We start from the raw sequence: 52,195 nt of genomic DNA, 5'->3' as shown, positions 1-52,195 counted from the left end.
TGCATTTTCTCAATTCTACAGCCGTTATAAATTCAGATTTTGGATGATAATTCGGTCAGTTTTATTCATTCCGTTTTTATTGATTTATGCGTCAGTTTTTAAATCAGCGGTTGCGTCAATTTTCCAATTCCAATTTTCTGCATTTTCTCAATTCTACAGCCGTTATAAATTCAGATTTTGGATGATAATTCGGTTAGTTTTATTCATTCAGTTTTTATTGATTTATGCGTCAATCTTTTAAATCAGCGGTTGCGTCAATTTTCCAATTCCAATTTTCTGCATTTTCTCAATTCTACAGCCGTTATAAATTCAGATTTTGGATGGTAATTCGGTCAGTTTTATTCATTCCGTTTTTATTGATTTATGCGTCAGTCTTTTAAATCAACAGTTGCGTAAGTTTTTCAGTATTTTGCTCATTCTTTAGAGGGTTTTTAGGGAAATAGTTTCCGATTATACTTCTTTATTAGCCTTAAAAAATACATTATAATTTGCGTGATTTTTTGCCAATTACTTGCAACAACCAAATATACGTACTATTACATATATATCGTCTATATCTTTTACGAATCTAGGGGATTTTTAATTGATTTAAAATTATGAGAGGCAACATGAGTGTAAATTTCTGTTGTTTTACTAGAACGATGCCCTAATAAATTTTGGATATAGCGTAAATTTGTACCACTTTCTAAAAGGTGAGTAGCAAAAGAGTGTCTTAACATATGTGGCGTTACTCTCTTTATAATACCAGCCTTCTTAGTCGCTCTTTTAACAATTACAGCGACACTTTCGGGCGAATATTTTTGTCCTTTCCTGCCTTCAAATAAATACGTTTTAGGTTGCCACTCCTTATAATACACCCTTAATTCTTTAAGAACCGTTGTAGAGAGTAACGAATACCTATCTTTATTTCCCTTAGCATTGTTAACATGTATTAACATTCTTTTGCTGTCTATATCTGTTATTTTTAAATCAAGAATTTCACTTCTACGCAACCCCGCGGAATATAAAAGACTAACAATACACCGATGTTTTATGTTATTTGTGTGATTTATAATAGCTAAAATTTCTTCTTTCGATATTATTTTAGGAAGCCTATGTTCTTTTCTGGGTCTATCTACACTGTAAAATCGATTAGGCATACCCAATACTGTTTCATAGTAAAATTTAATAGCATTAATAGACTGATTTACATAGCTATTCGATTTATTCTGATGCGCTAATACTTGAAGGTACTGCTGTATATCTTTTTCAGATAGATCATTTATCGGTTGTTGATAAAAATGATTTATAAATTTCTCAAACAATGAAATATAGATTTTACAAGTGTTTAAAGAGTATCTTTTAAGCTCTAATTTTAATAAATAACTCTCAGGAGCATATTTAAGAGTTTCTTTTTTAGCCCTATTTCTAAACCAGTTTATATTGGGTAAGCTATTGTTCTTTATAGGTTTTTCTTTGAAAAAAGCGTTGCCATGTATCCAGATAACGCCTTTAAATTTTTGAAAAACAGCATTAATATTTTCCTTAGAATACTTTAAATAAACCATATTAAACTCCGCGCTCCATTTAGGCTCAGGAAGTTCTTTTATTAGCGCATGAATAACCTTATTGGGGCTAAATTGTAGCCCAATCATCTTGCAATTATTAATATGTAAATGCTTTAAGGTAATATGTTCTGAGGTTTTCTTCACGCGATAAAATTCAAAAAAAACACTGAATAAAAAAAATATAAGCATATATTTATACGTTTATTAAACGGTTAATTATACACTTATGGAAAAGAGATGTCTTCACTGTAAAAATAAACTAGAAGGAAGAAGCGATAAAAAATACTGTTCTTCTTATTGTCGATCTTCCTATCATTATGAAAATAATAAAGAACAAGAAGATAGTTTATTTTTTAAGATAGATAAAAAACTCAAAAATAACAGAAAAATATTAAAAGAATTTAACAAAGCAGGATACGCTAGTGTCAGAAAAGAAAAATTGCTAGCAAAAGATTTTGATCCAAATTATTTTACAAATTATTGGAAAAACAGTAAAGGACAGGTTTATTTATTCTGTTACGAATATGGTTTTTTAGCTCAAAGAGAAAAGTACATACTCGTACATTGGCAAAGTTATATGAAACCTAAGTAAAATCATCAAAAAAGCTAAAAGATACGAAAAATAAGGATGCGAAAACAGAACTGAATTTAGCTTGATAGATTTTATCTTTTACTATAAATTTTTTTCAGATGAAATTTAAATAGGCTCTTAATTAAATAGTATTTTTGCTTTATGAAAAGATTTATTTATATCGCAGTATTTTTAGTTTTATCAGGTTGTAAAACGGAAAAAACGAACTTAAAAAAACAAGGCTTAAAACAACCAAAATTAAAATTTTTAAATGAATTTGTAGTCAAAGATTCTTTAAATTTTAACAATACTATTATTGGCGGAATTTCAGGGATTGATTTTAGTAATAATCAATATTATATGGTGGTTGATGATGCTAAAAATCCACGGGTTTTAATAGGTGATGTTGTTATTAAAAAAGACAGTATCAAAAATGTGATTTTTCAAAAAGTAATTTCATTACAACCTGATAGTGGTTTTTATCAAAATAATGTGTTAGACCTAGAATCGGTTTTTTTTAGCGATAACAAACTAAATTTAGTCAGCGAAGGAAGCATCCGTAAGGGTAAAAATCCAACGATTTTTACAATTGATACCGCTGGTAATTTTAAAGAAGAAATAAAAATTCCTGATTATTTTAAAGCAAATTCCCAAGCAAAACCAAAACACAATGCCGCTTTTGAAAGTTCATCAAAAAGTTTCGATAAAAAAGGTTTTTGGGTAGCAATGGAAGCGCCGCTACAAGCCGATGGCGATGAGCCAACATTCCATAAAACACCATCGCCAATACGTATTACGTATTTCGATACTCAAACCAAAACAGCGACCAAACAATTTTCTTATCAGCTAGAAAAAATTGACAAACCTGCAAAAGGAAGCGTTAATTTAAACGGTGTTACCGCTATTTTAGAATACAAAAAAAATCAGTTTTTTGTGGTAGAACGAATTTATCAAAGCGGATACGGGGCTTATGGAAATACCATCCGAGTTTTTAAAGCAACAGTCAATGAAAATGTTAATAAAAGCTTTAACGAAAACACTACAAATACCTTAGAAATTCCATCACTTAAAAAAGAAAAATATATCTCTCTAAAAAAAGAATTACTATTTGATTTTAAATCAATTCAGCCTAAATTAACCAATTCGATTATCGATAATATTGAAGGAATTACTTTCGGACCTAAATTATCGAACGGAAACAACTCGCTGATTTTTGTTTCTGATGATAATTTTCAAGTATATGGAAAGCAATTAACGCAATTTTTATTGTTTGAAATTCAAACAGAAAAAGTACATTAGTGGTCGTAATTATTTAAAAGATGATAGCCAAACTTAAAGAAAAATCAATTCAGAAATTTTACAACAAAACTATTGTAGAGAAAAATGCTAAAAATCAGCCGCAACATAAAGTTAAAAAAATTGCTATTTTATTAGATAATGAATCTTTAGAAAACATTGTAATTACTAGTTTAACCAACCAGCTTTCTCTTAAAAAAGAAGCTATTACGGTGTTAATTTATAAACCTTTTGAAAAAAAACAAGAAGTATTACCAACATTTTTTACCGATAAAGAAGTTGGTTTTAAAGCAGGTTTAAAATCAGACAAATTAAAAAGTTTCGTTAAAAATGAGTACGATTTGCTTATTAACTATATAAAAACGCCAAATTTATACCTTAATATAATAACTTTGCTATCGCAAGCAACTTTAAAAGTTGGTTTTGCTGATGTTGATGATCGATTGTATGACCTTGTTATTGCCGATAATAGCTTTAATGAAGCGGTTTTAAATCAAGAATTAAAAAAATACTTAACAATATTAAAAAAAATATAATGCAAAAATTTGTTGGTACAGGAGTGGCTTTGGTAACGCCTTTTAGCGAAGATTTAAGTGTCGATTTTCAGGCGCTTAAAAAATTAGTAAATTACAATATTGATAACGGTACAAATTATTTAGTTATCAACGGAACAACTGCCGAAAGTGCTACGATAACAACACAAGAAAAAGCTGAAATTATAAAGGTAATCGCTACCGAAAATAACGGACGCTTACCTTTGGTTTTAGGGCTTGGGGGGAATAATACACAGGTTGTTATTGATGAGTTAAAATCTGCCGATTTATCAAATATTGATGGAATATTGTCAGTAGCACCGTATTATTCAAAACCAACACAGGAAGGTTTTTATCAGCACTTTAAAGCCATTGCTTTAGCGACTAAAAAACCAATTATTTTATACAATGTTCCTGGTAGAACGGCTAAAAATATGGAGCCTGCTACGATTTTACGATTGGCAAACGATTTTAAAAATATTGTAGGAGTCAAAGAAGCTGGAAATAATCAGCAGCAATATTTAGCGTTGTTAAAAGATAAACCAAAAGATTTTTTAATTATCTCTGGTGATGATGATTTAGCTTTAGGTGTTGTTTTAGCAGGTGGAGCAGGAGTAATATCAGTAATAGGACAAGGGTTTCCAAAGAAATTTTCAAAAATGATTCAGCTAGGATTGGCAGGGAAAAATAAAAAAGCCTATAAAATTCATTACCAATTAATGGATGTTGTAGATTATATTTTTGAAGAAAATAATCCCGCAGGAATTAAGGCAGTATTGCTAAAAAAAGGCATCTGCTTAGATGAGGTTCGCTTACCGTTAGTAAAAGCATCCGAAGAATTACAAACAAAAATTTCAGACTTTACAGATCGTTTATAAAATAATCTGTAATTTGTCTAAACAAAAATATCAGTTATAACAGGCTACAGTTTTTTAATTGTAGTCTTTTTTTGCATCTTTGTATAAAAGTTCGTTATTTATAATCAATATAATTAAAAAAATAAAAATATGTTATCAAAAGTAATAGAAACAGCGTTAAACAAACAAATTCAAATAGAAGCACAGTCATCACAGGTGTATTTATCGATGGCTTGCTGGGCAGAAACACAGGGTTTTGAAGGGGTTGCGCAATTTATGTACGCACATTCTGACGAAGAACGTATGCACATGTTAAAATTAGTAAAGTTTGTAAATGAAAGAGGTGGGCATGCAAAAGTATCGGAATTAGTAGCGCCACCAAGTGAATTTGGATCATTTAAAGATATGTTTCAAACCTTGTTTGACCATGAAGTAATGGTGTCAGCATCAATTAATGATTTGGTACATATTACTTTACAAGAAAGAGATTATGCAACTCATAACTTTTTACAATGGTATGTATCTGAACAAATAGAAGAAGAAGCATTGGCAAGAAATATTTTAGATAAAATTAATTTAATTGGCGATGATAAAGGAGGTTTATATTTATTTGATAATGATGTAAAGCAAATAGTAGCTCAAGGTGCAGCAGCTGCTAATCCAGTATAATAAGATTAACAAACATTTATATATTTAAAACCTTTTTTATAGCATATTTTATAGTTTATTGCAATACTCTATTAGAGAAAAAAAAATCGTTTTAATAATCCATAATTAATCACTAATTTTGCCAAATGCAAAAAATTAAAAATTTAGCGTATTTACTTGTAATGCTATTGGTTTTGTCTTCATGCGGAGAGTATAACAAAGTGTTAAACAAAGGAAGTATTCAGGAACAATACAAAATGGCTGTAAAAATGTACGAAGTGCAAAAATACAGTAAAGCATTGCGTTTATTTGAAAAAGTAACCCCTTCATATAGAGGTAAACCTCAAATGGAACGTATTCAGTATATGGTTTCTCAATCTAATTTTAATGAAAAAAATTATAGTTTAGCAGGCTATTACTTTAACAGGTTTGCTAAAAACTATCCTAAAAGTTCAAAGAAAGAAGACGCTGCTTTTTTATCGGCATTAAGTTATTACAAGGCTGCACCTAGTTTTAGTTTAGACCCTACAGATACAAACAAAGCGTTGGCTTCTTTTCAGTCATTTATTGATGCTTATCCTAATTCTAATAAATTAGACGAAGCAAATAAATATTATACAGAATTACGTAGTAGGTTAGAGAAAAAAGCATTTGAAATAGCAAAAACATATTACAATACAGCAGGCTATGATTCTAGAAATTATCGCGCTGCAATTACTGCTTTTGATAATTTATTATCAGATTATTTAGGAACAAAATATAAAGAAGAAGCGTTATATTTTAGATTAAAAGCAGCACACGATTTTGCCATGAAAAGTACGCAGCGTAGAAAAGCAGTTAGAATTAAAGCCGCTATAAACGCGTACGATAAATTAAATAGAAGTTTTCCTGAATCTAAATTTATAAAAGATTCAAACGCAATGTTAGCCGCATTAAATAAAGAACAAGAACAATTAGTTAAAAGTTAAAAGATGGATTATAAAGAAACGAAAGCACCCTTAAGTACTATTACTTATAATAAAGAAGCTATCGAAGCTCCAACAGAGAATATCTATGAAGCTATTTCAATTATAGCAAAAAGAGCGAATCAAATTAATGCTGATTTAAAGAAAGAATTAGTTGATAAATTAGATGAATTTGCTACTTATAACGATAGTTTAGAAGAAGTATTTGAAAATAAAGAACAAATTGAAGTTTCTAAATTCTACGAACGTTTACCAAAACCTCACGCTATTGCAGTAGATGAGTGGTTAAATGGTGATGTATATTTTAGAACTCCAGACGCTGAATAATATGTCTGTATTAAATGGTAAAAAAGTATTAGTAGGTATTACCGCAGGTATTGCCGCATACAAAACAGCCAATTTAGTTCGATTATTTATAAAATCAGGCGCAGAAGTTATCGTAGTGATGACTCCTGCGTCTAAAGATTTTATAACCCCGCTTACACTTTCTACACTTTCTAAAAACCCTGTTTATTCAACTTTTTATGATAAAGAAGATGAAAATGAGGTATGGAATAATCACGTTGATTTAGGGCTATGGGCAGATATTATGATTATTGCTCCAGCAACCGCAAATACCTTGTCGAAAATGACAAACGGTACTTGCGATAACTTGTTGTTAGCAACTTATTTGTCGGCAAAATGTCCAATATATTTTGCGCCAGCCATGGATTTGGATATGTATATTCATCCATCGACTAAAAATAGTTTAGATGCGTTACAAGGTTTTGGTAATATTTTAATTCCTGCGACTTCTGGTGAGCTAGCAAGCGGATTAGTTGGTGAAGGACGTATGGCAGAGCCCGCAGATATCGTTTCTTTTATTGAAAAAGATATCGCTTCTAAATTACCGCTAAAAGGGAAAAAACTGCTGATTACCGCAGGACCAACCTACGAAGCAATTGATCCTGTTCGTTTTATAGGAAATCATTCTTCAGGAAAAATGGGCTTTGAAATTGCTAAAACAGCCGCTAATTTAGGCGCTGAGGTTTATTTAATTTCAGGACCATCACACCAAAGAGTAAATCATTCTTTTATTCATAGAATTGATGTAAAATCAGCCCAAGAAATGCACGATGCCTGTCATCAATATTTTGCGGAGGTCGATGTTGCTATTTTATCTGCCGCAGTGGCTGATTATAAACCAAAAAATACTGCTACTCAAAAAATAAAGAAAAAAGATTCCGCTTTAGTAATTGAGTTAGCAGCTACCAAAGATATTTTAAAGTCGTTAGGAGAAATTAAAACAAGCCAGTTATTAGTTGGTTTTGCTTTAGAAACCAATAACGAAGTTGAAAATGCAAAAGCTAAAATTATCAAAAAGAATTTAGATTTTATAGTGTTGAATTCTCTGAAAGATAAAGGCGCAGGTTTTGCTACCGATACCAATAAAATAACCATTATTGATGCTGATTTTAACGAAAAAGCCTTTGATTTGAAATCAAAAAAAGCAGTATCAGCAGATATTATGAGCGAAGTTCTTAAAAGAATTTAATAAAATTGTTACAACGCGTATTTTTTTAAAATAATTTTGATTACTTTGAATGCTAAATAATTTTAAGCTATATTCAAACGAACAATAATTAAAACGATAATAGATGCGTAAGTTTTTCTTTTTAATTTTTATTTTATCAGCCGTTTTTAGCTTGCAATCGCAAGAGTTAAATGCTTTGGTAACTATAAATACCGATAAAATTCAAAGTAGTAATAAGCAAGTTTATCAAACACTTCAAAAATCAGTAACGGCGTTTATTAACGAAACCCAATGGACGACTAAAACTTTTAAGCAACAAGAGCGTATTAATTGTGCGTTTACCATTATTATCAGCGAACAAAATTCGAATAATTTTACTGCAAGCCTTCAAGTTCAAGCTACCCGACCTGTGTATAATTCAAGTTATGCAACGCCTATTTTAAATATTAACGACACCAATTTTAATTTTAAATATAGTGAGTTTGCACCCTTAATTTTTAACCCAAACACCTACGATTCTAACTTGGTATCGACCATTGCATTTTATGTTTATACTATTTTAGGAATTGATGCCGATACTTTTGCTTTAAAAGGAGGTACGGATTATTTGAAAACCGCAGAAAATATGATGTTACAAGCACAGTCTAGTGGAGAAAGTGCTTGGCAAAATAAAATAGGAAAACAAAACAGGTTTGCGTTGATTGATGGTTTTTTATCTTCAAAATTTAGTCCTTTACGTAGTGTTTTTTATGAGTATCACCGAAAAGGTTTCGATAATTTTTCAGCAGATAAAGAACTAGCAAAACAAACGATTCAAAAAAATGTAATCGCCTTAGAAAAATTACATAATATTTCTATTGGAAATTATATGATTCGTGTTTTTTTAGATGCAAAGGCAGATGAAATTTCAAATGTTTTTTCGGATGGAAAACCAGCAAAAAACACACAGAAAATGCTTAGTGTTTTAAATAAAATAGCGCCTACTTATAAAGATAAATGGAAAACTATTAAATAAGGTTTGTAATCTTTATTAGTTAGCAAACATTGGATCCAAGTATTATGAATAGATTTTTTAAAGACCTAACAATTCCTAAATCTATTTTAATGACCTTTATTTTATATGGAATTCTATTATTTCTGATTTTTATTAATGTTAAATTATTGAACTTTGATTTTAATACAACATCTTTTATAAGCCATCTTCTAATCCTAGTAATAATAATTATATTATTTAACAATTACTTTTTTCAACTTAAAGACTTAGAGTGTAGTTTTTTGAAAATAATCCAATTTACGATGTTAGGCGTTACAATTGGAACAATTTATTATATATATCAATTTATTTTGAGTAATAAAATATCTCAACAATATGAGATAACGATTAGTTTATTAATTGAAAGTATTTTCCTTGGAGTTATTTATGAAGAATTATTTTTCAGAGGAATTATTCTGAAAGGACTTTTGAAGAAACATAGACCATACGTTGCTATTATTACTTCATCTCTTCTATCCACATTAATCAAATATTATATCCATTAAAATTTCTTAGCTTATTAATCTTAGGAATTACTTGTAGTATCTTTTATGTTAAAAATAAAAAAGTAATAATTCCTATTATAATTCATGCATCATATAATATTGGAATAATATTTTTTCCCAAAATCCTGAATTTAATATAATAAAAACGTTGGCTAATAACTAAGCATATGGCCTGCCGATAGGCCAAGGCTATATGTCCCACTAGCGCAAGTATCTTGCTTGTGCCAAGTGTGAGTAAGTTTAACAAATATTAAAAATAGAAAAACCACAATATAAATTTGTGGTTTTTTGTTTAAGATTACAAAGAGTTTTATTTTAAAATATAAAATCACTTACTTTTACTAAATTGAGAAGAACATTTGAAGTTCTTTTTGATAACCATTTAGGTAATCTGCTAGCGTAAGCATTCCGCTCGTAAGAGAAGCGAAAAGAAGAATAAAGGAAAAAAAGCATTATAACGAGTGATAGTTTTTATCTTATTTAACAGGCGTATAAAATGAAGCTGAATTATTAAAATATAGCAAAAAATCCTAGCCCCGATTGAAGCTTTGTTTGAGCTCCTTTTTTGATTTTTTTTCAAAAAAGAGCGAGTGCGGAAAGCGGGAAATAGCTTCAAATAATTTTTATATTTACAAAACAGGCTGTTTCGACGTAAAAAGACTAGGAATATATCTGTTCTTTTTTAAGTAATTTAATTCATTAAAAACTCGTACTTTTATTTTTTTAAAGAATCGATTTTGCTTAGACATTTATCCATACATAATTACGCGTTAATCAATCAGTTATCGATTGATTTTACAAAAGGTTTATCAATCATAACTGGGGAAACAGGGGCAGGAAAATCCATATTACTAGGCGCTTTAGGTTTGGTAATGGGAAACCGTGCCGATTTATCTTCCTTAAAAAATACCGATAAAAAATGTATTATTGAAGCCAAATTTGCTGTTGAAGGCTATTCTTTACAGCATCTATTTGATGAATTTGATCTTGATTATGAGCCCGAAACTATTATCCGTAGAGAAATTTTGCCTTCTGGAAAATCAAGGGCTTTTGTAAACGATACGCCTGTAAATTTATCAATTTTAACAGCGTTAAAAATAAAATTACTCGACATTCACTCGCAACATCAAACTGCTGAATTGTCGGATACTAGCTTTCAATTTTCGATTATTGATGCCTTGGCAAAAAATAAAACCAAGGTTACATCCTACAAAACAGGGATGAAAAAATATACTTCTTTAGTTAAAGAATTAAAAATTTTAAAAGAAGAAACTCTAAAGTCAAAAGAACAATATGCTTACAATTCACACTTATTCAATGAATTTGAACAAGCTGAATTAGTTATAGGCGAGCAAGAAATTTTAGAAGAAAAATTACATACTTTAAATAATGTAGAGGAAATAAAACTGCATTTATCGGAGGCCTTAGCTGTTTCATCGAATGAAGAAATTGGCGTTCAAAATTTACTGTATTCCTTAGAAAATAGCTTGCAAAAAATAAGTGCATACGCTAAAAATTACCAAGAAATTACGAATAGAGTTACGAGTTTAAAATTAGAATTTGATGATGTTGTTGCCGAATTAGAAAATGCGAATGAAGAGGTTGCTTTTAACCCAAATGAAGTTGAAGAATTAAACGACCGTTTGCAATTAATTTACAATCTTCAAAAGAAACATTCTGTGAATTCTATTGCTGAATTGTTGGTTATTTTTGAATCATTATCAGAAAAAGTAGCGCAGGTAGATGATGCGGACGCTTTGATTGCTGCTAAAAATTTAGAAATAACAGCAGTAACAAATAAATTAGATGAATTTGCGGTTTTAATTACAGCATCTAGAAATAAGGCGATTCCTAAATTACAGAAAGAATTGGAATATTTATTAACGGAATTAGGAATGCCAAATGCGCGTTTTTCAATGGAATTAATTCCGTCGGATAGCTATTTTTATAATGGAAAAGATGTATTATCATTTCTGTTTTCAGCAAATAAAGGTGGGAATTTCGGTGAGCTTAAAAAAGTGGCTTCTGGTGGAGAATTATCACGAATTATGTTATCGGTAAAGAAAATTTTATCAGAAAACATACAGCTTCCAACCATTATTTTTGATGAAATAGATACGGGAGTTTCAGGGGAAGTTTCTAATAAAATTGCCAAAATAATGCAGGATATGGGTACAGGAATGCAGGTAATTACCATTACGCATTTACCTCAAATTGCGGCAAAAGGAGTACAACACTACAAAGTATATAAAGGCGAAGAAAACGGCGTAACAACCTCTAATTTAAAATTACTTTCCGAACAAGAACGCATTATTGAAATTGCAGAAATGTTAAGCGGAAAAGAGGTATCTGAAAGTGCGCTAATTCATGCAAAAGAATTGTTGAATTAAAATAAAATAAAATTTGTCAAACTGAATTGGAGTTTTCAATAAAATAGAAAGTATAAAAAAGTAAACATAAAAAATGTACAATTTATTAAAAGGAAAAAAAGGAATTATTTTTGGAGCTTTAGACCAGGATTCTATCGCCTGGAAAGTTGCCGAACGCGCCTGTGAAGAAGGCGCAACATTTGTATTAACCAATGCACCTGCGGCAATGCGTTTAGGAAATATTGATGAATTGGCTAAAAAAACAGGGGCGGTAATTATTCCTGCCGATGCAACGTCAATGAACGATTTAACGGCTTTAGTTGAAAAATCAATGGAAATTTTAGGTGGTAAAATTGATTTCGTTTTACATTCAATCGGGATGTCGGTAAATGTGCGTAAAAAGCGTCATTATACCGATCCTAATTATGATTTTACAGCAAAAGGAGCCGATGTTTCTGCGGTTTCTTTTCATAAGGTTTTAAATGTTTTGTATCATAAAAAAGCCATGAATGAGTGGGGGAGTATCGTAGCGCTTAGTTATATGGCGGCACAGCGAGTTTTTCCTGATTATAATGATATGGCTGATAATAAAGCCTATTTAGAATCGATTGCTCGTAGTTTTGGCTATTTTTTTGGGAAAGATCATAAAGTGCGTGTAAATACGATTTCGCAATCGCCAACGCCAACTAGAGCAGGAAAAGGGGTAAAAGGTTTCGATGGATTTATTTCCTATTCTGATAAAATGTCGCCACTAGGAAATGCGACCGCTTTAGAATGTGCCGATTACACCATTTCGTTGTTTTCAGATTTAACAAAAAAAGTAACCTTACAAAATTTATTTCACGACGGCGGATTTTCAAATATGGGCGTTAGCACGGCGGTAATGGATAAATTTACAGAAGCATAACTTTAACAAGCATACAAAATATATTAAAATGCAAATCGTTAGATTTGCATTTTTTATTTATACATTATTATGAACAATAATTTACAGCTAGCCCAAATAGAAGCAAACTTAGCTTCTTTAAGAAAACAGTTAAAAGAACACGGGTTATACGATTCTTTAAAAAATATTACAGATGTTAAAACTTTTATGGAATCGCATGTTTTTGCGGTATGGGATTTTATGTCGTTATTAAAAGCCTTGCAACAAAAATTAACCTGTACCACTTTGCCTTGGCTTCCTGTGGCAAACCATAATACAGCGCGGTTTATTAATGAAATAGTTTTAGGCGAAGAAACCGATGTAAACGAATTAGGCGTTTCTAAAAGTCATTTTGAAATGTATATTGATGCCATGAATCAGGCGGGAGCAAATACCGCTCAAATTTCTGATTTTATCGATGCTATTCTAGGGGGCACAACAATAGAAGAAGCTTTAAATAAGGTAGCTGTTTTACCAGAAGTAAAAGATTTTGTATTGTTTTCTTTTGAAGTAATTGCTACCGAAAAACCACATATTATTGCCGCTAGTTTTACCTTTGGTAGAGAGGATGTAATACCTGATATGTTTTTAGAAATTGTTAAAAACACCGAAGAAAACACCGAAGAAGAAGAAAGTACAACATATAGTAAATTAACCTATTATTTAAAAAGACATATTGAGTTAGATGGCGATGAGCACGGTCCTTTATCATTACAAATGATCGAAGAATTATGTGGTAATGATGCCCAAAAATGGGAAGAAGTATTGCTATATGCTAAAAAATCATTAGAAAAACGTATTAATCTTTGGAGTGGGATTACAAAACAAATTAATCCAGGTTTTTTAGCTTAAAAGTCTGTAAAATTTAAAAAAGGATGTTAAAATTTTCAATAATAGTTCCTGTTTATAATCGTCCAAAAGAAATTGAAGAATTATTAGAAAGCCTTACAAAGCAAGATTTTCAAGAGAATTTAAAAGATGATTTAAAAGATGCTTTCGAAGTTATTATTATTGAAGATGGCTCTGAAAAATCATCCGAAGAAATTGTAAAGAGCTACAAGAATCGCTTGAATATCCGTTATTTTTATAAGGAAAATAGCGGAGCAGGAGCAAGCCGAAATTTTGGGATGCAACGTGCTAGTGGTACTTATTTTATCATTTTAGATAGCGATGTAATTTTGCCAACACAATATTTATCCGAAGTAAAAAAAGGTTTAAAACAACAATATACCGATGCTTTTGGAGGTGCCGATGCTGCTCATAGTAGTTTTACCGATTTACAAAAAGCTATTAATTATTCGATGACATCGGTTTTAACAACAGGTGGAATTAGAGGTAAGAAAAAAGGATTGGGAAAGTTTCAACCACGGAGTTTTAATTTAGGAATATCAAAAAAAGCCTTTATAAAAACTGCTGGATTTTCGAGAATGAAGGCTGGTGAAGATATTGATTTAACCTTTCGTTTGTGGGAAAATGGTTTTGAAACTCAACTTATTGAAAAAGCATTTGTGTATCATAAACGCCGAAGTACAATTAAGCAATTTTTTAAACAAACATTTGCCTTTGGAACTGCCCGCCCTATTTTGAATGCAAAATATCCTGAATCAGCAAAATTAACCTATTGGTTTCCGAGTGTATTTATAATCGGTTTTTTGGTGAGTTTATTGCTGTTATCCTTCGGATATTGCCAATTTTTTATATTATACCTGTGTTATTTTACGGCAATTTTTATAGATGCTTACAGGCAAAATAAGAGTGTTAATATTGCTGCTAAAAGTAAATTAACAACCTTGGTGCAATTTACAGGTTATGGATTGGGATTTTTAAAATCAATCTTTAAAATATAAATTTTTAGTAAAATATAAGACTTCACAGGTTTTTAAAACCTGTGAGGTCTGTTTGTTTATTTGTGATAAAATTGAATAAGTTTGAGGCTAAAAATCACTTTCTTCAATAATATATTCCATTAAAGAGTTGTAATACTCTTCAATATAAATGACATCTTTAAAGTTTTTATCACTATTAAAATAATAACTTTTATCGTCTTTTGTAGTAACAAACCAGAAGTTTTTACCTTCGTATTCAACGCCTTTATTGAATGAAACTTCTACGGCAATTTTTTCTACTGCAATTTTTTTTGCTGAGGTAATTTGTGCCTCGGTAAACTTAACATACGAACTGTTGTTTTGAGCATTTGATGTTAGTATTGTTGTGAATACTAAAAAGGTAAATAATACTATTTTTTTCATTGTGAGGGGGTGATTTATTTAACTAGATTTTTGATTGCTTTATTTAAATAATGGTTAAAATATTTTCTACCGGACGACCAATAACAGCCTTGTTTTCGTTAATAACAATTGGGCGCTCAATAAGTTTAGGATGATCAAGCATTGCTTTTATAATTTGAGAGTCAGACAATTCGTTGTTTTTAAATGGCTCTTTAAATTCTTCTTTCCATATTTTTTCATTCTTACGAACCAAATCAATAGGTGCGATGTTTAAAAGGCTAATAATTTGGGTTAATTGTTTTTCAGAAGGAGTATTTTCTAAATATTTTACAACTTCGAATTCTTTCTTTGAATTTTCTAAAATTTCAACTCCCTGACGAGATTTTGAACAACGAGGATTGTGGTATATTTGTATCATTTTAATAGCTTTTTTTATTAATTTTCTTTTTGTCCGTTTAGCATTAAATACGATTTTAAAAACGGATTGATATTTCCGTCCATAACCGCCGAAACATTACCTGTTTCATGCCCTGTACGTACATCTTTTATTAATTTATAAGGGTGCATTACATAATTTCGAATTTGACTTCCCCATTCGGTTTTTAATTTCCCTGCCTCAATATTTTCTCTAGTAGCACGTCTTTTCTGCAGTTCAATTTCATACAATTGCGACTTTAACATTTTTAAAGCTGTCGCCCTATTATCGTGCTGCGAACGAGAATTTGAACACTGAATTTGAATACCACTTGGCTTATGTGTTAATTGCACTTTTGTTTCCACTTTATTTACATTTTGCCCACCAGCACCGCTTGATCGTGCGGTAACAATTTCAATATCGGCAGGGTTTATATCAATTTCAATGCTGTTATCTGCCACAGGATACACATATACCGAGCCAAAAGTGGTGTGACGTTTTGCGTTGCTATCAAAAGGTGAAATTCGTACCAAACGATGCACGCCATTTTCGCCTTTTAACCATCCGAAGGCATAATCGCCCTCAAATTCCATAGTAACCGTTTTTATTCCTGCGGTATCACCCGCCTGATAATTGAGTGTTTTTAAGTTAAAACCTTGCTTTTCGGCCCACATAGTGTACATGCGCATAAGCATTTCTACCCAATCGCAACTTTCAGTACCGCCAGCACCAGCAGTAATTTGAATGGTGGCGCTTAAATTATCACCTTCATCAGAAAGCATGTTTTTAAACTCAATATCTTCTAAAAAAGCAATTGTTTTGTCAAACTGCGCTATCACTTCTTCTTGGTCAACAGCACCTTCTTTATAAAAATCGTACAATACAGCAAGGTCTTCATTAAGCGAAATAACGGTATGATAATCAAGTACCCACTTCTTTTTAACACGCAATGTTTTTAGCAGTATTTCGGCTTGCTTCGGATGATTCCAAAAGTCAGGATCTACTGTTTTTTCTTCTTCATTACTTATTTCAATCAGTTTCTTCTCAATCTCTAAATACCCTTTTAACTTGCCTATTCGTTCTGTAATATTTTTAAGCTGTTCTTGTGTAACCATTTTGCAAAAATACATTTTAAAATGATAGATAAAAATGGAAATATATTTAAAACTGTAGTTTTAGAAATTAAGGTAATTTTTTGGAGCTATTTCCCGCTTTCCGCACTCGCTCTTTTTTGAAAAAAATCAAAAAAGGAGCTCAAACAACTGCTTCAATCGGGGCTAGGGCATTCGTTAAACAAGAAAAATCGAGCATCTTACAGGTTTCAAAAGTGAAAATAGTAAACTTCTCGATTCTTGCGAATAGCAATATAAATAGGTTGTAAAAAAAATAGTGTTTGAGTGTTTAGAAAAAGACTCTTATAAAAGGAGAAATTGCATTTGCGTAAATGCTTTTGTCTTTTTTGTATAATACATCATATTGAACACCAAAAGTTACTTTTCCTTTTATATAAGCAGCTCCTAAATTTAAAGAAGGGTAGCTGTAGTTCTCTTTAATACTATTTGTAGCTTTATTAATATAAGATTGTAACAATTCAGCAGAAAATTCGATGCTAGGTATTGGTCTGAACATAGAAACAATCCCCGCAGAATAAATATTAGCACTAGCATCTTTGCTCTTATTATATAAATACCCAGCAGTAGCTCCGAATGAAAATTCGTCAGTAAAATCATAAACAGCACTAGGTGAAATAGATAAAGTTGTAGAGTTAGCGCCTACGCTAAAACCAAAAGTACCACCAAAACGAACATTGTTAAAAAAATTATCTTCTTGCGAAAAGCTATTTATTGAAAATAAACAAAGCGAAAAAATAAGTGTTAATTTATTCATAATATTTTTTTTTCATCAAACTTAGTCAATTCTTTGTAATTTTTAAGTAATTTTTTTAATAAAATACCATAAAGTAATTGATAAAATAACCAGAATAATCCTAAAAATAATGATAGAAATAGTATTTGAGTAATCAGCATGCTTGTAAACAGGCTTGATTCATCTATAATTGCATTGTTTGTTTCTAGTATTTTTTTTAAGTGATTTAAGTCGCTAAAAATAAAAACATTAACAATAATAGCTAAAATAATAAAAGTTAATAGGTTGTAGTAAACATAGAATTTAACTGTTTTTCGAACTTTAAATATTTTTTGAAGTAGTTCTTTTGTACCATCGGTTACAGAAATAGCGGTGTAGTTTTTATAAAAAACATATAAAAAACCAATAATTACAACATAATGAATGTAGTAAGAAATTTCAATAAATGAGGTTAAATTAAAAGAGTCGTAAATTTTGAGATACTTACTTTTAGCGGTAAATAAGTTTAACAATATCCAAAATAAAAATTCTAATATTCCAATAATAAAAATCCATTTTACAATAGACGATGATTTTGCATGTGCCATTTTATAAATAGCCGCCTTAGAAACTTGATTTGTTTGTTCAGGCTGATTATTCCATGCTGTTTTATATTTATCTAAATCCATAGGTTATGGGTTTAATACTTTTTTTAATTTATCTTTTGCTCTAGTCATTTTAACCCGAGCGTTTACTTGACTAATTCCTAAGGTTACAGCAATTTCTTTGTAGGGTTTGTCTTCTAGGTACAAAAATATAAGCGCTTTATCAATATCATTTAATTTGCGAATAGCTTTGTATAATTCTTTTAATTGTAATTCTTGCGTATCGTCATAGTCCTCTGCCTTTATTTTAAAATTGTAGTCGGTAATATCGTGTGTTTTTACAGTTCTTGTTGATTTTCTGTATAAAGAAATTGCGGTATTTAAAGCAACTCTATACATCCAAGTACTAAATTTAGCATCACCTCTAAACTTGCTGTAGTTTTTCCAAAGTTGAATGGTTATTTCTTGAAACAAATCATTATGCGCATCCTGATTTGTAGTATAAAGCCTACAAATTTTATGCACAATATTTTGATTTGCTTCAAAATCAGATAAAAAGTTATTTTCTAGTTCCTTTTTCACTAAGTTTCTTACAGTTGTTAAATTATAAGTAGCTCAAAAATACAATTTGTTACAATTCATCCCAATAAAAATACGATTCAGTTATTTTTAATATTGTAAAAGTTATTTAAAAAGCATCTTTGTAAGAAATTAACACTTAAAAAAATAACGTATGAAATTTATAATAGCAGTATTTATAATTGTATTATTTTTTATCGCTGAAATAATAATAACCAAATAATTTAAATAATAATAGTACAAAACATGAAAAAAGGCATATTTCTTTGTTTAAAAATCACCTTAATTTCGGGGGTGTTTTTTATATTGATAAACAAGCAATTTACATTAAAAGGCATTGGTTTAACGTTTTTTATTTCAGCAATTTATTCTTTTGGATTAGGCTTAGGAAATATTTTTTTAAATGATTACTTGAATACGAAATGGTCTTGGATTGCACAAACAAATAAACGTGTTTGGGCGGGTATTATAGCAACTGTTTTATATATAATTCCTGTAATATTGGCAATTCACTACTTTTTGTTTGTCATTTTAGAGAATAAAAATCCGCAGTACTTTTTTTCTACAAAAATGATTTGGGTACATTTATTTTGGATAATCTTTGCTTTGGGAATATCCGCATTTTTACACGCTAGAGGTTTTATGAAAAACTGGAAAGCATCCGTAAAAAAAGAAACAAAACAGCATGAAATTGTAGCAAAAATAGCATCAGCAAAATTTGAAAGTTTAAAAAGCCAATTAGATCCTCATTTTTTATTCAACAGTTTAAATGTGTTGGTTTCTTTAATCGGTGAAAATCCGAAGCAAGCAGAAAAATTTACTACAAAATTATCAAAAGTGTATCGTTATGTTTTAGAACAGCGAAATAAAGAGTTAATTCCGTTAGAAGAAGAATTGAAATTTGCAAGAACTTATATGGAACTCTTACAAATGCGCTTTGAAGATGCCGTAGAATTTAATATTCCTAGTTCGGTAAGTAATCCAGAATTAAAAATTGTGCCATTGTCATTGCAATTATTATTAGAAAATGCGGTAAAACACAATGTAGTTTCATCAACAAAACCCTTAGAAATACACATTTTTGAAGCTGGTGATTTTCTGCAAATTCAAAATACGCTACATCCTAAAGAAAATATAGGTAAAAGCACAAAAATTGGTTTGAAAAATATTGTAGATAGATATATTTTAATTACCGAAAAATCTGTAGAAATTAAAAATAATAATAAAACATTTACGGTAAGTTTACCGCTATTAACAAAATAGAATGAATTTATGAATGTTATTATTATAGAGGATGAAAAACCAGCTGCCAGACGTTTAAAAAGAATGCTTTCTGAGTTAAATATTGAAGCGCAAACGATGTTACATTCTGTGGAAGAATCTATTAATTGGTTTCAAAACAATAAACACCCTGATTTAATTTTTTTAGATATTCAATTATCTGACGGATTATCATTTGAAATTTTTGAAGAAATTGAAGTGAAATCAGCTATTATTTTTACAACTGCTTATGACCAATACGCATTAAAAGCATTCAAATTAAATTCGATAGATTATTTATTAAAACCACTTGACCAAGACGAATTAAAGGTTGCTGTTGATAAATTTAAAGAGCATCAACCTAAAAAATCAGATGTAAAAGTTAATATTGATGCTATTCGAAAGTTATTAATAAATCCTGTTGATAGAAAGTTTAAAAAGCGATTTACCATTAAAGTAGGGCAACATATAAAAATAATACCTATTGATCAAATTGTTTGTTTGTATTCCGAAAATAAAGCAACGTATATTCATACCAATGCAAATAGAAATTATTTAATAGATAATTCGTTAGAATATTGGCAAGAACATTTAAATCCTGAATATTTTTTTAGAGTAAATAGAACGTTTATTATCCATATAAATGCGATAAAAGACATTATTTCTTATACAAATTCTCGCTTACAATTAATGTTACATTTTTATGATGAATCAGAAATAATAGTAAGCAGAGAACGAGTAAAAACTTTTAAAAATTGGATTGATTGATTTTGAGTGTAAATAATCAGTTGTTTTTTATTTGATTAAATATTTTTTTAGAAAAAGTTAATGCTGAAAAATTAGTTTTATTAACTAGTACTTCTTTTAAAGATTGTTCTTTTTCTTTTTTCTCTAGATAAAAAGGGTCTTTATGGAAATCATAAATAAATTCTTTGGCAATATATTTATAAGTATTCCATTCTTCTTTAATTTTTGAAGAATGATTTTCAAGAGACCAAACTTGAAAACTATTGCTTTTAAAAAAGTGAAAAACAGTTGTTTCTAAATCTTCATGACTACGCTCTAAACCATAAATTAATCTCATTGATACTGTTTGCCATTTCAATGAAAAATTTAACCACCACATATAATCGTATAGCGAAATTATTTTAAAAGGTGATTCTTTTATTACAGGTGCTATAAAATCTATAATTTGATTTGTAAATTTATCGGTACCTAATTTTCTGGAGATAATAAATTCTAAAATATCTTCATAAGGAGTAAAAGCATCACCTGTTAGAATAGGGTATTTAAGTTTATCGCTACCAAAAAGTTGGTCGCCATGTTCGCCTGTTATAATAGTTTCTGTTGGTTGAATATGATTAAAAATAGTTGTTTTAATCATTTCATAATTAAGTTTATTATCAATAATATCGTTAAAAAAAGTAGGATATTCTATAATCGATTCTTTTGATAATAAAATATATAACCCATAAAACAAAAGATACAAACGAACTTATCATCATTTAGCATTAATTAGACCTTAATTAATTTGCCTATTAATTAATATTTAAAATAAGAGGACCTTTATTACTCAGCTAAAAACGTAATTGTTTTTTAACTTTACATACATTAAAACCCCACTATTTACCTTATATGTGGGGTTTTTGTTGTTTTTATAACGACTAACACCTCTGGACTAAATTAAGCGCTTACAGCTAATATTTAATATGTTAATTTTTATTTAAAACCTTAGCTATTTACAAAAACCTTAAAAATAGTTGAAAAGTACAAAATTAACCAAAATAGCTATTTTTAAGACTTTCTCTATTTTTAAGAAAAATTTAAAACTTTCTTGTACTTCTTTACATTGTAAAAACCTCTTACAACCAATATTAACAAGCTACACAGGCGTTTTGCAATTAACAAACCAACTAAATTAATAAGCCCAAAAACTACTAAATTAAAAATGGTACTAAATAGGCTGTTTTAGTTTAGGAGGACAGTTAGAAAGACAGTTAGGTGGACAGAAAACAAGAAAAAACAACTTTGAAAACCTACTATAACGTCATTTTTTAAGGCTTTAAAGGTTTAAAAACGATTTATAACAGGGGTGTAACGACGTAATTAATAGCGTTAATTTTGGTGTAAACAATTGATTAATAGCCCGTTGCCTGTTTTTTGTATATTTACACCTATTGTTACTCTTATAGTAATGGTTCTTAGTATGTACTTTATAGCCTACGCCAAACAACCTTTATACTGTTATTAGCCGACACTCCTACTCATGTTATCCAATCATTTTGAATAGCTTATCTATTTGTGACTTAAGCCTTTTTATTTCTTCATCTTTTTCTTTAAGTTCTTTTTTACAAGCATTTAAATCATTTTTAAGTGCCACTGTTTCATTTTCATTATTGTTAGTACTCACGGAACCACCAACAACAGAACCTCCTACCATAGTAACATTACTACCCGTTACATTTTGGTTAATAAAACCGACATCACTCCTTAGCATTTCGCCTTGACCTGTTAAAAGCCAATTAGGGTTCATATCTAGACAATTGTCTAGTATTTTAACGAGTATTCCCTCCCCTAAATCGGCATTTCTTTTGATTTGAATAGCTATGTACCCATTAGATAGGTTATTTTTTTTTTCAAAACTACTATTGTTAAATCCTTTAAAACTAATGTATTGCTTAACCCTTTCAATTGCCTTCATAATAAAAATAGAAAATAGTTTAAATTTAATTTGCCTAAGTTAGACAATTGTTTATGTATTTGTACCTCAATAAAGAACAAATAAAACAATGGACAAACCTACGAAAAAAAGAAACATCCTAAACAGAGATGTTGTCGATAAGCTAATAGAAGACTACGGAGTAAGTCGCCGTTTTATAACAATGAGTATCCGTGGCGATAGAACCAGTACAACTTCTGATAAAATAGTAAAAGACTATAAAAGGCTAGAAAATCAAGTGAAAGAAGCAGTTAAAGCGGCTGTAAATCAATAGAAAATCTCACAGTATTAATCATTCCTGAAAGGCATACACTCAAGTTCGAGTCTTGGGCAGGGTCTAAAAAATAATCTAATTCATGTATCAATACCAAAACAACATATTATCAATACCCGCAAGGTTACTGTATAAGGATTGGGCGTTGATGTCTTATGACTCTTACTTAAAGAATTGTATCAGAGGAAAGTTAGTTCGTACAAAAGAAGGTAGAGGAAAAGATAATGAAGCTTGGGTTTCTTTTCACGATTTAAGCCCTATTTACAAAGAAATTTGTTTTGCTAGAATTGGAGATCCAAAAGAAGTTTTGGTTGTTAATTTATTAGAAGAATATATAGTTCCAGATATTGAAGCAACGAAATTTTTTACAAGACACAGAACCCCTAGCGGTAAGTCATTATCTTCTGAAAAGCAACGAGAAAAAGCAACAAACTGCATGATTTTAAATGCTATTACAAGCATTTTTACAGAAAAAGGAGTTCTAGCTAAAAAGTTTGGAAAGCAGAAAACTAAAATTTGGGAACGTGTAAGCGAATCTGTTAATGCTATTAATACTGATAAATGGCAATGTAGTTTACCAAACAATCCTCGCTCGTTAAAAAGACGTTACGATAAATATTTAAAAGAAAGCTACGGGGCGTTTATACATGGCGGAGAAGGCTCAATTAACTCTAGAAGAGTTACCGCAGATGTTGAAAGCTTAATTGTAAGTTTATATTGTTTACCAAGCAAGCCCTATTCATCGGTAGTACATGATTTGTATTTGCAGTTTTTAGGTGGTGCTATTGAAGTTGTTGATTATAAAACAGGAGAGATTTTTAATAGAGAAGATTTTTATGTAAACGAATCTCCTGTTGAAATTTCAGAATCAACAATTTGGAACTACATCAATTTACCAAGAAATCAGTTACTAATTAAAAAATATCGTAACGGTGCTTATGACTTTAATCATAAACAGCGTCCACACGTTAACCGTACGGCTCCAAATTACTCTATGAGTAAAATTACTTTAGATGATAGGGATATTATGCATACCAAGTTACACAATGGTAAACGAGTTATGGCATATTATGCTTTTGATGATTTATCTGGAGCAATGATTGGTATTTCACACTCACTTGAAAAAAACCATGATTTATACTTGGATTGTATTCGTGATATGTTCCGTTTTACAAGTAATAAAGGTTTAGGAGTTCCAATGCAAATGGAAGTAGAACATCATTTAGTAAGTGATTTTAAAGACGGCTTAATGAAAGCAGGAAACATCTTTCCATTTGTACGCTGGTGTAATCCTACAAATTCTCAAGAAAAATATGCAGAACGTTTAATTGGAACTAAAAAGTACGGTGTTGAAAAAAACAACAACCAGGGTGTTGGTCGTTTTTATGCACGAGGCGATAGTAATAGAACTACTTCACAGAAAATATTTGATGCAGAAAACAACAATTATAAGTTTTCAAAAGAAACCTATAAAGTTATTGTTGCTAATGATTTACAAGAGCAATTAGAATATAACAATCAGTTGCATCCAAATCAAAAGAAATACCAAGGGATGAGTAGAATGGATGTTTTTATACATCACGTTAATCCTGATTTACCGCAATTAGATAGAGGGCAATTAGCCAAATACATTGGTTTTAAAACGCAAACATCTATTAGACGTAGCCAATATGTAACTGTTCAATATGAAAAGTTTCAATTAGAAAATCCAGCAGTTTTAAACCAGTTAGCTTCTAATAATTACAACGTAGATGCCTACTATTTACCAACGGAAACCAATGAAATTAACGAAGTATTTATTTATCAGAACGATCTATTTATTTGCGAATGTCAGCCAGTACCAACTTTTAATAGAGCAAATGCAGAATGGACGGACAAAGATGTTCAAGGCTATCAAGACGCTACTAAATATATAAGTCAGTTTGATAAAATGGTAAAAACAGATACCGAGCAACAACTCCGTAGGGTTGCTATTATAAAAAATGATATGCCAATTATAGATGTTACTCCAGAAATAGTAAAAACAGTTGCCAAAATTGAAGAATTTGAATATGAAGCTTTTGATGAAGTTTCTGAAAGAAATAACGCCATTGACGATTTATAATCTAAATAAAATAATCTAAATAATTATGAAAAATAGTCTTAAAACAACAATTATTGAAGCAGTTCGCAGGGATAGAGAACTATATAAAAGCGATGTTAAACACGCAAGAGTATTAGGTATTAGCGTTTCTCAGTATTCTCGTTTTGTAAATAAAGGAGAACTTGAAGGTGTTTTATCTGATGGAGCTCTTACTTCCATAGCAAGAATTGTAAGAGTTCAGTTAAATGAAAATGCGCCCTGGGTAGTTGTAAAAACTAAAACCTTTAATTACATCACTACTCAATTAGAAACTTGCCAAAAAAAATCAATCTGCAGAATATTTTGTGATTATGCGGGTATCGGTAAAACGGTAGCAGGAAAAAACTATGCCGAAAATAATAAAAATGCAGTGTATATCGATTGTTCTCAAGTAAAAAGTAAACAAAAATTACTTAGAAAAATTGCTAGAGAATTTGGAGTTGTTCACACAGGAAGATATGCAGATGTTTATGACGATTTAGTTTTTTTATTGCGAACAGCAGAACTACCATTAATCATTTTAGATGAAGCTGGTGATTTAGATTATACCGCATTTTTAGAGTTAAAAGCGCTAGAAAATGCAACCACCCACCTTTGCGGTTGGTATATGATGGGGGCTGATGGTTTAGAGCAAAAAATGACAAGACAAAAAGATTTGAAAAAAGTCGGTTTTGCTGAAATATTTGACAGATATGGTAATGCTTATAAAAAAGTTACACCTATTGGTGAGAGCGATTTAAAACAATTTCATATAAATCAAATAGCACTTGTAGCCAAGGCAAACGGAGCTACAATTACACCCTTACAAATGTACGCTAAAACAAAAGGCTCATTAAGAGCGGTACGTGTTGAAATCTTAAAACATGAGGTAAAATAATGGCGGTAAAAGTAAAAAAAGCGTACAGCTATGCAGATATAGTTAAAAAGAGTTTTAAAACTATGGCGTTAACAGGCGAATGGTTACGGCATCAAGGAGTTGTGGAACAGTCAGGCTCTATTTTAATATATGGAGATTCTGGGCACGGAAAAACTACATACGCAATGCAGTTTATGAAAGAATTAACCAAATCGGGTAAAGTACTATATAATACTGCTGAGGAAGGTATGCGAATGAGTTTTATGAGGTCATTACGATTAAATAATATGAAAGTAGTGAGCTCTAAATTTACATTTCAAAAAGAAAAATATGACGATATGGTATTGCGATTACGCAGAAAACGCCAACCAAAAATTGTTATTGTAGATAGTGTTCAATATGTGTTTAGAGGCAAAAAAGCCGCAGATTATTTCAATTTAATAGAAGAATTTGACACAACCCTATTCATTTTTATATCTCATGTATCAAAAGGACATCCAGAAGGTGCCGTAGCAAATGAAATATACTGGGACTGCCAAAATAGAATCTTAATCCAAGATTTTAAAGCAATAGTTGAAAAAAGTAGATGCGGTGCAGATGAAATAACGCCTTTAATTATCAATCAAGAAAGAGCAGATGCCCGAGATCTTAAATTATTAAAAAAAGGATAGCATGAAAAAAGAAGTACAACGATTATTGAGCCTAACACCAAGCCAGTATAACCGAATGGTATTTAATATATGGTTTGAATGGTGTAACCAAAAAACAACAACATCAAAAGAGTTACAAAAGGCTTTGATATGTAAACCGCTTTTTAATTGGTGGCAAAAGGAATTATTGAATTTAGAAGCTCTTTTTTTAAAAGAAATAGCTCCTTTTTATAAGATAGTTTCCAAAGATGTGGCTCAAGATATATACGACACCTATATCTGCGAAATATTTAAAAAGCTTTCAAAATCAACTGTAAAAAAAGCAAATCTATGAATATTACAAAATCAGCTTTAGAAGTAAAAGTAACCACGCAAAATAAATGGTTAGAAAATCACCCAGACACGCATTTTGCATATCGACAAAATATGCAAAAACGAGATTATTATATCAGTAAACTTTGCACAATGGACGACTTAGGATTAACAATTATTAAAATATAAATTAAATACAAATAAGATGAATAGAAAATTGATTAAAACAGCAAAAGACTATCAAGGATTAGATAGACAGATTAAAATTTTACAGGCAAAAATGAAGCCTTTAAAAGCAGAATTATTAAAATATGCACAAGAGAATAAAGCAGATTTTGATGAGGCTTTTCAATTGAAATTTGAAAATGGAACGTATATCAGCCATCGGGTAAAAGATATTGTGGGAGGCACAAAATCACAAAAAGCCATTCTAATGGGTTACCAATTAGAATTTGTTAAAAGGGATTTAGACGAAGCCAAAGTAATTGAGGAAGCTCCAAAAAATGCAAAACTTCGAAAGTTTTTAACCAAAAACAATTTGAAAATAACTCAAAAAGAAACATTTGCTATTTACGCAGGATAATTAATTAATCTTTTCCCTTGCACTACTGGAGTGAATTATTTAAAAATAATAGCAAGTTCGAATCTTGCCAAGGGAACAAATAAAACTTGAAAATAATAATTATGAAACCTGAAAAAATGATTGAAGAATTACACTCAAAATTCAGCATATCGAGTTTAGAGTATCCTGTTTTTGAGCAAAGCAATAGGAGAACTTCCGATATTGAAGAACTTACAGAAAGTGAATTAAAAGCCCTGTATTATCTGTTTTTTCCAAGTAAAAAACCAATAACAATAGAAGAAGAATTACAGCGACTGCAAACGCAACAGGAATTAAAAAGATTGCGCTCCGTTATTTTAAATGATGCACAAAATATCGGTTTGTATAAACCCAATGATTGGCAAAAGTTCAATGTGTTTATGAAAAATAAAAGCGTTTTAAAAAAGCCTTTAAATAGCTATGAAATTTGTGAATTTCCTGCTTTAATTCTTCAATTTAAAAGTATGCGACACAAATTCGAAAAAAGCAAAACAAAAGTAGGTACTGCCGATTGGTATAATTTTATCGGAATAAAACCTTCCGTAAATTAAAAAAAGTTCCAAAGCCATACCAGACTAAAGAACTTATTTGCAAAGTGAGAAATGCAAATATAATAAAACTTTGGTATGGCTTATAATAATAAAAACCTTTATACGAGAATAATTGAAATTCAAACGCTTGTACTTTATTTAAGAGAACAAGACGAAGATATTTCTTACAAAGAAATGTACTGGCAACATATTTATCCACGGTGGAAAATATGTTACCGTACCTACCACACGTATTTAGGAACGCCTGCCAAAAGAGAGCTTAAAAAATTGCTTTCTGCGGAAAAAGAAAAAATTGAATTAGAAAATAAATCACAATATAAATTATTCAACTAATGAGAAAAATAAACGAAAAAGATTTTAAAGAAGCGGCTAAAACCTTAGGTGTTGAAGTCGCTATCATTAAAGCAGTATGTGAAGTTGAAGCGCCTATGGGTGGCTTCTTACGAACTGGCGAACCAGTTATTTTATTTGAACGCCATAAATTTCATCAATTTACCGATGGCGTTTTTTCGGAAAAATACCCTAGTATTTCAAACCCCAGAGCTGGCGGTTATATAAGTGGCAGACGAGAGCATTTTAGACTTCAAGAAGCGGAGAAATTAAACCGAGAAGCTGCCTTAAAATCGGCATCATGGGGGAAGTTTCAAATTATGGGCTTCAATTATAAATTATGTGGATTTTCAAATATTCAAACCTTTATTAATGCCATGTATAACAGCGAAAAGGCACAGTTAAAAGCGTTTGTGAATTTTATTAAATCGGTTGGTTTAAGCGATGAACTTCGCCGTAAAGATTGGAAGGGTTTTGCAAGAGGTTATAACGGCAGAGCCTACTACAAAAATGCCTATGATAAAAAGCTAAAACGAGCTTATATAAATCAAATACAGAAAAGTTATGACAAAAAACTATCTAATCAATGTAGTTAAATCAAAAATGACATTGAAGGTAACCTATCGTAATGGGCGGTTTTTAAGAATCGCCTATTTATCAGGAAAATTTGATGCGTTTGTAATACTTCATTTAGGGGCAATTTTACCCGCCTATGAAAAGGAAATTCCAAATAAACAAGCCGAATACACAGGTAAAGTTTCTTACAGTTTAGAGGTGAAAGAAAAATCATTATATACTTTATTCCTAGATGAATGGTATCGTTTTTATGAAAAAACAACAGGAATACCCCCAAAGTTTACAGGAGCAGATGGAAAAGCTTTAAAACAAATTATTACCTATTTAAAAAAGATAAACGGAACAAATGAAGCTTCTGCATTACAAAATTGGCAACTCATTTTAACAAATTGGGAAATTTTAAAAGAGTTTCATCAAGACAATACCGATTTAAAATACATAAACTCCAGATTAAATGTCATTATCAGAGAAATCATCAAAACAAACGGTGCCAGCACTTCAGGAGCTGGTGGAAGCGTCAGCATTTAATAATAGGCTGGTTATTAAACATTATAATAATTTAACAATGCACCAAGCATTAACGGTAGGAACGCCAAGTTTAGGGGCTTTATCAAAAATAAATGAAGACAAAGCAATTACAGGTATCAAAAACTTATTTAAAGCGGTGTCTATGTATTTTGATAATATTTTGCCCGATGGTAAAGCCGAAGTAATCGCTGTAGAATTACTATCGAAATACGAATACAGAAGTTTACGTTTAGAAGATTTGGTAGTAATCTGTAAAAATTTAAAAGAAAGTGATGCTTTTAAAATAACACCTGCACGGATACTACGTGAAATTAAAAAGTATTCTGATAATCGTGAAAAATTAGCCATACAGTTAAGTAAACAATCATCAGATATAGCTAAACAAAGTGTTAATTATCAGCTAGAAGCGAGACTACAAAAACACTTTAAATCAGCCCCTAATGCTAATAGATTAGCAAGTAAACGAAATAGTGTTTCAAACAAGTTTAAATAGTATTTAAAAGTGATTTAAACCGCTTTTAATTTTTGATTAAGTAAGGTGTAATAATTTTTAAAACAAAATAGATGGGCGAAATAGGTATACATGATAATACAATGAAAAAAATTAAACCATTTAGAGTAGAGCGCTCACCTGAAGGTTATTTAATTAGACCAGCTGATCCTGAATATTATGATTTTGGATATAGCAGAAAGGGGAGCGTCAAATTACCAGGACGGACGTTTAGGCATAGATACTTTAAAAAAGAAATTTTAAATAGTTATGAATTTTTGACTATTGGTAGATATAAATTGTTGCTGTTTACAGAAGGATTTGAAATTGATAATGACAGATGTATTAAAACAGCTTTAAAGTTAATGATTTATGCTACAGAGATTAATATTGCAAAATCAAAAGAACACGTTGATTATTTAAAATCTCAGTTAAGTAAATACTGTTAATTTAAACCGCTTTTAAATTTTGATTAAGTAAAGTGTAATAATTTTTAAAACAAAAACAAAATGATAAAAAGAACCCGTGCCGAAATTAGTAAATGTATTATTCATAAAGTAGCAAATAAATTTAACAGTGGTCAAAATTCATTTTCTGAAGAATTAGTTCGTTTTGATGAAGAAAGCTATGAATTATTAATGCCTTTTTTATTAAAGTCTTTTCAAACGCTTACACAAAGTTACCGATTTAGTCATCAAGCCGATGTTCGTTTAAATGAAGTTAATAAATACACCGATGCTATTTTTGATGATGAAGATGTATTTATTGAAAATTCAATAAATATTGTAAATCATTTATTTGAACAATCAAATTCAGCTCAAATAAAAACAGGCGATGTATTGGTTGTTTATTTTGAAAATATCGAATATAAAAATATTTTAACCAATGCGGTTGGTGTTTTTAAAATAGAAAGTAAAGTTGATTTTTTTCAAACCTATAAAGAGGAAGAAAGTTTTGATGTAGTTGTTCAAAAAGGAATATCAACAAAAAAACTAGACAAAGGTTGTTTAATTTTAAATACAACCGATACTGAAGGAACGGTGGTATTATCCGTAGATAACAATAATTACGATGCACAGTACTGGATTAAAAACTTCTTAAACGTGCAGTTTGCAAATGATGGTAATTTACACACCCAAAATTATTTAGAAATGTGTAAAGAGTTTTCTGAAGAAATTATAAAACCTGAATTTGGTAAACAAGAACAAAGTAAGTTTTTAGCCAACACAGTTGATTATTTTAAAGAGCAAGAAAATGTAGATTATCATAATTTTAAAGAAGAAGTTTTTGAAGATGAAAAACACCAAGAAATGTTTGAAGACTACAAAAAACATTTTGAAAAGCTAAACGATGTTTTAATTCGTAACAATTTTGAAGTATCAGAAGCCGTACTAAAAAAGGAAAAAAGCAAGTTTAAATCTGAAATTAAATTAGATACTAATATTCAGATAAAAATTGATATTGATGCTCCAGATGCCGCTTCTGAATATTTAGAGTTAGGATATGATGAAGCTAAAAAGATGAAGTATTATAAAGTGTTTTTTAACGCTGAAAAATAGTTAATACCAAGTAAAATAATAATTTTTAAAACAAAAAAGATGAGTAAAGAAATTGGTTTTATTAGAGAATTTCCAAACGGAAGAAAGTATGAATTAACCTATCAAGGTGTTATTACCGAGTTAGGCGAAAAGGTAAAAGAAAGTCGATGGATGTCGTTAGATAAAAATCCAGATGGTACGTTTGATATAAAAGATTACATCTGTGCTATTCCTCCAGGAGAAGAAGATATTAGCCTGACTACTTTAAGTATGCAATGCTTTACGGAAAAATAATTTTTAAAACCGCTTCAATTTTGGAGCGGTTTTTTTGTTTTAAAATACTTGTTTCTCTAAAAAAGTGCTATTTTTGGTTAAAAACTAACAGGTTATGAGCGATGAGTCACAAAGAAATTTAAAAAAAATTATATCAACAACGGTTCTTTCCTTATTGTTTATAATATGTGTAATTTTTGAATCGTATATTTTTGGTGGAATTATAGTCTTTTTTATCCTTATTAATCTTAGCTTTAAAGATAACAGTAAAAAGGATGAAGATGATGATACCAATTGGCACGAAGTAAATCAGGCAAACAAAATTGCCCGACAATTTAAAAATGGACAAATTGAAAGTCTGATAATGAAATTAATAGAATCTCATTATATTATACAATCAACTAAAAATTTTGAAACTTTTAAATCTCGTTATAATCTTTTTTATGATAAATTAAACGAAATACTTCCTATTAAAGAAGGCTGGAGGTTTAAAGATGCTTTTAATGATACTGCCACAAAATACAAGCTAATGTATCACAATAGAAATACTATTGCCATACAAAAAGATTTAGAGAATTTTAACGAATCTGATTTTTTTGAAAAACATTTTTTTAATTGTGCTAATCTTTATGTTTTAGAGCAGAATAGTAAAATAGAAGCCTTAAAAACTGAAAAAGCAAAACAGAATAGGAAGGATAAATTAAATAGTAAAATAGATGAATTTTTAGCCTATTTATCGGATTCTTTTGGATATTCTGATAATGATTTATTTTTCGAAAAAATAGAAAATTTAAAACAATGAAAAACCTACTATTAGTAATAGTACTACTTCCTTTTTTAAGCATTGCACAAATACGCCAGAGCGAAGTTTTTAAAAAGCATCCAACAACGCCAACAGAAAACATTAAACTAACTGGAGTTATTGAAGTATCAAAAACAATGTATGGCATCACTTTTAAGGATACTACTATTTCAGAAGAATATAAAAACGCTGTTAAAACATTCTTTAAAAAGCGTTTAAATAGTTATACCGATTTAAAAAAATACCGCCTGCAGGTAGAAAAACGTACAGACGGTTTGTATATAGAAAATACTAAAATTTAATCAATTAAAAGTTTAGTATGTAAATTACCCGATAAATTAACATCATCAATAACACCCTGTTTAAACGCTGTTTTCAGGGTGTTTTTTTTGCCTGAATACGTACAATTATATACCAGCGTATATACATCTACAATAGTATCTTCAATATTAAAATCTTCAGATAACAACGTAATTTTACCTGTATTTGGTGTTTCTATGGATTTAATAACGTCATCTACTACCGTAATAAAGTCGAGAAATTGCAGGCTCTTTTCCGAAGCTCGGCTGATGCTACTGGTATCCCGAAGCTGTTCGTAAGCCAATCGAAAAGTAATGGTAGCAATGGGGGGTTTTGACTTATAATCAATACTCCACTTTACAAAAACAGCAGGAAATAAATGAGCCTCAAAACCTGTTTCATTATAATCTTGCCCTGCATATAAATCTACAAATTTAACGGATGGTAAATTGTTACTTGTAAACTTATTTTTAATATCAGAATCTTTAAATTTTCGGATTAATTCGGTATAAAATGCTTTCATTTCTTATAAATTTCGTCTGTTACTTTATCATACATATGATTTTCCAACCGCAATGCCAAAACTGCTGATTCTCCTAAAAATTGACGCTTCGGAATTTTAGCATTCATTTTTCTTGTATGCGCTTTTACCTTAATAGGCTGGTTACGTCCTTTTCTAGTTCTACTATGCGCTCTTACTCTTGCGGATGCTTTTATTGTCCCACCTTCATTGTGTATTTGAGCATACGGCACATCTGTACCAATAAGTACATAATATTTACCCTCGCTAATTTTACGAATAGAACGTTTTAAACGACTCGATTTTACTAAAATAGAACCTGCTCTTTTTCGTTTTCGAGGTGCCCATTTTTCTTGTGATGTATCCACCCAGTTTTTTTGGCGAAACCTATCTTTAGAAAACTTAACAGCAATTACTCCAGCTTCCGAAGTCATTTTACTTAAAAAGAATTTGTTATCTATTCTTTGAAGTTTCTCAAAAAAATCACCTTTAAATTTTACAGACATAATTAACTAGTTTCGGCATTTCGTACAACTCGCATCATAGCCTCGTTAAACCAATTTTCTACATCTTGCAAAGTCATTCCTTGAGTTGCACCTCCTTTTAAATTGATACCACCTTTATTTAAAGCATCAATAGTAATTGAAATATTACGTGTTTGTTTGGCATCGCCGACAACTTTATTAACTTGTTTTGTTAATGTTTTTTTAGGATCAGTATTTCCTTTTGGTTTAATTGGATTTCCGTATAGGTCTTTTTTTGGCTCTTTTATAGCCTCACCCGTTTTTTCGGTTTCTTCTGTTTTTTTCTTCGATTTATCCATTTCAGAATTATAGGCAGATTCAAAAGCAGTTCCTAATTTAACCGCCTGTACGTTTGGATTAAGTGCATCGCCTAACATCATTCCTCCTTCCTTCATTTTATCTAAATCTAAAGTAAAAGCCCCCGCAATAATTTTACCTAGCCCCTTAAAACCATTTCCAATAGTTGTAAGAACCCCTTTAACTACACCAACCATTCCCTTAATAAAAGCTCTAAATCCATCTACTTTTTGATATAAAACAACAAAACCAGCCACTGCTAAAGCAATCCATCCTATAATAGGTATTGAGAAAATAGCTAGTTTAATACCGTGTAAACCTAACTGAACAAGAGCTAAAGCTCCTGATAATGTTACGGAACCAGCGGCGGCTAATAAAGATTGAATTTTTAATACGCCAAGTAAACCAATATATGTTCCTATACCTATAATAAGTGCATCAAATACGGTCTCTAAGCTGTTAAAATTTTTATACATAAAATTCAAAACCCTTGCCAAATACCCAAATATACTAGCCAATATCGGTATTATTTTTTCACCTATTTTAGAAAATACCATTTCAAGCCGATTACCAAATAGTTCTTTCATTTGACCAAAGTCGCCTTCTGCATTTTTTAGAGCATCTTTTAGGCTGAATTTAGAGCTATCAAAAGCATTAAAAGTTTTAACCATATCATCAGCTCCTGTTTTTACTTTTGCTAATGCGGTTCGTAATCCTTCAGGACCTCCAATTTTATTAATGGTATCAGTTATTTCTTTATCCGTCATGTTTTTAAACTTCTGACTAATATCAAGTAATAATTTATCGGCATCTTTCATTTTGCCATCTACACCAAATATATCAATATCTAGTTCTTTTTTTATTTTTGAACCTTGAGCACCTAAACCATCAAAAAAGTTTTTTGTTTGACCTGCTGCAATATCAGCATTTTTACTAATCGATGTAAACATCGCAAAAACCTTATTACCAACATCAACACTTTGCCCTGCCGCACTTGTTGCACCTGCATATTCCGTTTGTACTTTGGCTAGCTCATCAAAAGTAACAATACCTGTTTGCACCGTTTTAGCGTTCGAGGCTAATAAAGCATCAATACCATCAACGCCAATACCAAAGGCTTTCATTGCTTTTGTGGTGGAATTCATCGAATCGCCTAAATCAGCTCCTGTTGCTTGAGAGTAACGCCCTACTTTTTTAAAAACAGCAATAGCATCTTTACCGTATAAGCCAGTAGCAGATTGTAAATCGTACATTGCATTAGTAGAATCGCCAAGATTTGTACCAATATCAAAAGCGGCATCTCTAATTTTGGAACGATAACTATCAAGTTCTACTTTTGATTTATCAAGGTTCAATTGTTTGATGGGCAAAAAAGCAGTGTCAAACTTTTCGGCGGCTTGCACGCCTTTTGTGGCGAGTGCTCCAAAAGCAATACCAACGCCTAGTATTCCTACGGTAGCCAATGCCATTGGATTTTTTAATAAATCCATTGCACGCCCTAATCCTGGTATTTCATCAATAAAACCTTGATATTTTAATCTTAGTTTGTCTATTTTTCCACCAACTTTAGTTCCAAATTTATCAAATTTGCTTTGTAATTTTTGAAGTTTACCTCCAAAAAGTTTGGTGCTTAAATCTAATAACATCGTCATTTTTAAGGTTGCCATAATCTTTGTTTTGTATTTTGTATATTTGTAGTAGGAATTTGTAAAACTTCTATTAATATCGCTCACTGTTAGAGGAACATAGCGGTGAATACAGTCGGCTCTTTTATGAGTTTACACGGGCTAAGTTTTATAAATTCCTTACCTCTATTTTATTTTTAAACCTTTTCTTATTTTATTTTCTATTGCTTTCATAGGATACCAAGTTTTAATTTTTAAGCCTTTTTTTTCGTCTAAATCACAATCAATTATTATTACTTTATCCTTATAAAATTTAATATATCTTGACTGAAATTTTTGACCATTGTTATTAGTGTCATAATACCAAACTTCATCAGGTTTTTTAAGAATATCTTTTATATGCGGAAATATTTTATCTCTTTGTTCTTTTTCGTTTAAATAATGATTTTCTATATGGTCATCAAAAATAGCTTTATCTAAAGTCATTTTTCTACCTAAATAATCTTCAAACCCCATGTAGGTTTCGCCTTTTTCTTTTTTAAACAATTCTTTTACATTTTCTTTCGTAATGGTATCATCTAGTTCAATATTCTTTAAAGAATCTTTAAAACTTGCATGAGCTTTTAAGCCATATTTATCAAAAGTCATTTTATTCAATTTTTCAGGAAGTCCTTTTATATCGGTATAAAATTGTTTTTTTGTAAATACCTGTTTTAAATTTGCACGGTTTACTTCAAATTGTGAGTTTCTATATTTAGGGTCTTGTTCTACTAATAATTCTTTTGCGTATTTTCCTGTTGTTACTTTTCCTTTGGTATCTCCTATATATTGCACAAATTCACATCGGCAACCATAGCCGTTTGGAGGTAATAAATCCATGGCATTTTTATCAGACAAATTAAAAATACGTCCATCTAATGCTCTATGTGAATTTCGTACACTTCCATCGCCAATAGTTTGATATTGTACATAAGAAGTTACCTTATCTTTTTCATTAATCATACGAATATAATTTGCTGAATTTTGCCCAACGGCTACCGATAAATTATATTCTGTTTGTAGCCAATTGCTGTTAAATTCTTTGGTTTCTTTTTCACACAATGCTTTAAAATCGCTGTACTCGCGAAGCTTTTTATTTTCTTTATCAATTAATAAATTAGTCATTGCCGATAGTCGAGCTTCGGTTTTACTTGCCGTAAATTCAAACAGATTATATTCCATCATTTGAAGCATTAGTAAATCAGGTCCTGTGTATTGTGTAGTGCTTGAAAATTTAGATTTTAAACCTTTAAATAACTCCAAAGCTTCCAAAACAATCATTTTTCCAGCAATACCTGAAGTATCTGATTTATTGTATATTTCTTTTATTAATTGGCTGTTTAATTTGGTTAATAACCTACCCATAGCACCACCAACGGCAACAATTGTACTTGGGCAACAACTCGTAGGATAACGCTGTTCCGATAGTGCAATTATGGGTTTATTTGGAGTTATCGTTATGCTTTTTTTTTTACTATCAATAGGAATATTGAACGATTTGGAAAGCCAGTCTAAAGGTATTTCATGCCCACTTTTTAGCAAGCCATCAGTAATACTCCAAAGGTCTTTTAAATTTAAAACTTCTTCTGCAGGTTTAAATTCAAACATATCTTCGGGGCTTATTTTGTAGCCTTGTGCTTCGAGTAATGGAAATAATTGGTCATTAATTATAAATGAAATTAAACGCTTATCGGCTTGTGCTATTTTTTTATCTAAAGTACGTTCGTGTACTTCTGTTTGACTTCGATTAGAACCTTGGTCGGATAGCATTGTAGAGCCAACTAATTGCTTACTCACCATATCCATATTGGTTTTTATAAACTGTAAATAGGTGTTGTAAGCGTCCGTTCTGTTTGCCTCTTGAAATTTTATTTCTGTTCCAGTTGGAAAAGTACCAACGGAAGCTTCGCCTAACTGTAATAGCATGGCGTGAACATTATTAATGGTGTTTGTGTCCGTTGTATTGGTCGTTGCTGTTATTAATGGCAGTCCAAATTTCTCACAAAATTCAGCCCATGCCTGCATTACATTACGTAGCCAAATAAGATTCGGAATAATGTTGTTTAGAATACCTAGCTCACCGTTTTTGCCTATTTGAATTAACCAATTTTCAAACATTGGATTTGCATAATCTATAAATTGAGGTTTTTGCAAATCTGGAAATATTTTCTTTTGCGTAGTAACAACATTTCTGCGAGGTATAATCGTGTGTTTTATTTTTTCATTTTGAAATTCAGAAAACTCAATTAATGTGGCTCCAAAAATAATATGGTCTATTGCGTGTTCTAAAAACTCATAAAACCATTGTTGTTGTAAAATAAAACTAAGGTCCTCATTAATATCTTTCGTTTTCCGATTAATAACTTGAAAATTGGAATTTAATGTTGACATTTTACGCATTTGTATTTGCGACTGTAAATGTCCGTCGGTTAATAAATCGGAAATTAAATCATAATACGCATTAAATTTTGGTTCTTCTGGATGTTGCATTAATTGTAATGCTTGTCTCCATTTCTGAATATCTTTACGGCTAGTATCTTTAAAACCTTGTGCTATTTTGATAATACCAGGGTTTCGTTTTCCTGAGTTATTTGGAGTTTCAGCTTGCGCTAAAATGCTTGCTTTTTTTATGTTTACATCGTATCCTAATACTTTCATTTTCTTTCTTTTTAAATAGCTTTTAAAGCCGTTTTAAATATTGTTTTTACCAACGATGGTTTTCGGGTTTGTGTTTTGATGTAAATTTTATGCCTTGTAAAACTTCTCCTTCTTCATTTGTTTTTTTTGGCAAATCTGCAGTGGTATCTCCAGAGGCTACAAGTTTGAGCCAATCAATAGCATCTTGATAACGAGCCGAACGAATATCGGGCATGCTTCGAGGCACAGTACTTGTGTATAAATGATACAAGGCGCAATCCAATACTATCATTAAAATATGACTATTTCGAGCTTCAGCTACTTGACTAAATATTTCGTTTACGTCGTATTTACCTGCTAAATAGTTTCTAATTTGTGCCAATGCCATTTGTTCGGCACCTCTTAATTTTGTTTCAGAATAATTTTCAAGTAAAATTTCTTTTACCTCGTTGCGTACCAAAACGGTATAATCGTCATCAGTTATAAATGCCATTAAAATCTGTTTTTTTGTTTTTTGATTAATTCTTTTCGGCTGGTAGTTCTTGGAGGTGTTGAATTAATAAAAGCGGACGTGTTTAATTTTGCAATTGCCGATTGTAAGCTATCTGGTGCATCATCATGCACACCACTTCCTTTTTGAAAGGCTAATAATTGGTCTAGTAATTCAAGGCAATCAATGGTGTCTTTTATTTTAGTGTTAAAAAACACATTTTTACGTTCAAAATATCCTGCCATACTTTCTACACGGTCAAACTTTCCGCTTTTACTTTTGTTATCAGCAACAACAGGAACATACCAGCCCATTTCATCGCCAACGGCATCAAAATCACTTACAAATTCATCTTGAGCAAAAAGCCCTTCAATCATATATTGAATATTGTATTGAAGTAAATTTTCATCTTCTACCTTTTCATATAACCATTTTGCTACATTGTATCGAGATGTTTGCCTAACAAAGCAATCTAATAAATGAAATTCACGTCCTTTTTTTCCAACGAATACCATGGCCTTAAAATCTCCTGCATCTTTGTACGATAAATCGCCATAAAAACATAAAGCATCATATTGGCTGTATTTTAATCTATTTTTATAACTGATATATTCATTTTTAAAAATAGCACCTTCCACAATATGCTTGTGCATATATTCACGCATAAAAGAACGATGCGGCGTAGAATGGTATTTTTCACGCCAATATTCTGCACTTGTTTTTGCGGGCCAATTAGGCTCGAAAGTCGTTAAGTTTTTAACGGCATTTACGGTTACTACAAAGTGTTTTTTCTTAAAACCAAACTCCTTTGCCTTTTTATTATTTAGCGTAAAATCTGCTTTTAGTTGATTTATTACCGTGTTCTTATGAAAGTTATTATTGGCAACTACAAAGCGTTGAAATTTACCACCTTCATCAAAAGTTCCTTTTAAGTCTTCCCAAACCCATTCAGCTGCTTTTTGACTTCGAACATCATTATAACAACGTTCTTTTGTATCTACATCATCAACAACAATATAATCAGGTCGTTCATTTCCTTCACGTAAACCACGAGGCGATTGACCAATACCCATGGCAATAAATTTAACGTCATCGGTTGTGGTAAAATCACCAGAAGCCCAATCGCCAAACTTAAATTTTTTACCGTAATAATGTAAAAATCTACGATTGTGCGTTAATTGACTTTGAATATCTGAAATTAGTTTTTTTGCCTTTGGTTCGGTTTGCCCAACTAAAAGCATAAATTTCATTCGTTTAGTAACGTACAAATACAACGGAATACCCATACATAAATGCACTGATTTTGCTCCAGACCGATATATTTCAGCTAGTAAATTACAAACATCATTATCTATTAAAAGCTTTGCTATTTTTTTGTGAAACCAAGCACTTTCAACTTTTGCGTATTGCGGAAACATTTCGGCAAACCAAGTAATATAGTCTTTTTCTAAGGCTTTTATTTTCTTTCTACGTTCGGCTGGTGTTTGGTTAAGGTCTATAAAAGTAGATTGCTCTACTGATTTACAGTGAGCATCATAACTTTTTAGCAACTTTTCCATTGCCGTATTTAATCCGATAGCGCTCATTATGATGTTTGTTGTGCTTTGTGTAATAAATAATTTTTATGCCATTCTAAAAAGCTAATTGCAATTTCGGGTTCTTGCTCTGCCATCCAATTATCAAATTCTTTGAATACTGTATATACAACTTCTACGGAAGTTTCATCTGCCATATCCTGCAAAGCCTTAATAGCCGCCTGAATTGCTTTCATATCTAGCTCGGCTTTTTTTCCTTCTACAAGTTGAGAAAGTTCTTTGGCAATTAATTTGCGAATATTATGAGGCGTTGCTAAAAACTGTTTTCGTTCTTCATCCCAATTAATAGGATTATCACCAAAACCTTTACGCCACCTTCCGATAGTTTGTTCTGTTTTATCCAACGCAATGGCAATGGCTTTTGCGTTGAGTCCTTCTTCCACAAACATTCGTTGTGCGATTGCTCTTATAGGTTCATTATTTGTTCTTTTAGCCATTGATTACTATGTGTTTTATAACAAAAATCAAAAAAATAAACTACTTACTTTCAATGTATTGCAACGATTACTTAAGTAGTTTTTATATCCGTATTACAGCTTTATGTTTGCTGAAAATTAGGTAAAAACATCCGTTAAAATGATTATAAGAACCCTTGGAAATAAACTACAAGCATACGGCAGAATTTGGAATGGTGATGGCGAATATTTTGTTTCATGCCTAAACAGAATAGAAGCTGAATATGACGATGTAGAAGTACATCTGCATACTGTTGGTGGCGATGTTTTTGCGGGAAATTTCATTTTTAATGGTCTAAATAAATCAACAAAAGTTAGCAAGCTTGTGGTTGATGGAATTGCCGCTAGTATGGGAGCTATAGCCACAACAGCTATTGAAAATGTTGAAATAGTAGATAATGGATATTTAATGATTCATGCGCCATCGGCAAACCCTCGTGGTACTGCCGATGTAATTCAAAAAGAAGTTGACTTATTGCGGTCAATGGAAAAAGACTTTGTAAGAAAGTTAGTCGCAAAAACAGGTTTACCAGAGGCAGAAGTAAAAAAATGGTTAGTTGGTGATAACTGGTTTGATGCCGAAAAATGTTTGGCTTTAGGCTTGGTATCTAAAATAATTCCTGCGGTTGTAAAACTTCCAGTAATTATTGAAGACCCTACCGCCTTACAAATTTCAGAAGTGTCCAGTAGATACGCCGCCTTGTTAACCACACCAATTAATAAAACAAATACGATAAAAAAAACGAATATGAAACAACCATTGATTACGGCTTTGGGCTTATCGGAAGTTACCGCACAAAGTTCAGATACTGCTATTATAACGGCGGTACAAGCTCAATTACAAACAGAAACACAGGCTCGTAAAGTTGCTGAAAATGCCTTAGCAGATTATAAAAAAGGTGAAATAAAAGCCCTTTTAGATACTGCCGAAAAGGATAAACTATTCGATGCTACGCAAAGAGAAGTTTACGCTAAAATAGGAGAATCAGCGGGTGTTGAAGCCTTAAGAATTGTGCTAAAAGCTCCAAAAAATAATGCCGCTCCAAATATTGCAGATGCAATTCAAAAAGGTAGTTCTGGGCAACCTGAAACTCGTGCTACTTGGGACTTTGACAAATGGCAAAAAGAAGATCCAAAAGGATTGGAAAAACTAGCAGAAAAAAGCCCTGCCGAGTATGATAAAATGTTTAACGCTAAATACAATAAATAATGCCAGCATTAGTAGATGGAATATGGTTAGAACAGTATGTTGAGCCACAATTATTAGAAGAGTTTAAAAATTTCAACGATGATTTTATCGGAACTCTTAAACGCCCAAATCCTGCCGCAATTGACAAGGATGGTATCAAGTTTAATAAGTTAATCAATAATGTTGGTTTTCATATAAATAAAGGAGATGCTTTTACGCCACAATCAATGACTGGTAAAAAAGGATTGGTAAACTGGGACAAATTAGACACGGATTTAACTCAAGTTACAGACGCAGAATTAAGAGCAATGGCTTTTGATAAAGATGCAGCTATTAGAGTGAAACATTCCGAATCTTTTAAAATTGGTGTTCGTGATTATGCGATGCACAAATTAGCTCCAGAAAAACATGTTGCTGGTAAAATGCCAATTTTAAGAACTACGGGCGCTGTAATTAACGGAAGAAAACGTTTAACTTATACAGATTTAGTTGATTATTTAGTGCTATTAGAAGGCTTGAATCTTACAGATAAATCAGCTTGGTACATGATTTTAAGCGATCACCACAAGTCAGATTTATTACACGATAGAGGTGCAACAAACAATTATCGTGATTTAATTATCAACCCAAAAACAGGTGCTATTGAACGCTTCTTTAATTTGAAGTTTTTTGAGAATAATAGTTCTGTTTATTACGACGCATCAGGAGCGTTAAAATCTCAAGGAGCAGTAGTTGATGCTACCGACCAAAAAGGGTCTGTTTTTTATTATGCGCCAAATACGGTGTATCATATTGAAAGTGTACAAACTTTATTCAAACCAATGAATACAGATACACGAAATGCGAATCCGACAAGTGAGTTTAGATTGCATTCTTACGGTTTATGTGACAAAAAGCAAGAGCATGGTTTTGGTGCAATTGTAAGTGCTAACGAGTAAATTCTTTTAAAGTGATGACAAAAGAACAAAGAAAACAAGCCCACGAAATATTAGGTAAGTTCCAAGATGCCGAAGCTGTTTACATCAACCCAAAAGGCGAATTTTTTATAGAAAAATACTTGGGCGATAATAGCCTTAAAGCAGGTGAAAAATTAGAAGTTGTAAAGAGAAAAGTAGTTTCTCCTACGCAAAAACAGGCTGAAAAGGAAGCTGAAGAAAAAGCCCAAAAAGAAGCAGAACAGCAAGCCTTAGAAGATGCCCAAACGGAAGCTGAAGAAAAAGCTCAAAAAGAAGCAGAACAGCAAGCTTTAGAAGATGCCCAAACGGAAGCTGAAGAAAAAGCTTTAAAAGAAGCAGATAATAAAGATAGTACTAAAGCCAATTAAATTATGTCGAATATAAATGGTGTAAGTATAAAAAAAGGACAACAGGGTGCAAATGTACTGGGGGGTGCAGATTCTGTAAGTGGAATAATTGTAGGGGCGGTTTCCGCTCCTACACCACTTGGTTTCGATAGCCCTAAAGTAGTTTACAACATGAAGGATGTCGAATCTTTAGGAATTACGGCAACTTTCGATACGACGGAAAATACAATTTTACATAGGCATCTAAAAGAATTTTACCGAAACGCTGGAGATGGTACTGAATTGTACCTAATGGTTGTGGAAAGTGGATTAAGAACAATGAGCTCTATTTGTGAAGAACAGGCTAAAAGAATGTTAGCTTTTGCGAAAGGAAAAATTAAACAAATAGCTATTGCCTATAATGAACCTGGTCAATATACCATGTTAAATGGAATGCCTGAAAATGTGTATAGCGCAATTCCAAAAGCTCAAGGGCTAGCTTTGTGGGCTTACAATAACCACATGCCTTGCCAAGTATTTTTAGAGGGATATAACTGTGGAAATAATGCCGCTAGTATGGCTAATTTAAGAGAAATAGAAAATCTTAATGCCACAAAAGTTTCTGTATTTATTGGTCAAGACTATCATTATGCAGAAACACAAACAAAGACACCTACAAATCGTCAATTTGCGGATGTCGGTAGTTTATTAGGTATTTGTGCCAAGGCAAAAGTAAATGAAAATGTAGGTAATAATGAAAAATTTAATATTACCGATGCCACAAAGGATGCTTGGCTAGAACCAGGTTTATCATCACATAAACAAAATGATGAAATTTTTGAGGATCTGCAAACCCTTGAAACTAAAGGCTATCTTTTTGGTTTAGAATATACAGGTATGGCGGGTGTTCGTATAAATAACGACCACACTTGTACGCCTATTATTGTAGATGCAAATAACAAAGTTAATGAGCATACTATTGCTTATGGGCGTGTTTTAGATAAAGCTGTAAGAGGTTTGCGAACGGCATATTTACCTAAGGTAAAAACAGATTGGGTGGTCAATAAAGATACGGGTAAAATTCCTCCAGGAGTAGTTGTTGCTTTAGAAGATATTGGCGACAAAGTTTTTGAAGATATGGAGCAACGTAGCGAAATTACATTTGGTAAAACCTTTGTTGATAAAGACAGTGATTTAATTGTTTCTAAAGAGTTGAAGGTTTCCTTTGTTTTAGTTCCTAAAGGAGCAATTGGTGAAATAAAAGGAACTATTAATTTAAAAACACAAGCGTAAAATGTCAAAAGTTACAAGAAACGGAAAAGCATACGATTCTGCCGACGTAAAAGTTCAATTAAATGGAGTTCCTTTAGAAGTAACTAAAATTACCTACGGAAACGAACAGGAAAATCAATTGAATTATTCATTAGGGGCAAATCCGACTTCATGGTCTCACGGTAAAATTAAACCAAATGCATCAATAGCTATAATGATGCACGATATTACTCCTTTTGAAACTGCATCAAAAGGAAGTATTATGAATATTAAGCCTTTTTTGATTACCGTAGAGTTTGTCAATGAGTTCAATATTATAGTTGTGGATACTATTTTGGCGAAATTTCAAAATGAAGGTCGTGAAGTATCTGGCGACATGGGGCTGGTAAAAGATTACGATTTATTTGCTTTAAAAGTGAAATTAAACGTAGCACCTTAATTTTTTAAAATAAGGTTTTAAACAAAAAAATTAAACAAGATTTAAATACCCTTTAAAATGGCATTAAAAGAAGTTAGTAAAGAAGTAAAAGAAACGCTAAAAAAACAACACGGCGACAAATTAAAGTCGTTGATCTTACCATTAGACGATTTTAATATCGACGAGCTGGAAGTATTGGCAATTATTCCAAAGCGTAGCGTTGTGGGGCAAACGATGAAATTCATGCAATCTGATCCCAAAAAAGGACAAGAAATTTTAGTGAAAAATTGTTTGCTAACAAGTAAAGAGGAAGTGGTAAACGATGACGGATTGTTTTATGCCGTTGCAGGTTTATTAATGGATTTAATTCCAATACGCCAGGGAAAGTTTGGGAAAGTTTAGAGCGATGTTCTAGGCTTAACGAAGAAGAAGCATTCGATTTATATTTTAAGGCGGATGCTTTGATTAGTCATTTTTTACATATCCCTTTTCCTGAAAAATTAACGGATGATGTTTGGGCTATAAAATGGGCACAAATAAACTGGTTATCAACTCAAGGTATTTTAACAATTAAAACAAATGAATAACGGAGAAGCCATTGTTATAAATTTAGCGGCTCGTTATGCAGCCGCTTTTGGAGCGGTTGCAATTAGCAAATTACTAAACAAAGCAATACTTATTAAAGAAGATAATAAGTATGATGTTGAATTTTATAACGATGCTTGTTCAGACGCCGAAAATATCACTTTTAAGTACGCGGGCGAAGAATTGTTATTTGGCGAAATGATTACTGGTAAAAATGCTACTACATACGCACCGCCGTTAATGGTAAGTTTTTCTCGAGAGAAAAATTTGATTGAAACGGAAGCATCAGGAAGTGATAGCGTTGTTGTGGAACGTTGGGGTACAAAACCGTGGTCTATTGATATTCGAGGTATTTTAATAGATGTTGATAACCGTGAATATCCTTCATATAAAATAGATTTATTAGCTCGTTTTTTTGAGCATAATGATATTATTGAAGTTTATGGTGAACAGTTTTATGACAAAGATATTGATAGTATTTATTTAACCGCCATTTCAATAACGCCAGTAGAGGGTTTTGCCGATACCGTACAAATTAGTTTATCGGCTAAAAGCATAAAAGGAGTTAATTACACGCTATTAAATCCGATGTAAAATGAATTATCAGTATTATAATATTGCCGTAAAAATCACTATTAATGAAGCAATACAATTTGGCGTTGTAGAATCTATTTATATAGAAAATACCATTGAAAAGTTTTCAGATACTGCTAAAATTACACTTCCTAGAGCGTTTAAAAATGCACAGGAAAATGGCGAAAATGTATCATTGGCACAAAAGAACTTGCTCGAAATCATAAAATCAGGCGATACTATTAAAATAGAAGCTGGATATAACGACGAGTTAAAAGTAGAATTTGAAGGCTATATTGATGAAATTGGTGCAGAAATTCCGTTGCTTTTAATCTGTGAAGATGAAATGTATCAACTGAAAAAGAAAGAAAAAATAAATAAAACTTTCGCTTCAGTAACCTTAGAAGATTTGTTAAAGTTTATCGCTCCAGCCTATGAAATTGAAGCTTTAAATATGCCTCTTGGTAAATTTATGATTGAAAATGCAACGCCTTATAAAGTTATTGAAGAACTCAAGCAACAGTATGGGATTCGATGCTATTTTAAGAATAAAGTTTTAACCGCAGGGCTTACCGTTGATTTTAAACCCGCAGTATCGCATGATTTTGTTTTTGGTAAAAATATCCGCAATTCTAACAGTTTAAAATATGAAACGAAAGAGCAACGGAAACGATTTTATAAAGGGATTAGTCATCAAACAGGAACTTCTAAAAAGATAACCTATGAATATGGCGATACAAGTGGCGATCATAGAACGTTGCATTTACCTTTAAATTTATCAGAAAATGAAGTAAAAGAATGGGTGCATAAAATACACGATACCCATGTTTATACAGGTTACGGTGGTGCATTAGATAGTTGGGCAATTCCTTTTACAAATGCTGGAGATAGCATGAAATTAACAGACCCAAACTATCCAGACAAACATCGAGATATGACTCTTTTTGTGGAGAGTGTTATTGTAAATATTAATAAATCTGACGGATACAAACGGACAAATAAGGTATCCTTTAAAATCAAATAAAATGATGTTTAAATATTGTTTAAGTATGCTTTTAATAGTTTGTTTAGTGAGTTGTAAAACGATTAAACCACCTACTGAAAGTACAAGTATTGAATCTAAAAAAATTATAAAAGAAATATTGAGAGATACTATTTTTTCAACCAAAAAAGATAGCTCTTTTTATTTCGCTTACATTAAATGTATTAATAATAATCCGATACTTGTTTCTCAAGAAGAAAATGAAAAAAGTAACTTTTATTATAACTCAGTAATTCCAAAGGAAATATCAGGGGAAATTTTAAAACCTCCAAGGGTACATTTAGAGAATAATATTTTAAGTGTGAGTTGTAAAGCTAAAGCCCAAAAGCTATTTGTAAAATGGAAAGAACAACATATTCAAGAGCAAATAAGTAAAATTAAAACAATAACACTACCCGCTAAAATTATTGAAAAACAATTGAGCTGGTGGCAAAAGCTTTGGATTGCAATAGGTAAAATTTCAATAGTAATTATAAGCGTTTGGCTTTTAACAAAAATATCATGGAAGAGTTTGTTCGGGCTATTAATTCGGTTTCTAAAAAGGCTTTAAAAACAAGTATCGGCAAAGTAACTGAAATTACAGAAACTACTTGCACCGTTGAAAGAGAACATTTATCTGAATTATTAGACGTGCGTTTAAATGCCGTTGTTGGCGATTTTGAAAGTTCTTTTATTGTATATCCAAAAATAAACTCGGAGGTTTTAGTTGTTGAAATTGAAAATAATCCGCAAGAAACAGCCATTATAAAATACACCGAAATTGACCGTGTTACTATTCAAATTGATGAATTTGAAGTTGATTGTAATAAACAAGGTTTATCCGTTGGTAATAAAGGAGAATCCTTTAAAACAATTGTCAATGATTTAATTGATGAGCTAAATAAAATTTTAGTTATCCAAGGAAATACAATTAATGTTCCTGCGATGAATGCCATAAAAAAACGTTTTAATAAAGTACTTAAATAATGCCTAGCACTCAAAAGCAATTAGCCGATAAATTATTTGAAATCCGTGAAGAATATTCGAATAATCCAACGATAAAACCCGAAGTAGCACGCAAAGAAATGGCGCTTAAAGAAGCAAAAGCAATTAACGATTTTGTTATTGGTAGAACTACCACCGTTACTGGAGCTAGTGCCACAGGTGGACCAGTAACAGGAACAGGTATAATTAAATAATAATTATGGATTTATTACTTGATGAAAATGGTGACTTAGCGATTGAAAACGGTGATTTTGTGATTGGAAAATCGGATCAACAAAACGTTGAAATTGTTTTACTTTCTAATAAAGGCGAGTTTAAAGAATTTCCTTTAGTTGGTTTTGGTGCGATTAATTATATAAAAACCAATGTTTCTGAAATTGAATTTAAACGAAATTTAAAGATGCAACTAGAATATGTTGGTTATAAAAATCCAACGATTGATTTAACTGGAGGTTTTGAAAACCTGAAAATTAAAATTTAATGGTAAGTTTTATACAAGAAAATATAGGCGAAATATTGAGTTACACTTTAGGAGCTGGAGGAGTTGGAATGGCAATTTTGGAGCGAAGAAAAAATAATGCTATTACAAAAGGTGTTGAGGCAGATGCTGAAAGCAAAGAAATTGATAACGGCTCTAAGGTTATTGATATGTATAAATCAGCATTGGATGATTTACCGATTCGGTACGAAAAAAAATATCAAGAAACTTCTCAGTTATGGGAACGAAAGTTTCAAATGATGACCGAAGAAATGAGCCAGCTGGAGTCTTCATATAAGCGAAAAAATAACTTGTTAGAAGACGAGATAAAGCTAAAAAACAAATTTATACTTTCTTTAAAAAGAGAGCTTCGTGAAAAAGACACCGAAAACAAATTGTTAAAAAAGCAACTTAAAGATGCAAATAATAGCACTCAATAAACAATCTTTTTTAGATATCGCAATCTTAACAACAGGTTTAGCCGTTAACGCTTCCTTAATTGCAAGAGCTAATAATAAAGCACCAAGTGAGGTTATTGAAACTGGAGATAAAATTATTATTCCTGAAAATGTTATTTATAATAAAGACCATTTAAACTATTATCAAGCAAAAAAAATACTTCCTGCAACGGCATTAACACAAACTAATATTGATGTAATTACAGGTTGTGAAGGCATCGGATGCTGGGCAATTGGAATTGATTTTAAAGTGAGCTAAAGCTCAGGAATAATTCAAAAAAGACTTAAAAAAGACCATGAAAGTACAAGAAATTAAAGCTAAAATGATAGCCATTAAGGAAAATGAAAGTTCCTTAAAAGACTTAAATAGTACTAGCAAAGTATCTATTTGGAATTTGTTTTTGTTTATCGTGGCTTTTTGTTTTCAAGATTTACGAAGCTATTTTGATGCTCACCGAAAGTACATAGATTATAGATTGGCGCACGAAAAAGCAGGAACATTACCGTGGTACAGAATTATGGCATTAGCTTTTCAAAATGGTTTTGATTTAATTGCTGATACCGATAAATTTAAAAATGAAACAGCAACATCCGAAGAAATAGACGCTTCAAAAATTATAAAATATGCCACCGCAAATGATGGTGAAGTACCAGGAACAATTGTTATAAAAGTTGCCACCGAAATAAACGGAAAACTTTCAAGAATTACGCCACAACAAGAAGAATCTTTAGAGCAGTATTTTGAAGAAATTAAATTTGCTGGAGATGATATTACCGTTATCAATCATTTAGCGGATAAACTATTTTTAACCTTAAAAATTTATAGAGATGCCTTAGTTTTAGATGAAACTGGTATGTCAATATTACACGGAAATAAACCAATTGAAGAAGCTTTACAGCAGTTTATGAAAGAATTGCCTTTTGATGGCGAGTTAATATTGCAAACAATGGTCGATAAATTACAGGCGATTAAAGGCGTTAAAATCGCACATATTGTGGAGGTAAAAAGTAGCTCTTTAGACGCTTCAAAAGATACACACGGAACACCTCAATTAATTGAAGTTAGTAAAATACCCGCAAGTGGTTATTTCGAAATTGAAACTTTTGAAAATATTAGTTATGTGGTATAATATTGATTTTTATAAATGGGCAATACTTTTATTACCTACCGATTTACGCAAACCAAAAATGATTGGTTTTATAAAAACGCTCATATCTCCAGTAGCTAATTTACACGCCGAATTTTTAAAAATGCGGGTTGCTGATGAATTTATTTTAAATCATAATGGGCAAAGATGCTATTTACGTAAAGCCTTAAATGATGTTTTTGATGCCGATTTAAGACGTATCAGAATTGGTGATGGCAATCAATTTGAGCGACATTATATTTATACACGGGCGGAACAAAAACCAGTATTTCTTGGTAAACTTTTTATAAATGATAAAACTGATTATGCCGATACAGGAATTGATTTTATTGTTTACGTACCAGATAGCACTGTAAAATCACAAAAAATAGCACTCGAAAAGTGGATTGAAATATTCAAAAAAGGAACAAAAAAATATAAAATAATTGCGATATGAATTATCTTGATTTTCAACAAAATGGCGGTTTTCCTTTGGAAACAAATACGCTTACCGAAATGCAAAAAGCATGGCAGATTTTTAATGCTTTTGGTTTTTTGGCGGGCGATAAAACAATTATCAGCGGATGCGAAATTAGCGGAAACCAAATAACAAACGGTTTTATTTATTTAGAAGGCGAATTGTTAGAATTTCGTGGCGGTATAAAGCAAAATAGCGTTGTCATTATTCAAGAAGAAACAAAAGCAACTTTTGAAGATAAAACCGAAAAACCTGTTTATTTTACTCGTTATGCAACTTTTGGAGTTTCAGGAAATTCAATTCCTTGGAGTGATTTTAAGCATATTGATAATTTAATAGTTTTATCAAAAAAAGTAAAAGAACTAAAAAAAGAATTAGCAGAAATTAAACCAATTTTCAAAGAAATAAAATACGTTGGTACAAGTGTAACTCAAGCAGAATTACAAAGAGGTTGGTTTATCGCAAACGGACAAAACGGAACTGATAATATTTTAGGGCGTATGCTCGTTGGGTACGATGCTAATCAAACAGAATTTAATAGCATCGGTAAAAAAGGCGGTGAAAAAACACATCAACTAACAAGGTCTGAGATGCCAAGTCATCAACATGAAGGGCGAACACGTTCAGCTGGTAGTCATAATCATGATGTAATGGACGGTTATGACGGTTCTGAAACGGGTTCAATTTTAGGAAATTCTAGCGGGCAATCGAATTTTGCAGGACAAGATTTGAAGCGTGCATTTGTTAGTGGTAATGGTTTAATAAGAGATTCAGGAAGTCATACTCATCATTTTACAACAGATTCTGAAGGAAACGATAAACCTCACAATAATTTACCGCCATACATTGTGGCATTACCAATTCAATTTATAGGATAATGAAGCATCAAGAGAACGTAAAAAAATGGTTTGAAACACACGACAAACCTTCCCAAAAACAATTTTATAACTTCTTTAAATGGATTCGTTGGATTGATGAAAATATTAGTGTCCAAGATATTGAGGGTTTAAATAAATTGTTAATAGCCAAGGCGGATAAACAAGCGTTTAATACGCATTTACAAGATGAAATATTGCATCCTTCGGAAAATGACCGTGAAAATTGGAACGGTAAATTGGATAAAACAGGAACTGCCGTAAACTCGCTAAAACTTGGAAACCATCCGCCTGAATATTATGCGAAAAAAGACCACAATCACGATGATATTTATCAGCTAAAAAATGAAGAAAACGGGGCGTTTATAAGTAGTCAAAAGTTATTGGAGCCAAAAACAGGAAAAGCTTTATTTCCAGAATTAAAAGGCTCAGGGATATCACTTTCAATCAACTCTACTGGGTCAACAGGCTATCCTTATCAATATGGGTCATCTGTTCACTTTTTTTTCGGGTCGAAAACAGAAGGGAGTCAAAACTTGAAACTTCGTGCATTTACATTGTGGAAAGATACGCGTTCTAATACATTGTATCATCAAGGTTATGACGACAATGGTGTAGCTACTGGTTTTAAAAAA

General features: G+C 31.3%; 66 protein-coding genes and 1 pseudogene. 51 read left to right on the top strand and 16 right to left on the bottom strand.

What is annotated here, in order from left to right; genetic code table 11:
- Window positions 1-560: 560 nt before the first annotated feature.
- Complete coding sequence (gene xerA / locus DPIF8902391_RS11745) at window positions 561-1,634, bottom strand: site-specific tyrosine recombinase/integron integrase (RefSeq protein WP_172505934.1); 1,074 nt, start codon at window positions 1,632-1,634, stop codon at window positions 561-563.
- A gap of 139 nt (window positions 1,635-1,773) precedes the next feature.
- Here xerA and DPIF8902391_RS11740 point away from each other — a divergent pair, with 139 nt between their 5' ends.
- The 14 genes and pseudogenes from DPIF8902391_RS11740 to DPIF8902391_RS11675 all read left to right on the top strand — a co-directional run bounded on the left by DPIF8902391_RS11740 (window position 1,774) and on the right by DPIF8902391_RS11675 (window position 14,610).
- Window positions 1,774-2,139, top strand: a complete 366-nt coding sequence (locus DPIF8902391_RS11740; protein WP_058885283.1) for a hypothetical protein — start codon at window positions 1,774-1,776, stop codon at window positions 2,137-2,139.
- A 141-nt stretch (window positions 2,140-2,280) separates the two neighbouring features.
- Window positions 2,281-3,417, top strand: a complete 1,137-nt coding sequence (locus tag DPIF8902391_RS11735; RefSeq protein ID WP_172505928.1) for an esterase-like activity of phytase family protein — start codon at window positions 2,281-2,283, stop codon at window positions 3,415-3,417.
- A gap of 20 nt (window positions 3,418-3,437) precedes the next feature.
- On the top strand, window positions 3,438-3,950 hold the full coding sequence (locus DPIF8902391_RS11730) for a DUF6913 domain-containing protein (RefSeq protein ID WP_058885281.1): 513 nt from the start codon (window positions 3,438-3,440) through the stop codon (window positions 3,948-3,950).
- Window positions 3,950-4,825, top strand: a complete 876-nt coding sequence (gene dapA, locus DPIF8902391_RS11725) for a 4-hydroxy-tetrahydrodipicolinate synthase (RefSeq protein ID WP_058885280.1) — start codon at window positions 3,950-3,952, stop codon at window positions 4,823-4,825. Before DPIF8902391_RS11730 ends, dapA begins: the two co-directional genes overlap by 1 nt.
- Before the next feature lie 129 nt (window positions 4,826-4,954).
- Complete coding sequence (locus tag DPIF8902391_RS11720; RefSeq protein ID WP_058885279.1) at window positions 4,955-5,473, top strand: ferritin; 519 nt, start codon at window positions 4,955-4,957, stop codon at window positions 5,471-5,473.
- Window positions 5,474-5,598: 125 nt separating this feature from the next.
- Window positions 5,599-6,420, top strand: coding sequence for an outer membrane protein assembly factor BamD (locus tag DPIF8902391_RS11715; protein WP_058885278.1), 822 nt, complete (start codon window positions 5,599-5,601; stop codon window positions 6,418-6,420).
- A gap of 3 nt (window positions 6,421-6,423) precedes the next feature.
- Window positions 6,424-6,744, top strand: a complete 321-nt coding sequence (locus DPIF8902391_RS11710; RefSeq protein WP_058885277.1) for a DNA-directed RNA polymerase subunit omega — start codon at window positions 6,424-6,426, stop codon at window positions 6,742-6,744.
- A gap of 1 nt (window position 6,745) precedes the next feature.
- Window positions 6,746-7,951, top strand: a complete 1,206-nt coding sequence (gene coaBC, locus DPIF8902391_RS11705; RefSeq protein ID WP_172505927.1) for a bifunctional phosphopantothenoylcysteine decarboxylase/phosphopantothenate--cysteine ligase CoaBC — start codon at window positions 6,746-6,748, stop codon at window positions 7,949-7,951.
- Between the two features lie 103 nt (window positions 7,952-8,054).
- Window positions 8,055-8,945, top strand: coding sequence for a type IX secretion system protein PorD (gene porD, locus DPIF8902391_RS11700; protein WP_172505926.1), 891 nt, complete (start codon window positions 8,055-8,057; stop codon window positions 8,943-8,945).
- Window positions 8,946-8,989: 44 nt separating this feature from the next.
- Window positions 8,990-9,609, top strand: a pseudogene (locus DPIF8902391_RS12600) (CPBP family intramembrane glutamic endopeptidase).
- 597 nt (window positions 9,610-10,206) lie between these two features.
- Window positions 10,207-11,859 (top strand): DNA repair protein RecN, encoded by a 1,653-nt coding sequence (gene recN, locus DPIF8902391_RS11690; RefSeq protein ID WP_172505925.1) that lies wholly within the window; start codon window positions 10,207-10,209, stop codon window positions 11,857-11,859.
- 73 nt (window positions 11,860-11,932) lie between these two features.
- On the top strand, window positions 11,933-12,745 hold the full coding sequence (locus DPIF8902391_RS11685; RefSeq protein ID WP_172505924.1) for an enoyl-ACP reductase FabI: 813 nt from the start codon (window positions 11,933-11,935) through the stop codon (window positions 12,743-12,745).
- Between the two features lie 69 nt (window positions 12,746-12,814).
- Window positions 12,815-13,615: a DUF3050 domain-containing protein gene (locus DPIF8902391_RS11680; protein WP_058885271.1), complete on the top strand. Its 801-nt coding sequence runs from the start codon at window positions 12,815-12,817 to the stop codon at window positions 13,613-13,615.
- Window positions 13,616-13,638: 23 nt separating this feature from the next.
- The gene (locus DPIF8902391_RS11675) at window positions 13,639-14,610 is read left to right on the top strand and encodes a glycosyltransferase (protein WP_172505923.1); all 972 of its coding nucleotides are present in this window, start codon (window positions 13,639-13,641) and stop codon (window positions 14,608-14,610) included.
- An 87-nt stretch (window positions 14,611-14,697) separates the two neighbouring features.
- On the opposite strand, the gene DPIF8902391_RS11670 is transcribed toward DPIF8902391_RS11675, so the two are convergent.
- The 6 genes from DPIF8902391_RS11670 to DPIF8902391_RS11645 form a co-directional block, all read right to left on the bottom strand.
- Complete coding sequence (locus tag DPIF8902391_RS11670; protein ID WP_058885269.1) at window positions 14,698-15,012, bottom strand: hypothetical protein; 315 nt, start codon at window positions 15,010-15,012, stop codon at window positions 14,698-14,700.
- Window positions 15,013-15,055: 43 nt separating this feature from the next.
- On the bottom strand, window positions 15,056-15,409 hold the full coding sequence (arsC, locus tag DPIF8902391_RS11665) for an arsenate reductase (glutaredoxin) (RefSeq protein ID WP_172505922.1): 354 nt from the start codon (window positions 15,407-15,409) through the stop codon (window positions 15,056-15,058).
- Between the two features lie 17 nt (window positions 15,410-15,426).
- A complete protein-coding gene (gene prfB, locus DPIF8902391_RS11660) occupies window positions 15,427-16,521 on the bottom strand; it encodes a peptide chain release factor 2 (protein ID WP_058885267.1) in 1,095 nt (364 codons plus the stop codon).
- A gap of 286 nt (window positions 16,522-16,807) precedes the next feature.
- Window positions 16,808-17,293, bottom strand: coding sequence for a hypothetical protein (locus DPIF8902391_RS11655; protein WP_172505921.1), 486 nt, complete (start codon window positions 17,291-17,293; stop codon window positions 16,808-16,810).
- Complete coding sequence (locus DPIF8902391_RS11650; protein ID WP_058885265.1) at window positions 17,290-17,940, bottom strand: hypothetical protein; 651 nt, start codon at window positions 17,938-17,940, stop codon at window positions 17,290-17,292. Before DPIF8902391_RS11650 ends, DPIF8902391_RS11655 begins: the two co-directional genes overlap by 4 nt.
- 3 nt (window positions 17,941-17,943) lie before the next feature.
- Complete coding sequence (locus DPIF8902391_RS11645; protein ID WP_058885264.1) at window positions 17,944-18,438, bottom strand: RNA polymerase sigma factor; 495 nt, start codon at window positions 18,436-18,438, stop codon at window positions 17,944-17,946.
- A gap of 243 nt (window positions 18,439-18,681) precedes the next feature.
- Here DPIF8902391_RS11645 and DPIF8902391_RS11640 point away from each other — a divergent pair, with 243 nt between their 5' ends.
- Both DPIF8902391_RS11640 and DPIF8902391_RS11635 read left to right on the top strand, forming a co-directional pair.
- Entirely contained in the window at window positions 18,682-19,698 is a 1,017-nt protein-coding gene (locus tag DPIF8902391_RS11640) for a sensor histidine kinase (RefSeq protein WP_172505920.1), read from the top strand.
- Window positions 19,699-19,707: 9 nt separating this feature from the next.
- A complete protein-coding gene (locus DPIF8902391_RS11635) occupies window positions 19,708-20,463 on the top strand; it encodes a LytR/AlgR family response regulator transcription factor (protein WP_172505919.1) in 756 nt (251 codons plus the stop codon).
- Window positions 20,464-20,479: 16 nt separating this feature from the next.
- Here the strand turns inward: DPIF8902391_RS11635 and DPIF8902391_RS11630 are convergent, their stop codons facing one another.
- A complete protein-coding gene (locus tag DPIF8902391_RS11630) occupies window positions 20,480-21,184 on the bottom strand; it encodes a hypothetical protein (protein ID WP_172505918.1) in 705 nt (234 codons plus the stop codon).
- 780 nt (window positions 21,185-21,964) lie between these two features.
- On the bottom strand, window positions 21,965-22,396 hold the full coding sequence (locus DPIF8902391_RS11625) for a hypothetical protein (RefSeq protein ID WP_172505917.1): 432 nt from the start codon (window positions 22,394-22,396) through the stop codon (window positions 21,965-21,967).
- Window positions 22,397-22,484: 88 nt separating this feature from the next.
- Here DPIF8902391_RS11625 and DPIF8902391_RS11620 point away from each other — a divergent pair, with 88 nt between their 5' ends.
- From DPIF8902391_RS11620 to DPIF8902391_RS11540, 17 genes are all read left to right on the top strand, one after another.
- A complete protein-coding gene (locus DPIF8902391_RS11620) occupies window positions 22,485-22,688 on the top strand; it encodes a hypothetical protein (protein WP_058884420.1) in 204 nt (67 codons plus the stop codon).
- Between the two features lie 82 nt (window positions 22,689-22,770).
- Complete coding sequence (locus DPIF8902391_RS11615) at window positions 22,771-24,792, top strand: hypothetical protein (RefSeq protein ID WP_172505916.1); 2,022 nt, start codon at window positions 22,771-22,773, stop codon at window positions 24,790-24,792.
- Window positions 24,793-24,817: 25 nt separating this feature from the next.
- Complete coding sequence (locus tag DPIF8902391_RS11610; protein ID WP_144430014.1) at window positions 24,818-25,687, top strand: ATP-binding protein; 870 nt, start codon at window positions 24,818-24,820, stop codon at window positions 25,685-25,687.
- Window positions 25,687-26,337, top strand: coding sequence for an AAA family ATPase (locus DPIF8902391_RS11605; protein ID WP_101917422.1), 651 nt, complete (start codon window positions 25,687-25,689; stop codon window positions 26,335-26,337). The genes DPIF8902391_RS11610 and DPIF8902391_RS11605 overlap by 1 nt, the downstream gene beginning before the upstream one ends.
- Window position 26,338: 1 nt before the next feature.
- Window positions 26,339-26,650 (top strand): hypothetical protein, encoded by a 312-nt coding sequence (locus tag DPIF8902391_RS11600; protein WP_101915799.1) that lies wholly within the window; start codon window positions 26,339-26,341, stop codon window positions 26,648-26,650.
- Window positions 26,647-26,817, top strand: a complete 171-nt coding sequence (locus DPIF8902391_RS11595; protein ID WP_158508505.1) for a hypothetical protein — start codon at window positions 26,647-26,649, stop codon at window positions 26,815-26,817. Before DPIF8902391_RS11600 ends, DPIF8902391_RS11595 begins: the two co-directional genes overlap by 4 nt.
- A 16-nt stretch (window positions 26,818-26,833) precedes the next feature.
- Window positions 26,834-27,211 (top strand): hypothetical protein, encoded by a 378-nt coding sequence (locus DPIF8902391_RS11590; RefSeq protein ID WP_172505915.1) that lies wholly within the window; start codon window positions 26,834-26,836, stop codon window positions 27,209-27,211.
- A 101-nt stretch (window positions 27,212-27,312) separates the two neighbouring features.
- Complete coding sequence (locus DPIF8902391_RS11585; protein WP_101915797.1) at window positions 27,313-27,780, top strand: hypothetical protein; 468 nt, start codon at window positions 27,313-27,315, stop codon at window positions 27,778-27,780.
- Between the two features lie 75 nt (window positions 27,781-27,855).
- Window positions 27,856-28,113, top strand: coding sequence for a hypothetical protein (locus DPIF8902391_RS11580; protein WP_101903554.1), 258 nt, complete (start codon window positions 27,856-27,858; stop codon window positions 28,111-28,113).
- Window positions 28,113-28,706 carry an N-acetylmuramidase family protein gene (locus tag DPIF8902391_RS11575; protein WP_101915796.1) on the top strand — a complete coding sequence of 198 codons (594 nt, stop codon included), beginning with the start codon at window positions 28,113-28,115 and terminating at the stop codon, window positions 28,704-28,706. Before DPIF8902391_RS11580 ends, DPIF8902391_RS11575 begins: the two co-directional genes overlap by 1 nt.
- Window positions 28,707-28,713: 7 nt before the next feature.
- On the top strand, window positions 28,714-29,214 hold the full coding sequence (locus tag DPIF8902391_RS11570; protein WP_145993680.1) for a hypothetical protein: 501 nt from the start codon (window positions 28,714-28,716) through the stop codon (window positions 29,212-29,214).
- Window positions 29,141-29,707, top strand: coding sequence for a hypothetical protein (locus tag DPIF8902391_RS11565; RefSeq protein ID WP_145993679.1), 567 nt, complete (start codon window positions 29,141-29,143; stop codon window positions 29,705-29,707). Before DPIF8902391_RS11570 ends, DPIF8902391_RS11565 begins: the two co-directional genes overlap by 74 nt.
- A 71-nt stretch (window positions 29,708-29,778) precedes the next feature.
- A complete protein-coding gene (locus tag DPIF8902391_RS11560; protein ID WP_101915793.1) occupies window positions 29,779-30,153 on the top strand; it encodes a hypothetical protein in 375 nt (124 codons plus the stop codon).
- A 60-nt stretch (window positions 30,154-30,213) separates the two neighbouring features.
- Window positions 30,214-31,263, top strand: a complete 1,050-nt coding sequence (locus DPIF8902391_RS11555) for a nucleoid-associated protein (protein WP_172505914.1) — start codon at window positions 30,214-30,216, stop codon at window positions 31,261-31,263.
- Between the two features lie 39 nt (window positions 31,264-31,302).
- On the top strand, window positions 31,303-31,536 hold the full coding sequence (locus tag DPIF8902391_RS11550) for a hypothetical protein (protein WP_101907094.1): 234 nt from the start codon (window positions 31,303-31,305) through the stop codon (window positions 31,534-31,536).
- 94 nt (window positions 31,537-31,630) lie between these two features.
- On the top strand, window positions 31,631-32,317 hold the full coding sequence (locus tag DPIF8902391_RS11545) for a hypothetical protein (protein ID WP_101915903.1): 687 nt from the start codon (window positions 31,631-31,633) through the stop codon (window positions 32,315-32,317).
- Window positions 32,314-32,619 (top strand): hypothetical protein, encoded by a 306-nt coding sequence (locus tag DPIF8902391_RS11540; protein WP_172505913.1) that lies wholly within the window; start codon window positions 32,314-32,316, stop codon window positions 32,617-32,619. Before DPIF8902391_RS11545 ends, DPIF8902391_RS11540 begins: the two co-directional genes overlap by 4 nt.
- Here the strand turns inward: DPIF8902391_RS11540 and DPIF8902391_RS11535 are convergent.
- The 7 genes from DPIF8902391_RS11535 to DPIF8902391_RS11505 form a co-directional block, all read right to left on the bottom strand.
- Entirely contained in the window at window positions 32,616-33,140 is a 525-nt protein-coding gene (locus tag DPIF8902391_RS11535) for a hypothetical protein (protein WP_172505912.1), read from the bottom strand. The genes DPIF8902391_RS11540 and DPIF8902391_RS11535 overlap by 4 nt on opposite strands.
- The gene (locus DPIF8902391_RS11530; RefSeq protein WP_172505911.1) at window positions 33,137-33,643 is read right to left on the bottom strand and encodes a phage virion morphogenesis protein; all 507 of its coding nucleotides are present in this window, start codon (window positions 33,641-33,643) and stop codon (window positions 33,137-33,139) included. The genes DPIF8902391_RS11535 and DPIF8902391_RS11530 overlap by 4 nt, the downstream gene beginning before the upstream one ends.
- Before the next feature lie 2 nt (window positions 33,644-33,645).
- On the bottom strand, window positions 33,646-35,625 hold the full coding sequence (locus tag DPIF8902391_RS11525; RefSeq protein ID WP_172505910.1) for a phage tail tape measure protein: 1,980 nt from the start codon (window positions 35,623-35,625) through the stop codon (window positions 33,646-33,648).
- A gap of 144 nt (window positions 35,626-35,769) precedes the next feature.
- Entirely contained in the window at window positions 35,770-38,280 is a 2,511-nt protein-coding gene (locus DPIF8902391_RS11520) for a phage portal protein family protein (RefSeq protein ID WP_172505909.1), read from the bottom strand.
- Window positions 38,281-38,326: 46 nt separating this feature from the next.
- Window positions 38,327-38,752: a phage protein Gp36 family protein gene (locus DPIF8902391_RS11515; RefSeq protein ID WP_172505908.1), complete on the bottom strand. Its 426-nt coding sequence runs from the start codon at window positions 38,750-38,752 to the stop codon at window positions 38,327-38,329.
- Window positions 38,752-40,335 carry a hypothetical protein gene (locus tag DPIF8902391_RS11510; protein WP_239786718.1) on the bottom strand — a complete coding sequence of 528 codons (1,584 nt, stop codon included), beginning with the start codon at window positions 40,333-40,335 and terminating at the stop codon, window positions 38,752-38,754. Before DPIF8902391_RS11510 ends, DPIF8902391_RS11515 begins: the two co-directional genes overlap by 1 nt.
- A complete protein-coding gene (locus tag DPIF8902391_RS11505; protein WP_101903563.1) occupies window positions 40,335-40,781 on the bottom strand; it encodes a helix-turn-helix domain-containing protein in 447 nt (148 codons plus the stop codon). Before DPIF8902391_RS11505 ends, DPIF8902391_RS11510 begins: the two co-directional genes overlap by 1 nt.
- A 139-nt stretch (window positions 40,782-40,920) precedes the next feature.
- On the opposite strand from DPIF8902391_RS11505, the gene DPIF8902391_RS11500 reads away from it, so the two are divergent.
- From DPIF8902391_RS11500 to DPIF8902391_RS11420, 18 genes are read left to right on the top strand one after another with little or no spacing between them, the layout of a single operon-like run.
- On the top strand, window positions 40,921-42,009 hold the full coding sequence (locus DPIF8902391_RS11500) for a Clp protease ClpP (RefSeq protein WP_172505907.1): 1,089 nt from the start codon (window positions 40,921-40,923) through the stop codon (window positions 42,007-42,009).
- A complete protein-coding gene (locus DPIF8902391_RS11495; protein ID WP_172505906.1) occupies window positions 42,009-42,926 on the top strand; it encodes a hypothetical protein in 918 nt (305 codons plus the stop codon). Before DPIF8902391_RS11500 ends, DPIF8902391_RS11495 begins: the two co-directional genes overlap by 1 nt.
- A 14-nt stretch (window positions 42,927-42,940) precedes the next feature.
- Complete coding sequence (locus tag DPIF8902391_RS11490; RefSeq protein ID WP_172505905.1) at window positions 42,941-43,312, top strand: hypothetical protein; 372 nt, start codon at window positions 42,941-42,943, stop codon at window positions 43,310-43,312.
- Between the two features lie 3 nt (window positions 43,313-43,315).
- Entirely contained in the window at window positions 43,316-44,563 is a 1,248-nt protein-coding gene (locus DPIF8902391_RS11485) for a DUF2586 family protein (RefSeq protein ID WP_172505904.1), read from the top strand.
- A gap of 1 nt (window position 44,564) precedes the next feature.
- Window positions 44,565-44,981 carry a hypothetical protein gene (locus DPIF8902391_RS11480; protein WP_058884445.1) on the top strand — a complete coding sequence of 139 codons (417 nt, stop codon included), beginning with the start codon at window positions 44,565-44,567 and terminating at the stop codon, window positions 44,979-44,981.
- A gap of 57 nt (window positions 44,982-45,038) precedes the next feature.
- Window positions 45,039-45,362, top strand: a complete 324-nt coding sequence (locus tag DPIF8902391_RS11475) for a hypothetical protein (protein WP_101907087.1) — start codon at window positions 45,039-45,041, stop codon at window positions 45,360-45,362.
- Window positions 45,363-45,421: 59 nt separating this feature from the next.
- Window positions 45,422-45,547: a hypothetical protein gene (locus tag DPIF8902391_RS12560; RefSeq protein ID WP_256363414.1), complete on the top strand. Its 126-nt coding sequence runs from the start codon at window positions 45,422-45,424 to the stop codon at window positions 45,545-45,547.
- On the top strand, window positions 45,540-46,139 hold the full coding sequence (locus DPIF8902391_RS11470; RefSeq protein ID WP_101917454.1) for a DUF6046 domain-containing protein: 600 nt from the start codon (window positions 45,540-45,542) through the stop codon (window positions 46,137-46,139). Before DPIF8902391_RS12560 ends, DPIF8902391_RS11470 begins: the two co-directional genes overlap by 8 nt.
- 1 nt (window position 46,140) lies before the next feature.
- Window positions 46,141-47,142: a hypothetical protein gene (locus DPIF8902391_RS11465; RefSeq protein ID WP_058884448.1), complete on the top strand. Its 1,002-nt coding sequence runs from the start codon at window positions 46,141-46,143 to the stop codon at window positions 47,140-47,142.
- A 1-nt stretch (window position 47,143) separates the two neighbouring features.
- Entirely contained in the window at window positions 47,144-47,710 is a 567-nt protein-coding gene (locus tag DPIF8902391_RS11460; protein ID WP_058884449.1) for a hypothetical protein, read from the top strand.
- Window positions 47,662-48,126, top strand: coding sequence for a hypothetical protein (locus DPIF8902391_RS11455; RefSeq protein ID WP_172505903.1), 465 nt, complete (start codon window positions 47,662-47,664; stop codon window positions 48,124-48,126). Before DPIF8902391_RS11460 ends, DPIF8902391_RS11455 begins: the two co-directional genes overlap by 49 nt.
- Complete coding sequence (locus DPIF8902391_RS11450) at window positions 48,126-48,338, top strand: hypothetical protein (RefSeq protein WP_058884451.1); 213 nt, start codon at window positions 48,126-48,128, stop codon at window positions 48,336-48,338. Before DPIF8902391_RS11455 ends, DPIF8902391_RS11450 begins: the two co-directional genes overlap by 1 nt.
- A gap of 5 nt (window positions 48,339-48,343) precedes the next feature.
- Window positions 48,344-48,625, top strand: a complete 282-nt coding sequence (locus DPIF8902391_RS11445) for a hypothetical protein (protein ID WP_058884452.1) — start codon at window positions 48,344-48,346, stop codon at window positions 48,623-48,625.
- On the top strand, window positions 48,625-49,062 hold the full coding sequence (locus DPIF8902391_RS11440) for a hypothetical protein (protein ID WP_172505902.1): 438 nt from the start codon (window positions 48,625-48,627) through the stop codon (window positions 49,060-49,062). The genes DPIF8902391_RS11445 and DPIF8902391_RS11440 overlap by 1 nt, the downstream gene beginning before the upstream one ends.
- Window positions 49,040-49,339 carry a hypothetical protein gene (locus DPIF8902391_RS11435; protein WP_058884454.1) on the top strand — a complete coding sequence of 100 codons (300 nt, stop codon included), beginning with the start codon at window positions 49,040-49,042 and terminating at the stop codon, window positions 49,337-49,339. The genes DPIF8902391_RS11440 and DPIF8902391_RS11435 overlap by 23 nt, the downstream gene beginning before the upstream one ends.
- 37 nt (window positions 49,340-49,376) lie before the next feature.
- The gene (locus tag DPIF8902391_RS11430; RefSeq protein WP_058884455.1) at window positions 49,377-50,210 is read left to right on the top strand and encodes a hypothetical protein; all 834 of its coding nucleotides are present in this window, start codon (window positions 49,377-49,379) and stop codon (window positions 50,208-50,210) included.
- On the top strand, window positions 50,200-50,664 hold the full coding sequence (locus DPIF8902391_RS11425; protein ID WP_058884456.1) for a hypothetical protein: 465 nt from the start codon (window positions 50,200-50,202) through the stop codon (window positions 50,662-50,664). Before DPIF8902391_RS11430 ends, DPIF8902391_RS11425 begins: the two co-directional genes overlap by 11 nt.
- Window positions 50,661-51,563, top strand: a complete 903-nt coding sequence (locus DPIF8902391_RS11420) for a phage baseplate protein (RefSeq protein ID WP_172505901.1) — start codon at window positions 50,661-50,663, stop codon at window positions 51,561-51,563. Before DPIF8902391_RS11425 ends, DPIF8902391_RS11420 begins: the two co-directional genes overlap by 4 nt.
- Window positions 51,564-52,195: the final 632 nt, after the last annotated feature.

The organism is Tenacibaculum finnmarkense genomovar ulcerans (assembly GCF_900239495.1).
GTDB lineage: Bacteria > Bacteroidota > Bacteroidia > Flavobacteriales > Flavobacteriaceae > Polaribacter > Polaribacter ulcerans.
The sequence above is the reverse complement of the archived record's forward strand: the minus strand, read 5'-3'. Positions and strand labels throughout refer to the sequence as shown.

What these genes read in the sequence shown, in the direction of transcription:
- DPIF8902391_RS11635 (WP_172505919.1), top strand. Translation starts at nt 19,708, where the DNA reads ATGAATGTTATTATTATAGAGGATGAAAAACCAGCTGCCAGACGTTTA.
- DPIF8902391_RS11575 (WP_101915796.1), top strand. Translation starts at nt 28,113, where the DNA reads ATGAGAAAAATAAACGAAAAAGATTTTAAAGAAGCGGCTAAAACCTTA.
- DPIF8902391_RS11595 (WP_158508505.1), top strand. Translation starts at nt 26,647, where the DNA reads ATGAATATTACAAAATCAGCTTTAGAAGTAAAAGTAACCACGCAAAAT.
- DPIF8902391_RS11535 (WP_172505912.1), bottom strand. Translation starts at nt 33,140, where the DNA reads ATGAAAGCATTTTATACCGAATTAATCCGAAAATTTAAAGATTCTGAT.
- DPIF8902391_RS11465 (WP_058884448.1), top strand. Translation starts at nt 46,141, where the DNA reads ATGAATTATCAGTATTATAATATTGCCGTAAAAATCACTATTAATGAA.
- DPIF8902391_RS11470 (WP_101917454.1), top strand. Translation starts at nt 45,540, where the DNA reads ATGAATAACGGAGAAGCCATTGTTATAAATTTAGCGGCTCGTTATGCA.
- DPIF8902391_RS11625 (WP_172505917.1), bottom strand. Translation starts at nt 22,396, where the DNA reads ATGAAGGCAATTGAAAGGGTTAAGCAATACATTAGTTTTAAAGGATTT.
- DPIF8902391_RS11485 (WP_172505904.1), top strand. Translation starts at nt 43,316, where the DNA reads ATGTCGAATATAAATGGTGTAAGTATAAAAAAAGGACAACAGGGTGCA.
- DPIF8902391_RS11735 (WP_172505928.1), top strand. Translation starts at nt 2,281, where the DNA reads ATGAAAAGATTTATTTATATCGCAGTATTTTTAGTTTTATCAGGTTGT.
- DPIF8902391_RS11455 (WP_172505903.1), top strand. Translation starts at nt 47,662, where the DNA reads ATGGAAGAGTTTGTTCGGGCTATTAATTCGGTTTCTAAAAAGGCTTTA.
- DPIF8902391_RS11490 (WP_172505905.1), top strand. Translation starts at nt 42,941, where the DNA reads ATGACAAAAGAACAAAGAAAACAAGCCCACGAAATATTAGGTAAGTTC.
- DPIF8902391_RS11450 (WP_058884451.1), top strand. Translation starts at nt 48,126, where the DNA reads ATGCCTAGCACTCAAAAGCAATTAGCCGATAAATTATTTGAAATCCGT.
- DPIF8902391_RS11715 (WP_058885278.1), top strand. Translation starts at nt 5,599, where the DNA reads ATGCAAAAAATTAAAAATTTAGCGTATTTACTTGTAATGCTATTGGTT.
- DPIF8902391_RS11640 (WP_172505920.1), top strand. Translation starts at nt 18,682, where the DNA reads ATGAAAAAAGGCATATTTCTTTGTTTAAAAATCACCTTAATTTCGGGG.
- DPIF8902391_RS11515 (WP_172505908.1), bottom strand. Translation starts at nt 38,752, where the DNA reads ATGGCATTTATAACTGATGACGATTATACCGTTTTGGTACGCAACGAG.
- DPIF8902391_RS11580 (WP_101903554.1), top strand. Translation starts at nt 27,856, where the DNA reads ATGGCTTATAATAATAAAAACCTTTATACGAGAATAATTGAAATTCAA.
- DPIF8902391_RS11430 (WP_058884455.1), top strand. Translation starts at nt 49,377, where the DNA reads ATGAAAGTACAAGAAATTAAAGCTAAAATGATAGCCATTAAGGAAAAT.
- DPIF8902391_RS11680 (WP_058885271.1), top strand. Translation starts at nt 12,815, where the DNA reads ATGAACAATAATTTACAGCTAGCCCAAATAGAAGCAAACTTAGCTTCT.
- DPIF8902391_RS11460 (WP_058884449.1), top strand. Translation starts at nt 47,144, where the DNA reads ATGATGTTTAAATATTGTTTAAGTATGCTTTTAATAGTTTGTTTAGTG.
- prfB (WP_058885267.1), bottom strand. Translation starts at nt 16,521, where the DNA reads ATGGTTACACAAGAACAGCTTAAAAATATTACAGAACGAATAGGCAAG.
- porD (WP_172505926.1), top strand. Translation starts at nt 8,055, where the DNA reads ATGCGTAAGTTTTTCTTTTTAATTTTTATTTTATCAGCCGTTTTTAGC.
- DPIF8902391_RS11425 (WP_058884456.1), top strand. Translation starts at nt 50,200, where the DNA reads ATGTGGTATAATATTGATTTTTATAAATGGGCAATACTTTTATTACCT.
- DPIF8902391_RS11510 (WP_239786718.1), bottom strand. Translation starts at nt 40,335, where the DNA reads ATGAGCGCTATCGGATTAAATACGGCAATGGAAAAGTTGCTAAAAAGT.
- DPIF8902391_RS11505 (WP_101903563.1), bottom strand. Translation starts at nt 40,781, where the DNA reads ATGGCTAAAAGAACAAATAATGAACCTATAAGAGCAATCGCACAACGA.
- DPIF8902391_RS11530 (WP_172505911.1), bottom strand. Translation starts at nt 33,643, where the DNA reads ATGTCTGTAAAATTTAAAGGTGATTTTTTTGAGAAACTTCAAAGAATA.
- DPIF8902391_RS11525 (WP_172505910.1), bottom strand. Translation starts at nt 35,625, where the DNA reads ATGGCAACCTTAAAAATGACGATGTTATTAGATTTAAGCACCAAACTT.
- DPIF8902391_RS11720 (WP_058885279.1), top strand. Translation starts at nt 4,955, where the DNA reads ATGTTATCAAAAGTAATAGAAACAGCGTTAAACAAACAAATTCAAATA.
- DPIF8902391_RS11730 (WP_058885281.1), top strand. Translation starts at nt 3,438, where the DNA reads ATGATAGCCAAACTTAAAGAAAAATCAATTCAGAAATTTTACAACAAA.
- DPIF8902391_RS11445 (WP_058884452.1), top strand. Translation starts at nt 48,344, where the DNA reads ATGGATTTATTACTTGATGAAAATGGTGACTTAGCGATTGAAAACGGT.
- DPIF8902391_RS11475 (WP_101907087.1), top strand. Translation starts at nt 45,039, where the DNA reads ATGGCATTAAAAGAAGTTAGTAAAGAAGTAAAAGAAACGCTAAAAAAA.
- coaBC (WP_172505927.1), top strand. Translation starts at nt 6,746, where the DNA reads ATGTCTGTATTAAATGGTAAAAAAGTATTAGTAGGTATTACCGCAGGT.
- DPIF8902391_RS11620 (WP_058884420.1), top strand. Translation starts at nt 22,485, where the DNA reads ATGGACAAACCTACGAAAAAAAGAAACATCCTAAACAGAGATGTTGTC.
- DPIF8902391_RS11440 (WP_172505902.1), top strand. Translation starts at nt 48,625, where the DNA reads ATGGTAAGTTTTATACAAGAAAATATAGGCGAAATATTGAGTTACACT.
- DPIF8902391_RS11740 (WP_058885283.1), top strand. Translation starts at nt 1,774, where the DNA reads ATGGAAAAGAGATGTCTTCACTGTAAAAATAAACTAGAAGGAAGAAGC.
- DPIF8902391_RS11435 (WP_058884454.1), top strand. Translation starts at nt 49,040, where the DNA reads ATGCAAATAATAGCACTCAATAAACAATCTTTTTTAGATATCGCAATC.
- dapA (WP_058885280.1), top strand. Translation starts at nt 3,950, where the DNA reads ATGCAAAAATTTGTTGGTACAGGAGTGGCTTTGGTAACGCCTTTTAGC.
- DPIF8902391_RS11655 (WP_172505921.1), bottom strand. Translation starts at nt 17,293, where the DNA reads ATGAATAAATTAACACTTATTTTTTCGCTTTGTTTATTTTCAATAAAT.
- DPIF8902391_RS11545 (WP_101915903.1), top strand. Translation starts at nt 31,631, where the DNA reads ATGAGCGATGAGTCACAAAGAAATTTAAAAAAAATTATATCAACAACG.
- DPIF8902391_RS11560 (WP_101915793.1), top strand. Translation starts at nt 29,779, where the DNA reads ATGGGCGAAATAGGTATACATGATAATACAATGAAAAAAATTAAACCA.
- xerA (WP_172505934.1), bottom strand. Translation starts at nt 1,634, where the DNA reads ATGATTGGGCTACAATTTAGCCCCAATAAGGTTATTCATGCGCTAATA.
- DPIF8902391_RS11605 (WP_101917422.1), top strand. Translation starts at nt 25,687, where the DNA reads ATGGCGGTAAAAGTAAAAAAAGCGTACAGCTATGCAGATATAGTTAAA.
- DPIF8902391_RS11550 (WP_101907094.1), top strand. Translation starts at nt 31,303, where the DNA reads ATGAGTAAAGAAATTGGTTTTATTAGAGAATTTCCAAACGGAAGAAAG.
- DPIF8902391_RS11585 (WP_101915797.1), top strand. Translation starts at nt 27,313, where the DNA reads ATGAAACCTGAAAAAATGATTGAAGAATTACACTCAAAATTCAGCATA.
- DPIF8902391_RS11590 (WP_172505915.1), top strand. Translation starts at nt 26,834, where the DNA reads ATGAATAGAAAATTGATTAAAACAGCAAAAGACTATCAAGGATTAGAT.
- DPIF8902391_RS11650 (WP_058885265.1), bottom strand. Translation starts at nt 17,940, where the DNA reads ATGGATTTAGATAAATATAAAACAGCATGGAATAATCAGCCTGAACAA.
- DPIF8902391_RS11600 (WP_101915799.1), top strand. Translation starts at nt 26,339, where the DNA reads ATGAAAAAAGAAGTACAACGATTATTGAGCCTAACACCAAGCCAGTAT.
- DPIF8902391_RS11500 (WP_172505907.1), top strand. Translation starts at nt 40,921, where the DNA reads ATGATTATAAGAACCCTTGGAAATAAACTACAAGCATACGGCAGAATT.
- DPIF8902391_RS11480 (WP_058884445.1), top strand. Translation starts at nt 44,565, where the DNA reads ATGTCAAAAGTTACAAGAAACGGAAAAGCATACGATTCTGCCGACGTA.
- DPIF8902391_RS11710 (WP_058885277.1), top strand. Translation starts at nt 6,424, where the DNA reads ATGGATTATAAAGAAACGAAAGCACCCTTAAGTACTATTACTTATAAT.
- DPIF8902391_RS11495 (WP_172505906.1), top strand. Translation starts at nt 42,009, where the DNA reads ATGCCAGCATTAGTAGATGGAATATGGTTAGAACAGTATGTTGAGCCA.
- DPIF8902391_RS11675 (WP_172505923.1), top strand. Translation starts at nt 13,639, where the DNA reads ATGTTAAAATTTTCAATAATAGTTCCTGTTTATAATCGTCCAAAAGAA.
- DPIF8902391_RS11610 (WP_144430014.1), top strand. Translation starts at nt 24,818, where the DNA reads ATGAAAAATAGTCTTAAAACAACAATTATTGAAGCAGTTCGCAGGGAT.
- DPIF8902391_RS11420 (WP_172505901.1), top strand. Translation starts at nt 50,661, where the DNA reads ATGAATTATCTTGATTTTCAACAAAATGGCGGTTTTCCTTTGGAAACA.
- DPIF8902391_RS11670 (WP_058885269.1), bottom strand. Translation starts at nt 15,012, where the DNA reads ATGAAAAAAATAGTATTATTTACCTTTTTAGTATTCACAACAATACTA.
- DPIF8902391_RS11540 (WP_172505913.1), top strand. Translation starts at nt 32,314, where the DNA reads ATGAAAAACCTACTATTAGTAATAGTACTACTTCCTTTTTTAAGCATT.
- DPIF8902391_RS11615 (WP_172505916.1), top strand. Translation starts at nt 22,771, where the DNA reads ATGTATCAATACCAAAACAACATATTATCAATACCCGCAAGGTTACTG.
- arsC (WP_172505922.1), bottom strand. Translation starts at nt 15,409, where the DNA reads ATGATACAAATATACCACAATCCTCGTTGTTCAAAATCTCGTCAGGGA.
- DPIF8902391_RS11555 (WP_172505914.1), top strand. Translation starts at nt 30,214, where the DNA reads ATGATAAAAAGAACCCGTGCCGAAATTAGTAAATGTATTATTCATAAA.
- DPIF8902391_RS11520 (WP_172505909.1), bottom strand. Translation starts at nt 38,280, where the DNA reads ATGAAAGTATTAGGATACGATGTAAACATAAAAAAAGCAAGCATTTTA.
- DPIF8902391_RS11565 (WP_145993679.1), top strand. Translation starts at nt 29,141, where the DNA reads ATGTCATTATCAGAGAAATCATCAAAACAAACGGTGCCAGCACTTCAG.
- DPIF8902391_RS11570 (WP_145993680.1), top strand. Translation starts at nt 28,714, where the DNA reads ATGACATTGAAGGTAACCTATCGTAATGGGCGGTTTTTAAGAATCGCC.
- DPIF8902391_RS11685 (WP_172505924.1), top strand. Translation starts at nt 11,933, where the DNA reads ATGTACAATTTATTAAAAGGAAAAAAAGGAATTATTTTTGGAGCTTTA.